The following is a 57,671-nucleotide window of genomic DNA, read 5'->3' as shown; positions in this document are numbered from 1 at the left end:
CCCCCAGCTACGCCGGCCCCCTACTGCCGAATCGCCCACCCTCGCTCCCGCAGCGAAGCAGAAAGCACCGGCGCCGCCTTCGGCTCCACCATCAACTGCACAAGCCCCGCCTGCTGCCCCGTAGCGTGCTCGATCCGCACATCCTCGATGTTGACCCCCGCCCGCCCCGCATCGGCGAAGATCCGGGCCAGCTGCCCGGGCTGGTCGTCGATGAGAACGGCCACGACCTCGTACACCAGCGGAGCGGACCCGTGCTTGCCGGGCACCCGGACCTGCCCGGCGTTCCCGCGCCGCAGGACGTCCTCGACCCCGGCGACCCCTTCGCGGCGCTTCGCCTCGTCGGAGGACTGGAGGGACCGCAGCGCCTGGACCGTCTCCCCCAGGTCGGCGGCGACGTCCGTCAGGAGATCGGCGACCGGCCCGGGGTTGGCGGAGAGGATGTCGATCCACATGCCGGGATCGGAGGCTGCGATCCGGGTCACGTCCCGGATGCCCTGCCCGCACAGCCGTACGGCCGCCTCCTCCGCGTTCTCCAGCCGCGCGGCGACCATGCTGGCGACCAGGTGGGGCATGTGGGAGACGAGGGCCACGGCACGGTCGTGGGCGTCCGCGTCCATGACGACGGGGACCGCACGGCAGTGCGAGACCAGTTCGAGGGCGAGGTTCAGGACCTCGGTGTCCGTGTCGCGGGTCGGCGTGAGCACCCAGGGCCGGCCTTCGAAGAGGTCGCCGGTCGCGGCCAGCGGGCCGGACTTCTCGCGGCCGGACATGGGGTGCGAGCCGATGTACGACGCCAGGTCGAGGCCCAGCGCCTCCAGCTCGCGGCGCGGGCCGCCCTTGACGCTGGCCACGTCGAGGTAGCCGCGCGCGACACCCCGGCGCATCGCGTCGGCGAGGGCGCCGGCCACGTGCGCGGGCGGCGCGGCGATGATCGCGAGGTCGACCGGCCCCTGAGGCGCCTCGTCCGTACCGGCGCCCAGCGCGGACGCCGTACGGGCCTGCTCGGGGTCGTGGTCGGCGAGATGGACGACGACGCCGCGCGAGACGAGGGCGAGCGCGGCGGACGTACCGATGAGGCCCGTGCCGATGACGAGTGCGGTTCTCACTGGGCGATGTCCTTGCGCAGGGCCCCCGCGGCACCGAGGTAGACGTGCGCGACGTCGGCGCGGGGCAGGTCCGACTCGATGTGCGCGAGGATCCGGACCACCCGTGGCATCGCGCCCTCGATGTCCAGCTCCTGGGCGCAGATCAGCGGTACGTCGACGATGCCGAGCTTGCGGGCCGCGGCGGCCGGGAAGTCGCTGTGCAGGTCGGGGGTGGCCGTGAACCAGACGCTGATCAGGTCGTCCGCGGTGAGGCTGTTGCGCTCCAGGACCGCGGTGAGCAGCTCGCTGACCCGCTCGTCCATGTGCCCGGCCTCGTCCCGGTCCAGTTGGACGGCGCCCCGGACCGCTCGTACCGCCACGGTGATGCTCCTTGCTGATGTACGTATGCGGAGCTGATCCATGTGTTCGACTCCACGGATCGGCTCCTGGTCCATCCAGCCTAGTCAGCCCGTGCGGAACGGACGCGCGGCGCCCGCCCGCTGAGACGCGTCGCGCGACTCGCACCGGGCTTTGTCAATGTCACCCGATTCGCCCCAATCCGCGAGTTGGAGCGCGAACACGCCCGTGCGCTCTGGACGCGGAGGCGCGGGTCCGCTCTGATAGCAGGAAACTCGCCTCGGGGGAGGCCCGATGAAACGCACCGGACCGCTTTTCACACTGCTCGCGGGACTGCTGTTGGCCCTGTTCATGCTGTCGCTCAATGCGACGACCGGGACGAAGCCCGCATCCACGTCCCAGGCCGACTCACCCGCCGACAAGGTGTCACCGTCGCAGGCACCGACCGCCACGAAGACGTCTCCGTCGCCTTCCCCACCCGCGTCTCCGTCCCCGTCGCCCAGCAGGACTCCAGCACCGAACGCCGACTACGCGGGCCGGACGGACGACGACTCCTCCGCGGTGTCGGTCTCGCTGCGCGACGGCAGGGCGATCGCGTACTTCTGCGACGGCCATGACAAGGAGTCGTGGCTGAAGGGCGCTGTCGAGGCCGATGGTTCCATGAAGCTCACGGGCGACGGCGGCTCCGTACTGAACGGCGCCCTCAAGGGCAAGAGCATCCGCGGCACGGTCGACATCGAGGGCGGGCACTACGCCTTCACCGCGGACAAGGCGGTCAAGCCGTCCGGGCTCTACCGGGCGACCGCGACCGTACGGAACGCCAAGGTCGACGGCGGCTGGATCGTGCTGTCCACCGGAGAGCAGGTCGGCATCCTCAAGCGCGACGGCAAGCCCTCCCCCGCGCCCCGGATCGACCCGGAGACCGGCGCGGTCACGATCGACGGCCAGCGGCTGACGGCCCGCCCGGTCACGCCCTGACACCCCACTCCTTACTCCTTGCAGGGAGCCGAACATGACCGTGGACCCGAACGCCGCCACCCAGAGCTTCCCTCCGCGTCCGCCGGCCCCGAGCGGCCCGAGCGCCGCCCGCTACCTCGTACCGGCACTGGTCGCCGCCGCCGTGGCGGTGGGCCTGGGCGTGTACGGCAAGGTCCACGACCCGGAGGGCACCGCCTTCAACCTGGCCGGGTTCAGCAGCACGGGCGCGGTGAAGTCCTGGCTCGCGACGACGGCGTTCGGCTTCGCGCTCGTCCAGGTCGTGTCGGCACTGATGGTGTACGGGAAGCTGCCGGGCCCGGGTTGGTCGGCGACTCTGCACCGCTGGTCGGGGCGGATCGCGTTCCTGGTGGCGGTTCCGGTGGCGGTGCACTGTCTGTACGCGTTCGGATATCAAACATACGATTCACGTGTGATGTGGCACTCCCTCCTGGGTTGCTTCTTCTTCGGCGTTTTCAGTGCGAAGATGCTGCTGCTTCGCTGGGACCGGCTGCCCGGCTGGCTGCTGCCGGTCGTCGGCGGACTGGTCTTCACCGCCCTGACGATCCTCTGGCTCACCTCCGCCCTCTGGTTCTTCCGCAACTTCGGAGTGACGACATGACGCAAGGCCCGACGCGACGCACGGTCATCCTCGCGACGGGCGCGGCGGCGCTTACGGCGGGGTGCAGCGAGTACGGCGACACATCCGCGTCCTCGTCCGACGCCGCCGGCTCGCCCGGCCAGGAGCTGGCCACGACGGCCGACATCCCGGTGGGCGGCGGGAAGATCTTCAAGGACGAGCGGGTCGTGGTGACGCAGCCCAAGGAGGGCGAGTTCAAGGCCTTCACGTCGATCTGCACGCACCAGCAGTGCCCCGTGGCCAACGTCAAGGGCGGCACCATCAACTGCACCTGCCACGGCAGCAAGTTCAACATCACGGACGGTTCGGTGGCCAACCCGCCGGCGACACAGCCACTGGCCGAGAAGAAGATCACGGTGGCGGGAAATTCGATCCGCCTGGCGTGAGGTTCCCGCGTACGCTCCCGGAATGCGCCCGCATTCCGACTCCGAGGGTCCTGAGAGCCCCGAGACCCTGGTACGCGACCACACGATCTACGCCTGTGTGATGGGTTCGCGCGCCTTCGGTCTGGCGACGGACGGCAGCGACACGGACCGGCGCGGGGTGTTTCTCGCGCCCACTCCCCTGTTCTGGCGCTTCGAGAAGCCGCCCACGAATGTGGAGGGCCCGGCGGAGGAACAGTTCAGCTGGGAGCTGGAACGCTTCTGCACACTGGCTCTGCGGGCCAACCCGAACATCCTGGAATGCCTCCACTCCCCCCTCGTGGAGTACGCCGACGACACGGGCCGCGAACTCCTTGCCCTGCGCGGGGCGTTCCTCTCCCGCCAGGCGCACGAGACGTTCGCGCGCTACGCGCTGGGCCAGCACAAGAAGCTGGAGGCCGACGTCCGTATCCACGGCGCGCCGCGCTGGAAGCACGCGATGCACATGCTGCGCCTCCTGACGAGCTGCCGCGATCTGCTGCGCACGGGCACGCTGACGATCGACGTCGGTGACGAACGCGGCCCGCTGCTGGCGGTGAAGCGGGGCGAGGTGCCGTGGCCGGAGGTCGAGTCCCGGATGCACCGCCTCGCGGCGGAGGCCGAGAAGGCCTCCCACCACAGCCCACTGCCTGAGGAACCGGACCACCGACGTGTCGAGGACTTCCTCGTCCGCACCCGCCGCGCCTCAGCCACCCGGTAACGCGGGCCAGGCCCACCCCGCCCGTCCGGGGCCCCACTCTCCGTCAGGCGTCCCAGAGCGCCCCCAGTGTCTGCAGGTCACCCCCGTACTCGATGCGGTCCGCCCAGCGGGTCGGCCAGGCGTCGGTGCCGTGGTAGGCGCCGGCGAAGGCTCCGGTCAGGCAGGCGATCGAGTCCGAGTCGCCGGAGGTGCAGGCGGCGCGGCGCAGGGCCGTGAGGGGCTCGTCGGGGAAGAGCAGGAAGCACAGCAGGCCGGTCGCCAGGGCTTCTTCGGCCGTCCAGCCGGCGCCGGTGGCGAGGCAGGGGTCGTCCTCGGGCGAGACGGTACGGACGGCGAGCTGAAGCCGGTCCAGGATCGCCAGGCACTCGTCCCAGCCGCGGGCGATGAAGTGCTCGGGGCTCGGATCGTGGCCGTGCGTCCACAGGTCGCCCAGCCAGCGGTGGTAGTAACGGCTGCGGCTCTCGTGCGCGTGTGTACGCAGCAGGGTCACCAGTTCGGCCGGGCCGGCGCCGTGGGCCAGCAGCCGTACGGCGTAGGCGGTGAGGTCGGACGCGGCCAGCGCCGTCGGGTGTCCGTGGGTGAGCGCGGCCTGCAACTGGGCGGCGCCGGCGCGCTGTTCGTCGCTCAGGGCCGCGACCAGGCCGAGGGGCGCCACGCGCATGTTGGCTCCGCAGCCCTTGGAACCGATCTGGCTGGCCTCCTGCCAGGGCAGCCGTTCGTTCTCCAGCAGTTCGCAGGCGACCAGGCAGGTGCGGCCGGGCGCCCGGTTGTTGTCCGGCGACCGGAACCACTTCACGAACTCCTCGCGCACCGGCCGCTCCATCCCGGCCGGGGCGAGCAGCCCCCGGTCCATGGCCGCGCGCAGACCGTGTGCGAGCGCCAGCGTCATCTGGGTGTCGTCGGTGACGATCGCGGGCGTGGGCAGCTCTATCCGCCGCCAGGGGCCGTGCGCGGCGAGGATCGACGGGATGTCCTTGAACTCGGTCGGGAAGCCCAGGGCGTCACCGAGCGCGAGCCCGATCAACGCCCCACTAGCGGCGCGCTTCCTGACGGTCGTGGGGGTCATGCGGGGCGTCCTTCCGGTGACGAGGGAGACGGTGACGAAGGGGACGGCGAGGAGGGAGAGGGGGACGAAGGGGGCGAGGCGGGCGACACCGACGTGGTCGGGCGCAGCAGCGGCGGGTGCAGGGTGTCCGCGGTGCCCGCGCGGTACAGCGCGGCGGGCTTTCCCCGGCCGCCGGTGAGACGCGCGGCGCCCGGTACGGGTTCGACGAAGCCCGGGGTGGCGAGCACCTTGCGGCGGAAGTTGGGCGGGTCGAGCGCGGTGCCCCAGACGGTCTCGTAGACCTGTCGCAGCTCGCCGAGGGTGAACTCGGGCGGGCAGAAGGCGGTCGCGATGCAGGAGTACTCCAGCTTGGCGCCGACCCGGTCGTGGGCGTCGGCCAGAATGCGGTCGTGGTCGAAGGCGAGCGGCCCGAGGGCGTTGTACCGCAGCCACTGGGCCTGCGCCGCGTCCCCGCCGCCGTGTGGTTCGGGCGCGTGCGGCAGCAGCGCGGCGAAGGCCACGGACACGACGCGCATCCTCGGGTCGCGGTCCGGTTCGCTGTAGGTGCGCAACTGCTCCAGGCGCAGCCCGGACACGTCCGACAGGCCGGTCTCCTCGGCGAGTTCACGCCGGGCCGCGTTCTCCGCGGACTCGTCGGGCAGGACGAAGCCTCCTGGCAGTGCCCAGCGGCCGGCGTACGGCTCGTGACCGCGCTCGACGAGCAGCACGTGCAGCGCGCCCGCGCGCAGGGTCAGGACGGCCAGATCGACAGTGACGCCGAAGGGTTCGAAGGCGTGCTTGTCGTACCCCTCGGGCGCCCGGCCCCGCGCCGATCCGTTCACAGGTGCGGTCATGCCCGCCCACCCCCTCACGGTCGCTCTTTATGGTCACTATGACCAATAGTCATACCGACTATAAAGAGCCCGAGCGGACCGCACAAGCCTTCTTGACGACTCCCATACGCCAAAAGCCCCTCAGCGGCCCCTCAAGCGCCCAGGAGGGCCGCGAGGCCCTGGAGGGCACCCGATACCCTCCAGGGCGGCCAGGCGCGCTTCGGCGGCCTTCCTGGCGATACAAAAACGGCCGACCCCGGAAAGCTCCGGGATCGGCCGCAAGCAACAGCACTCAGCACGAGCACTCAGCCGAGCACGCGCTGAGCGCGCCGCGCGGTCTACAGATCGACTTCCTGCATCAGCATGCCGACCTCCGTGTTGGACAGGCGGCGCAGCCAGCCCGACTTCTGGTCGCCCAGGGTGATCGGACCGAAGGAGACGCGCACCAGCTTGTCGACCGGGAAGCCGGCCTCCGCGAGCATGCGGCGCACGATGTGCTTGCGGCCCTCGTGGAGGGTGACCTCCACGAGGTAGTTCTTGCCGGTCTGCTCGACCACCCGGAAGTGGTCCGCACGCGCGTACCCGTCCTCCAGCTGGATGCCCTCCTTGAGCTGCTTGCCCAGGTCGCGCGGGATCGGGCCCACGATGTGCGCGAGATAGACCTTCTTCACGCCGTACTTGGGGTGGGTCAGCCGGTGCGCCAGCTCACCGTGGTTGGTGAGCAGGATGACGCCCTCGGTCTCGGTGTCGAGCCGGCCGACGTGGAAGAGCCGCGTCTCGCGGTTCGTCACGTAGTCGCCGAGGCACTGGCGGCCCTCGTTGTCCTCCATCGTCGAGACGACGCCCGCGGGCTTGTTCAGCGAGAAGAACTGGTACGACTGTGTGGCCACCGTCAGCCCGTCGACCTTGATCTCGTCGCGCTCGGGGTCGACACGCAGCCCCTGCTCCACCACGATCTCGCCGTTGACCTCCACGCGCGCATGCTCGATCAGCTCCTCGCAGGTCCGCCGGGAACCGTAGCCCGCGCGCGCCAGGATCTTCTGGAGCCGCTCGCCCTCCTGCTCGGCACCCGGGAACGTCTTGGGCAGCTGCACGTCCTTCTTGTCGGCGTACCGTTCCCGGTTGCGCTCCTCGGCCCGCGCGTCGTACTCGCGAGAGGTCGCCGGGACCCAGCGCCCGCGTCCGGTGCTGTTGTGGCCCTGCCTGGGACCGCCCTTGGCACCGCCGCGCGCGGAGGCACCACGCCCGGACTTCGGGCCGTCCGGAGTCGCGGCCGGCCCCACGTCGTAGCGGCGCTCCTCGGGACGCGGCTTGCTGGGACGCCCCTGCGCCTGCCCTTGGCCCTGACCCTGACCTGGACCCTGGCCCTGGCCTCGGCCCGGAGCCTGACCGCGCCCCTGACCCTGGCCCTGACCACGGCCCTGACCCGAGCCCTGACCGCGCCCCTGGCCCTGACCCTGACCCCGCCTGTCGCCCCCGCCGTTGCCGGCGCCGCGAGAGTTACCGCGCCCGCCACCGCTCTTGCCGCCACCGCTACCGCTGCCGCTACTGCTTCGCATCAAAATTCCGTCTGGTCGTCTGCGTCGTCTGCACCCGGAGCATCGGGAGCATCCGGATCGAACGACGGAACACCTTCCTGCGTCTCGGCCTCGATCGCGTCCGCCTCCGGAAGGAAGGGTGCGAGCTCCGGGAGTTCGTCCAGGCCTCGCAGGCCCATCCGCTCCAGAAAGTAGTTCGTCGTCGTGTACAGGATCGCACCTGTTTCGGGTTCCGTGCCCGCCTCCTGGACCAGACCGCGCTGCAACAGGGTCCGCATGACCCCGTCACAGTTGACTCCGCGGACCGCCGAGACACGGCTGCGGCTGACCGGCTGCCGGTACGCGACGACCGCCAGCGTCTCCAGCGCCGCCTGGGTGAGCCGGGCCTGCTGGCCGTCCAGCACGAAGCCCTCGACGGCCGCCGCGTACTCGGGCCGGGAGTAGAAACGCCAGCCGCCGGCGATGAGCCGCAGCTCGAAACCGCGCCCCTGGACGGTGTACTCGTCGGCCAGTGCGCGCAGGGCGTCCGCGATGTGCCGCCGGGGCCGCTGGAGGATCTTCGCGAGGTGTTCCTCGGTCGCGGGTTCGTCCACGACCATGAGGACGGCCTCCAGGGCCGGCCTGAGATCGAGATCGGCGACGGTCCGCGGCCCGGCCGGCACCTCGGTGGTCTCCTCGCTCACGCCTTCGTCTCCTCCTTCACCGGCTCCGGCGGCCGGTCGAACTCGTCGGTGACCGTCGGCTCCCGATCGCCCTCCCCGCCCGTCCAGCGCACCACCAGCTCCCCGAGGGCGGTCTCCTGGTCCAGGGTGACGGCCTTCTCCCGGTACAGCTCCAGCAGCGCCAGGAAGCGCGCCACGACGGTCAGCGTGTCCTCGGTGTCCTCGACGAGGTCCTGGAAGGTGGCCTCGCCCAGCACCCGCAGCCGCGCGACCATGATCTGGGCCTGCTCCTGCACGCTCACCAGGGGCGCGTGGATGTGGTCGACGTACACCTGCGGCCTGGGCCTCGGCTGCATCGCCTTCACGGCGAGCTTGGCGAACCCCTCCGCGCCGATGCTGATGACGACCTCGGGCAGCAGTTCGGCGTGGTGCGGTTCCAGTCCGACGGTACGGGGATAGCGGCGGGCCTCGTCGTCGAGGCGGCGGCTGAAGATGTCGGCGACCTGTTTGTACGCGCGGTACTGGAGCAGGCGCGCGAACAACAGGTCGCGCGCCTCCAGGAGAGCCAGGTCCGCCTCGTCCTCGACCTCGGCGGCGGGCAGCAGCCGCGCGGCCTTCAGGTCCAGCAGGGTGGCCGCGACGACCAGGAACTCGGTCGTCTGGTCGAGATCCCAGTCCGGGCCCATCGCCCTGATGTGCGCCATGAACTCGTCGGTCACCTTGGAGAGAGCGACCTCGGTGACGTCCAGCTTGTGCTTGGAGATCAGCTGGAGGAGGAGATCAAAAGGCCCCTCGAAGTTGGCGAGCCGGACCTTGAAGACCCCGTCATCGGGTTCGTCCGACGCGGCGGGCTCCACAGGCCCGCCAGGCGGCTCGGGCTCGGGGCCCGGTTCCACGGATGGAACCGGGACCTCCGGTACTTCTGCCGCCTCTTCGACCGAAGGTTCGGCCGAGGATCCGGCCGAAACCGGCGGCGCACCCCCCGGACCCCGCCCCAGCACACGCCGACGACCGGCGGAGCGGGGGTCGGGGGCAGGGGCGTCGTTCGAGGTCATGACCCTCGCAGGCTACCGCTAGCGCCCGCGCAGCCGTCGTACGAGAATGCTCGCGTCGCCGCGGGACTCGAGATCCGCGAGCACCACCGCGACCGCCTCGCGCACGATCCGCCCGCGGTCGACCGCGAGCCCGTGCTCGCCCCGCAGCACCAGACGCGCGTGCTCCAGGTCCATCAGCTCCTCGGCGGAGACGTACACCGTGATCTTCTCGTCGTGCCGCTCGCGGCCGCTGGGCCGCCGCGAGGGGGCCCGTCCTCGCTTGCGGGACGCCGAGACCGACTGCGGCGACGGCCCCTGCTGCCCGGAGGCAGAACCTTCCTGCTCGCCCTGGCGGCGCATCGGACGCTCCGCGACGGCCCCCCGGCTGCGCGACTCACCCGCGCCGGCCTGGTCCGCGCCGGTGGCGACATGTTCGTCGCCGTCACCGTCGCCGCCCTGGACGGGCACCGAGTGCGGCACGTCCTCAGCGGCGGCCCCGTCGCTCTCCCCTGCGGGAGCCGGTACCCGGGCCTCACCGTTGGCCTGGCGCCTGGGGCTGGACGACTGGAGCGCCATGCCCCCGGTGGTGCGGAACAGTTCGTCGGCCCCCGGCAGACTCACTCGGCGTGACACCGGGCGAGCACCTCCCTGGCGAGCTGGCGATAGGCGGCGGCACCGACGGAGTTCGAGGCGTACGTGGTGATCGGCTCGCCGGCGACCGTGGTCTCCGGGAAGCGGACCGTGCGCCCGATGACCGTGTGGTAGACGTGCTCGTCGAAGGCCTCGACGACACGTGCGAGCACCTCACGGCTGTGCACCGTGCGCGAGTCGTACATCGTGGCGAGGATCCCGTCGAGCTCCAGCTCGGGGTTCAGCCGCTCCTGGACCTTCTCGATGGTCTCCGTCAGCAGCGCGACACCGCGCAGTGCGAAGAACTCGCACTCCAGAGGCACTATCACCTTGTGAGCCGCCGTGAGGGCGTTCACGGTGAGCAGGCCGAGCGAGGGCTGACAGTCGATCACGATGTAGTCGTAGTCGGCCATGAGCGGCTTCAGGGCGCGCTGGAGCGTCGACTCGCGCGCGACCTCCGACACCAGCTGCACCTCGGCCGCGGACAGGTCGATGTTGCTCGGCAGCAGGTCCATGTTCGGGACCGCCGTCTTGAGCAGAACCTCGTCCGCGGACATCCCCCGCTCCATGAGCAGGTTGTAGACCGTCAGGTCGAGTTCCATCGGGTTCACGCCGAGGCCCACGGAGAGGGCGCCCTGCGGGTCGAAGTCGACCAGCAGGACCCGGCGTCCGTACTCCGCGAGCGCCGCACCCAGGTTGATGGTCGACGTCGTCTTGCCGACGCCGCCCTTCTGGTTGCACATCGCGACGATCGTCGCGGGTCCGTGACTGGTCAGCGGACCCGGGATCGGGAAGTACGGCAGCGGGCGTCCGGTGGGACCGATGCGCTCGCGGCGCTGACGGGCCGCGTCGGGCGCGAGCGTGGCCGCGTACTCCGGATCGGGCTCGTACTCGGCGTCGGGGTCGTAGAAGTGCCCGTCGGGCAGTTCGTCGTAGTCGGCGAAGTGGTTGTGGACCCCGCCACTACCGTCGCCGGCCATGGCGTTCACGTGATGGCCATCCATGCTCATGTGTCCTGGCTTGGTCACCCCGGACGTCTGGTGACCCTGATGGGCTGCGAAGGTGCGGACCGCGACGGAGCCGACCGCCGCGAGCCCCGCGGGGCCCGATTCCCGCGCCGGCATTCCTGGTTGACCACCCCCGGGAGTAAATGTCGACTCATTCACAAGTCGTCTTACCTCCTTGGTGACCAGGAAACTTCTCGATAGGTCAGCGTGGCACCATGCCGACGGTTGGCGACTCTATGGCGTGTCGGCCGTTCGCAGCAACACAATCCGCCGGACCCGGCCCGATGTGTCGGCAATGAAACATCCCTCTGTCAAGGGCGTACGGCCGTCGCACGGCAGGGTTCACCGGTGCGCGAATCGGTTGAATCGTTACGTTCGAGGCGAGTTGAACGAGTGTCGCAAAGTGACCATACACACATCCCGCCGGGCCTTGTCGGGCAAGGTCCGGCGGGGTGCGGGGCGTTGACGATCCCTGTTGACCTATCGCCTTTTACCCGCTGACGACTTGGTCGTTTAGTCGACCGGGAGCACCTGCGAAGCGGCCGGGAAGGTCAGCCGAGCAGCGCTTCCAACTCCGCGTGCTCCAGGCCGTGCGCCTCCGCGACCTCGCGGTAGACGACCTTGCCGTCATGGGTGTTGAGACCCCTGGCGAGCGCGGGATCGCGGCGCAGCGCGGCCACCCAGCCGCGGTCGGCGAGTTCCACGATGTACGGCAGCGTGGCGTTGGTGAGCGCGTAGGTCGAGGTGTTGGGCACCGCGCCGGGCATGTTGGCGACGCAGTAGAAGACCGATCCGTGGACGGGGAAGATCGGTTCGGCGTGGGTCGTGGGACGCGAGTCCTCGAAGCAGCCGCCCTGGTCGATCGCGATGTCGACGAGAACGCTCCCCGGCTTCATCCGCGACACCAGTTCGTTGGTGACCAGCTTCGGGGCCTTGGCGCCGGGGATGAGCACCGCGCCGATGACGAGGTCGGCGTCCAGGACGGCCTTCTCCAGCTCGAAGGAGTTGGACATGATCGCCCGGACCTTGGTGCCGAAGACCTTGTCGGCCTCGCGCAGCTTGTTGATGTCGCGGTCGAGCAGCGTGACATGGAAGCCCATGCCGACGGCGATCTGCGTGGCGTTCCAGCCGGAGACGCCGCCACCGATGACGACGGCCCGCGCGGGCTGCGTGCCGGGGACGCCGCCGGGGAGCACGCCACGCCCGCCGACCGAGCGCATCAGGTGGTAGGCGCCGACCTGCGGGGCCAGCCGGCCGGCGACCTCCGACATCGGGGCGAGCAGCGGCAGGGCGCGACCGGGCAGCTCGACGGTCTCGTAGGCGATCGCCGTGGTGCCGGACGCCACGAGCGCGTCAGTGCACTCCTTGGACGCGGCCAGGTGCAGGTAGGTGAAGAGCGTCTGGTCCTTGCGGAGCCGGTGGTACTCCTCGGCGATGGGCTCCTTGACCTTCAGCAGCAGGTCGGCGGTGGCCCACACCTCGTCGGCCGTCGGAAGGATGCGCGCGCCTGCGGCCACGAACTCGTCGTCCGTGATCGAGGAGCCGACACCGGCGTTCCGCTCGATGACGACCTGGTGGCCGTGGCGCACGAGTTCGTGCACGCCGGCGGGGGTGATGGCGACGCGGAACTCGTTGTTCTTGACCTCGCGGGGGATGCCGACCTTCACGTCGATCACGGTCCTTGGCTCAGAGGGTGCGGGGGCATAGCACTACATAACCGGACGTGCCGGGGCACACCAGGAGACCGCAGGGGAAGGCGCGGTAGAGCCAGTCTAATGAAGGCGTTCTCGGTGTCTAGCCTTTCAAAGCATCAATCTTCGACTGATGTACTGCGGATTTCGTAGGCGTTAGCGCCGTGTTCCAGGTCAGGATCACCTTCGGGGAGGTCCGGCTCGCCCTCCAGGGGGTCCGGCTCGTCGCTCAGCAGCCGCTCGGCGGCGGCCCGGTGCACCCTGGCAGCCGTCGGATCGCCGAGGTGCTCCAACGTGTCGGCCGACCGAAGCTGGAGCGCCGCCTGCAGCCGTACGTCGTCGGCGCGGCTCGCCCACTCCAGCGCCTCCTGGCAGGTGCGCAGCGACTCCTCGGGCCGCCCCGCGTACTCCTGGACCCGCGCCAGCTCGCTCAACGCCCGTGCGTGCGCGGCCACATCGCCGATCTTGCGGTAACCGGCCACCGCGGCCCGCCAGTTGCGCAGCGCCTCGCCGTAGCGGCCCGCGTAGGTGTGCGCGGTGGCGATACGGCCGTACAGCCGGGCGGCGTCCTCGCGCTCGTCGCGCGCCAGGCGCTGGGCGAGCGCCCGCCCGTACCAGTCGGCGGCGCGGTCGTAGTCCCCGAGCTCCTGGTGTGCGCCCCCTACGGATTCCATCGCGCGCCCGGTCGCATACGGGTCGTTCGCCTCGCGTCCGGCGTCCAGCGCGGCCCGGTAGCGGGCCAGCGCGTCGTTCGTGCGGCCGGTCTGCGCGTCCAGGTCGGCGAGGTTCAGCAGGGCGGCGGCCCGTTCGCGGGGCAGTTCGCGGCGCTCGGCGACATCGAGGACGAGGCGGTGGATGCCGTACAGGTCGGGTGCGGCGGCCTGGGTGCCGATGTGCGCGACCATGGCCTTGACCAGGGCGGACATCAGGCGCCGGGCCAGCGTGTCCAGCTCCCCGTCGGCCACGGCCAGCCGGGCGGCGGCGAGCAGCGCGGGGCGGCGGATCTCCAGCCAGTCCGCCGCCGCCCTCGGGTTCGGGAAGCGCAGCGAGCTGGGCGTGCCGAGGAGTTTCTCGCGGGCCGGCGGGCTGTCGGTCTCGGTGATCGCCCGGCAGGACACCAGCAGCCGTACCGTCCGCTCCAGCATCCGGGCCCGGGCCAGCTGGAGCTCGGCCGGGCGGTCCTGGGACTCCGCGAGAGGGCGCAGGAGGGGCAGCAGGCAGCCGGGGACCTCGTACTGCGGCAGCGGCGACTCCACGGCCGCCAGGAGGCCCAGGGCGACGAAGTCGTCCAGGGTGGCGCGGGCGCCCCCGACCGAGCAGCCGGCCAGCGCCGAGGCGGTCTGCGGGTCGACCAGGCCGCCGGGGGCCAGCGCGAGCAGTCGCAGTATCCGGGCGGCCGGGGTGGGCAGCGAGGCGTACACGAGCCGGAAGACACGGCTGAGGGCGGTGCCCTCGTCGCTCTCGGCGTGCAGTTGCTTGGCGAGGTCGGAGACGGCCGCCTGGGGCCGGGCGGCGAGCCAGCCGCCGGCCAGCATCAGCGCGGCGGGCTGCCCCTGGCACACCTCGGCGAGGCCTTCGGCGGAGCGCGGGTCCACGGTGACGCGTACCGCCCCGGTGAAGCGCTCCAGCAGTTCCACGGCGGACTTGGTGTCGAGGCCGCCCAGGGTGCACGGGCGGACGTCGGAGATCCCGGTCAGCGGGCCCCCGGAGACGGCGACGGCCAGGCAGTCGGGGTTGTCCGGAAGCAGTGCGTCGACCTGCTCGGCGTCGGCCGCGTCGTCGAGCAGGAGCAGCGTCCGCCGGTCGGCCAGCGCGTCGCGCAGCGCCTCGGTCAGCTCGTCCTCGTCGGCGCCGGGCGGGGTGGGCAGTTCCAGGGCGGTCAACAGCTCGCGGGCGGTGCGTTCGGTCGGCACGCGCGTGCCGTCGGGCTCGGTGAGCCGGGCACGCAGCACACCGTCCGGGTAACTGTCCGCGACCTGCCGGGCCAGCTCCTCGGCGAGCGCGCTGCGGCCCGAGCCGGGCTTGCCCGCGATGAGGAGCACGCGCGCACGGGGCGCTTTCCGGCCCGCGAGCGTGTCGAGTCCGGCGCGCTCGATGTCGGCGCGCAGTTCCTTCAACTCTCTTGTCCTGCCGAGGAACTGACTGTCCGTTGGAACGGGCGGCCGATCGTTTCCGGACAGCTTCGTGCCGTCTGTGTCCACCGCCTGATCCGTCACGGGCCACACTCCCGTCCACCTGCACGCGCAAGCCCGCCGGGACTCCGGTTCGGGCGTTTCCAGAGCCTAGTTCACGCTCTGCAACGATCGGTGCGGAGCGCGGCGGGCAGGTCGCCCGATCGGATCAGCCGATGGTCACACCGGGCGCGGCGGGCGACCCCTGAGCCCCTGGGGGCGCCTCAGGTCTCCTCAGGCGTCGAAGGGCCGGGCCGGCCACGGCGCCTCGGCCGGGCGCAGTGCGTCGAGTCCGTCGCCCCTCTCGGCCGCCACCAGCGAAAGGACGCCCACGACGAGGCAGTTGTTGTGCAGTTCACCGGCGAGGACACCCCGGACAAGCTCGTCGACGGGCACGCGCGCGTGCTCCATGTCGGCCTCCTCGTCCTCGACCGCGAAGCGCTGCCCGTCGGCCTCGGACAGATTCCGGGCCAGGAAGATCCGTACGGCCTCGTCGCAGCCGCCGGCCGTGGGGTAGACGTCGGTCAGCACCCGCCAGTCCTCGGCCTTGACGTGCGCCTCCTCGTACAGCTCGCGCTGGGCCGCGTGCAGCGGATTCTCGCCCGGTACGTCGAGCAGGCCTGCCGGGATCTCCCACATCCGTTGGCGGACCGGGTGACGGTACTGGCGGATCAGCAGCACCCGGCCTTCGGCGTCCAGGGCGAGGACGCCCACGGAGCCGGGGTGGACCTGGTAGTCGCGGCCCACGACCGAGCCGTCGGGCATGACCACCTCGTCGGTGCGCACGGAGGTCTTGTTGCCCACGAAGGGGATCTCCGTGGCCCGGATCTCCCACTCCTCCGGAGTGTCCCTGATGGTGGTCATGTCGACGTGTCCTCCCGCGTCCCGCCCGTACACAAGAAACCGGCCCGAAACCGGCCCAGGAGCCGGCACAGGAAACCGGGGCACGCACCCCAAAAGGCGTGCACCCCGGTCACCGTACAGCCCTTGCGCTACTTGCCCGTCTTGCGCTGGACGGCGGCCTTGACGAGGCCGGCGAAGAGCGGGTGGGGGCGGGTGGGGCGGGAGCGCAGCTCCGGGTGGGCCTGCGTGGCCACCAGGTAGGGGTGGACCTCGCGCGGGTACTCGACGTACTCCACCAGCTTGCCGTCCGGGGAGGTGCCGGAGAACTGCAGCCCCGTCTTCTCCAGTTCGGCGCGGTAGCTGTTGTTGACCTCGTAGCGGTGCCGGTGGCGTTCCTCGACGTACTCCTTGCCGTCGTACACGTCGCGCACGATGGAGCCCTCGGCGAGCTTGGCCGGGTACATGCCCAGGCGCATCGTTCCGCCCATGTCGCCGTCGCCCGCGACGATGTCGAGCTGTTCGGCCATCGTCGAGATGACCGGGTGGGCGGTGGCGGGGTCGAACTCGGTGGAGTTGGCGTCCTCGACGCCGGCCAGGTTGCGGGCCGCCTCGATGACGATGCACTGCAGGCCCAGACACAGCCCCAGCAGCGGGATCTTGTGCTCTCGGGCGTACCGGATCGCGCCGACCTTGCCGGACACACCGCGGTCGCCGAAGCCGCCGGGGATGCAGATCGCGTCCACATCCTCCAGCTGCTTCTGGGCACCCGCCGGGGTCTTGCAGTCGTCCGAGGTGACCCACTTGATCTTCACGCGCGCGTGGTTGGCGAATCCGCCCGCGCGCAGCGCCTCGGTGACCGAGAGGTAGGCGTCGGGCAGGTCGATGTACTTGCCGACCAGGGCCAGGTTGATCTCGTGGGTGGGGTTGTGGACGCGGTCCAGGAGGTCGTCCCAGGTCGTCCAGTCCACGTCCCGGAAGGGCAGGTCCAGCTTGCGGACGACATAGGCGTCCAGGCCCTCGCGGTGCACGGTCTTGGGGATGTCGTAGATCGAGCGGGCGTCAGGACAGGCCACCACCGCGGCCTCGTCGACGTCGCACATCAGGGAGATCTTGCGCTTGATCGCGGTGGGGACCTCGCGGTCGCAGCGCAGCACGATCGCGTCCGGCTGGATACCGATGTTCCGCAGGGCCGCCACGCTGTGCTGGGTCGGCTTGGTCTTCAGCTCGCCGGAGGGGCCGATGTAGGGCAGCAACGAGATGTGGACGACGAACACGTTGTCGCGGCCGACCTCGTGACGGACCTGACGCACGGTCTCCAGGAAGGGCAGCGACTCGATGTCGCCGACCGTGCCGCCGACCTCGGTGATGACGACGTCGACCTCGTCGGTGGCCATGCGGCGGATGCGGTGCTTGATCTCGTTGGTGATGTGCGGGATGACCTGGACGGTGTCGCCCAGGTACTCGCCGCGCCGCTCCTTCGCGATCACCGTCGAGTAGATCTGGCCGGTGGTGACGTTGGCCGAGCCGTCGAGGTCGCGGTCGAGGAAGCGCTCGTAGTGGCCGATGTCCAGGTCGGTCTCGGCGCCGTCGTGGGTGACGAACACCTCACCGTGCTGGAAGGGGTTCATCGTGCCGGGGTCGACGTTGAGGTAGGGGTCGAGCTTCTGCATGACGACCCGCAGTCCGCGCGCCTTCAGGAGCATGCCGAGGCTGGAGGCGGTCAGGCCCTTGCCGAGCGAGGAGGCCACACCCCCGGTGACGAAGATGTGCTTGGTCGTCGTGGCGTTGCTGTTTCGAAAAGCAGCGGGTGTCATGGCCAAGGTGGGGCTCCCGTGGTCGCGGTCTGGGGTGCGGTACGGCCGCCCGGGCCCGGAGCTTTCCGGGTTTTCTCTGGGGGAGCCGTCGCTGCGGTTCGGGGGTTTCCTGCCCACCGGTCCACGGGCTACCAGGGTATCAGCGACCCGAGGAGATGCCTTCCGGCCACGCTCCGCGCACACCCGGACACGCATCCCGTACACGAGTCACCATCACCGCGTCCGGCGCTCACCCGAAACAGTGTCCGCTCACCCGAGCTTCACTCGTTCAGCGGACCCGGGTTGTCCGGAGCGGCACGCGGATCATCTGAGTGCGTCGTATGCTCCTCGGACACTCGCTGCCGAGCCCGGCCGGCAACACGGCACCACCCCGCCCGTAACCCCGGAACAACGAGCGCTCGTCAGCCCGTTGAGCAAAGATTGGTGTTTGCTTCACCGCTCAACGATGCTGGACAACGAACCCTTGACCGCAAGATCGAGACCCCCGTTTTCCTTTTCTTGGGGGCGACGTGGCCTTTCGACTGGAGTTGCACGTGGCCGGGCTCATCGAGGACTACGCACTCATCGGGGACATGCAGACCGCCGCGTTGGTCTGCCGGGACGGCACAGTCGACTGGCTGTGCCTGCCCCGCTTCGACTCCCACGCCGTCTTCGCGGGACTGCTCGGCACCGAGGAGCACGGCTTCTGGCGCCTCGGTCCCGCGCACGCGGCGGACGCAGAACCCCCGGTATCGGCCCGCCGCCGCTACCGGGGCGACTCGCTGATCCTCGAAACCGAGTGGGACACCCCGCGGGGCACGGTCAGAGTGACCGATTTCATGCCCCCTCGCGACGGCGCCCCCCAGCTGATCCGCATCGTGGAGGGCGTCAGCGGCCGGGTGCCGATGCGCTCGGCCCTGCGCATGCGGTTCTCGTACGGCCGTGTCGTGCCGTGGGTGCACAAGCACGAGGGGCGGACCGTCGCCGTCGCCGGCCCCGACTCGGTGTGGTTCGACACCACCGCCGAGACGTACGGCAAGTCCCTGACGACGTACGCCGACTTCACGGTGGCGCCGGGCGACCGGATCGCGTTCACGATCACCTGGGAGCCCTCGCACAAGCAGCCGCCCGCGCTGCCCGAGCCGGAGCAGTCCCTCGACGCCACCGAGGAGTTCTGGCGCGAGTGGGTCGACCAGTGCACGTACCACGGCCCCTACCGGGAGGCCGTCGTCCGCTCGCTCATCACGCTGAAGGCGCTGACGTACGCGCCGACCGGCGGCATCGTGGCCGCCCCCACCACCTCCCTCCCGGAGGACATCGGGGGCGTACGCAACTGGGACTACCGCTACACCTGGCTGCGCGACGCGGCCATCACCCTCTCCTCCCTCCTGCGCACCGGCTACCGCGACGAGGCCCGCGCCTGGCGCGAGTGGCTGCTGCGCGCGGTCGCCGGCGACCCCGAGAACCTGCAGATCATGTACGGCATCGCGGGCGAACGGGAGCTGGGCGAGGCCGAGCTTGACTGGCTTCCCGGCTACGAGAACTCGGGCCCCGTCCGGGTCGGCAACGGCGCCGCGCACCAGCTCCAGCTGGATGTGTACGGCGAGGTCACCGAGGCCCTGCACCTGGCCCACATGACGGGTCTGGCCCGCAACGACTACGCATCCCTGCTCCAGCTGAAGCTGATCCGCTACCTGGAGCAGCACTGGGACGAGCCCGACGAGGGCATCTGGGAGGTGCGCGGTCCGCGCCGTCACTTCGTGCACTCCAAGGTCATGGCCTGGGTCGCGGTGGACCGCACGATCAAGCTCATCGAGTCCGGCGACGCGGACGGCCCGCTGGAGAAGTGGATCGAGCTGCGCGACGACATCCACCGGGACGTGTGTGAGAAGGGTTACGACAAGGAGCGCAACACCTTCACGCAGTCGTACGGCTCGAAGGAACTGGACGCCTCCCTGCTGCTGATCCCGCAGATGGGCTTCCTGCCCCCCGACGACAAGCGCGTCATCGGCACCATCGAGGCCATCCAGCGCGAACTGTCCACCTCGGACGGCTTCATCCTGCGCTACCCGACGACCTCGGGCGGCGACGAGAACCTCGACGGTCTGCCGGGCGACGAGGGCGCGTTCCTCGCCTGTTCGTTCTGGATGGCGGACGACCTGGCGATGATCGGCCGGGTCGACGAGGCCCGCAAGCTCTTCGAGAAGCTCCTGGCCCTCCGTAACGACCTGGGCCTGCTGGCCGAGGAGTGGGACCCCCGCCTCAAGCGTCAGGTGGGCAACTTCCCGCAGGCCTTCAGCCACGTCCCGCTGATCGACACGGCCCTGAGGCTGACGGCTTCGGGGGCGTACGGCGGCTGAGCGCGACCTACGGGCCGCGTCCGCCTAGTCTGGAAAGCACATAAATGCCCCTTCTTGAAAGGTGGCGGCCATGGCTTCCCCAGCAAAGGCGGGCGCGTCCCTCACCGCGCTCCGCGAGGATCTGACCGGCGATGTACTCGCCCCCGGCGATCCTGGATACGACGACGCCCGGACCGTGTTCAACGCCATGATCGACCGGCGTCCGGCGGTGATCGCACAGTGCGCGGACGAGGCCGACGTGGCACGTTCCGTGCGCTTCGCCCGCGACCTGGACCTGCCGATCGCGGTGCGCGGCGGCGGCCACAGTGTGGCGGGCATGAGCCTGAACGACGGCGGCCTGGTGATCGACCTGCGCCGGATGCACGAGGTGACCGTCCATCGGGCGGCCCATTCGGTACGGGTCCAGGGCGGGGCCCTGATGAGCCACCTGGACCGGGCGACCCAGCCGCACGGGCTGGCGACCACCGGCGGGCGGGTCTCCACGACCGGGGTCGGCGGCTTCGTGCTGGGCGGCGGCAGCGGCTGGCTGGAGCGTTCCTGCGGCCTCGCCGTCGACAACCTCATCGGCGTCGACCTGGTGACCGCCAACGGCACCGAGGTCCACGCGAGCGCCGAGCAGAACCCGGAGCTGTTCTGGGCCCTGCACGGCGGCGGCGGAAACTTCGGCGTCGCCACCGCACTGACCCTGAGGCTGCACGAGCTGCCCGCGTTCTCCATGGCCCTGGTCCTGTATCTGCCGGAGTTCGGTGAGGAAGCGACCCGCACCTACCGTGACGTGATCGAGGCGGGCCCTGTCGAGGCGAGCGGCGGAGTCATCTATCTCACCGGCCCGCCCGAGGAGTTCGTACCGCCGCACTTGGTCGGACAGCTGCTGTGCGGCGCTCTGCTGGCGTACGCGGGTCCCGAGGAGGACATGCGCAAGCTCGCCGAACCGCTGCTGGCGCTGCCCCACGAGGCGGAGGTCGTCACCGCGATCCCGTACGCGGACCTGCAGTGCATGCTCGACGACCCGCCCGGCATGCGGAACTACTGGTCGGCGGAGTATCTGTCGGGCGCGCCCGACGACTTCGTGGCCGCGTTCTGCACCGCGGGAAACTCCGTACCGGCGCCGACGGGCACCACGCATGTGCTGTTCCCCATGGGCGGCGCGGTCGCCGACGGCCCGTCCGAGTACCCCGTCCCCTACCGGGACGCTCCCTGGGCCGTCCACCCCTTCGGTATCTGGGAGGACCCGGCGGACGACGAGCGCTGCGTCCAGTGGGTCCACGACGTCCGTACCGCCGTCCGGCCGTGGAGCACCGGCGCGGTGTACCTCAACTTCATCGGGGACGAGGGCGCGGAGCGCGTGATCGCGGGCCTGGGCGCCGAGAACACGCACCGGCTCGCGTCGGTGAAGCGCCAGTACGACCCGGACAACGTGTTCCGCTTCAACCACAACATCGTTCCGGCGTAGACGAGCCGCGCCTGCCGCTGATGCGCAGGTCGTCAGCCGTACGTAGGTGCGGGTAGCGTCCGCTGCATGGACAGCCGCGCAGACAGCCGTTTCGAGACCCGGGGCGCCGGCATCACGGTGCGGCGGGCGCTGGAGCTGCCCGGGCTGCGCGGCGGGCTGCCGGAGATCCTGGCGGGCGCCGACCGGCTGGGGCGAACCGTGCGGTGGGTGCACGCGGGTGAGGTCCCGCACATCGCCTCGCTGCTGAAGGGCGGCGAGCTGCTCCTGACGACCGGGTACGGGCTCGGCACCCGTCCGGCCGAGCAGCGCGCGTTCGTCCGTACCCTCGCCGAGCGGGGCATCGCGGCGCTCGTCGTGGAGCTGGGTCCCCGCTTCACCCGGCTGCCCGCGGCCCTGGTCGAGACGGCCCGCTCGACCGGTCTCCCCCTGGTCCAGCTGCACCGCGAAGTGGCGTTCGTGGCCGTCACCGAGGAGATCCACACCGAGATCGTCAACGGCCACTACGCGCTGCTCCAGCGGGCCGAGGAGGTCCACCGGCGCTGCACGGAGGCCCTGCTGGGCGGCGGTGGCATCCCGCAGGTCCTGGGGATCCTGGCGGATTTCAGCGGCAACCCGGTGTTCCTGGAGACGACGGACGGCCAGCTCCTGTACGCCGCCGGAGCCGGTCCCGAGGGCGCCGACCCGCTCCAGGTGTGGGAGGGCCTGCGCGCCCAGCACAAGGACACGCCGCCGCCCGCCGGTTCCGTGCTCGTCGATGTCCCCGGGGGCGGCCCCGGGGGCGGCCCCGGCACCGGCTCGGTCCGCGCACGCCTGGCCCTGCTGCCCGTTCTCGAACCCCTCGCCCCCGTACACCGCATGGCCGCCGAGCGGGCCGCGGGCATCCTGGCCGTCGTCCTGATGCAGGCCCGCCAGGAGGAGGAGCTGGCGGCGCGTGGCCGCGGCGACTTCCTCACCGACCTCGCCGAGGGCCGTGTCGAAGCGGAGGCCGCGCCCGCGCAGGCCCGCGTCCTCGGTTTCAAGCCCGGCACCGGCCCGCTGCTGCCGATGGTGATGCGGCTCGGCGACACCCTGTCACCGGGCGGCGGCTGGGCGGTGCTGGCGCGGGCGGTCACGGAGGAGCTGGCGTCGGTGGGCGTGCCGGTGCTGCTGGGCGTACGGCCGGTCGAGGGGCGCGTGCCGCTGCTGGTAAGCCTGCGTACGGAGTCCGAGCGCCCGGCGGTAGCCGACCGGGTCGCGGCGGCGCTGCGGGCGGGTGTGGAGCGCGCCGGCATCCAGCGTCCGGGCGCCCGGCCGCCGGTCGTCGTGGTCGGGGTCGCCGGCGGCTGGGCGGCGGCCTCGGCGGGGCTGCGCCACGCGGCGGAGACGGCGACGGCCGCCCAGGGCCTGCCGGACCGCCCCTGGTACGACGCCCGCCGTCTGGACATCGACCTGCTGCTGTGGCGCCTGCGCGACCAACCGGACCTGGCGGCCTTCGTGGACCGTGCCATCGGCCCGCTGCGCGCCCACGACGACCGCTCCAAGCCGCCGCTGCTGCCCACCCTGGAGACGTATCTGGCCCATGCGGGCCGCAAGGCGGAGACGGCCCGCGAACTCCACCTCAACCGGCAGACCCTCTACAACCGCCTCGCGCGGATCGGGGAGTTGCTGGGCACGGACCTCGACGACCCGCAGACGGTACTGGCGTTGAGCCTGGCGCTACGGGCCCGCAGGCACGTGGCCTAGCAGCCCCGTGGCAGGCGCTTCAGGTCAGCGGCCGGGGCTGCGTGAACTCGTCGTAGACGCTCAGCACTTGGGCGACGGTCTCGTCCTCGGTGGGCCAGGTGCCCATCTGCCGGACGCCCCGCTCCCGGAGGAGCTCCCGGCGCTCCGGATCCCCGAGAAGCCGTACGACAGCTCTGCCGAGCGCCACCGCGTCGCCGTACGGTACGAGTTCGGCCGCGTCCCCGACCAGCTCGGGAACGCCTCCCACGGCGGTCGCGATCAGCGGCACGCGCGCGTGGAGGGCCTCCTGGGCGAGAACGGAGCGCGACTCCCAACGGCTGGGCAGAAGTGCGAGATCGGCCGCGAGGAGCAGTTCGCTCACATCGTCGCGCCGCCCGATGAGCCGGACCGGCAGCCCCTCGTTCTCGATGCGGCCCTGCAACTCCGCCCGCAGCGGCCCCTCCCCCGCGATCACGAGGAGCGGCGCGGGATGGAGACCGCGCCACGCGTGTACGGCGTCCAGCAGGACGTCGTACCCCCGGTGCCGGTCGAGGGTGCCGACGGCCATGAGCAACGGGCGGTCCGTGGCACCGAGTTCGGCCCGCGTCTTGCACCGGTCGGACTCGTCCCGTCCCACGGCCCCGCGCGGGACGGGGAGCGCCACGGCGGACAGCCGGGCGTCCCTGGCCCCTCGCCGCCGGGCCCGGTCCACGAGATCGGAGGAGGTCCCGAGGACGACCGCGGCGGCCTTCACGACCCGCCGCTCCAGCACCTTCAGCAACTGGGCGCGGGGCCCCTCGGCGTAGCCGCGGTTGTGCCAGGTGACGACAAGCGGAGTACGGCGCCCGCTGAGCGCGAGGGCGGCCCGGAAGGAGGCGTGCAGCCCGTGCGCGTGCACGAGATCGGCGTTCGAACAGGCCGCGCGCAGCGCCGCCACCGAGCCGGGGTCGCTGCTGCGCGGGATGGGCACGTGTTCGGCACCGGCGCCCGTGAAGTCGTAGGCGCTGTCGGCGTCGGAGGGGGCGCACACAGTCACCCGCACGCCTCTCTCGACGAGCCCCGCGGCCAGCGAACGCACGTGCTGGCTGCTGCCGGCGTTGCCGCCGCCGAGCACCTGCACAGTGCGCAGCGGCGACTGACCGTGCGGTGAGTGGCTGCTCACGTGGCCGGGGCTCCTGGTTCAGCATCGGGCGGTCACGAAGAAAGGACACGGAGAAACGTACAGAAGGTTTGGGCGGAAGGGGTGTACCGCGCCACTTCCTCCGTGTACGGGGGTATTCCGTGCTTCTTCAAGGATGCCAGTACGTACGGGTGTTCCGGACCACGGAGGCGTGGGACGGGTCACTCACACGGGTGAGCGAGACCTCACCGGACGTCAACTGTTCGAACGTCAGCCGTCCGCCCGAGCCGCCGCCAGCAACTCCTCCGCATGCGCCCGCGCCGTCTCCGAGTCCTCCTGACCGGCCAGCATCCGCGACAGCTCCCGGATCCGGTCCTCGCCCTCCAGCACCTTCACGCCCGACCGGGTCACCGACCCGTCGTTGGTCTTCTCCACCAGCAGTTGCCGGTCGGCGAACGCGGCGACCTGCGGCAGGTGCGTCACGACGACGACCTGCGCGCTCTTCGCCAGCCGGGCCAGCCGCCGCCCGATCTCCACGGCCGCCTTGCCGCCCACACCGGCGTCGACCTCGTCGAAGAGGTAGGTGGGCACGGGATCGGTCCCCGCGAAGACGACCTCCACGGCCAGCATCACGCGGGACAGCTCACCCCCGGACGCCCCCTTGGCGATGGGCCGGGCGGGCGCCCCCGGGTGCGGTGCGAGCAGCAGCTCGACCTCGTCGGCGCCGGACGGCCCGTAGGCGACCGTACGTCCGTCGACCTCGACGCCCTCGGGGTCCTCGGTCTGCCGGATGTCGAACGACACGCGCGCGTGGGGCATGGCCAGCGAGGCCAGCTCGGCGGTCACGGCGTCCGCGAACCGCGAGGCGGCCTCCGTCCTCGCGTCCGTCAACGCCTGTGCCATCCCGCTGAGTTCGCCGCGCAGCGCGTCCCGCTCGGCGGTGAGGTCACCGATCCGTTCGTCGTCGCCGTCGAGTTCGAGCAGCCGCGCGGCGCCCTCCTCGGCCCAGGTGAGCACGCCGGCCACGTCGGATCCGTACTTCCGCGTCAGCGCGGTGAGCGCGGCCCGCCGTTCCTCGACGGCGGCCAGCCGCAGCGGATCGGCGTCCAGGTCGTCGGCGTACCCCGCCAGCTCCCCGGCGACATCCCCGAGCAGGATGCCGACCTCACCGATCCGGTCGGCGAGCGCGGCCAGGGCGGAGTCGTGCGACCGTACGGCCTCCAGGGCCCGATGAGCGCCCGCGACGAGCGTGGCGGCCTCGATGCCCTCGGGGTCCTCGGGGTTGCCGGCGAGGGCCGCGTGGGCGACGGTCGCGGCCGAGGCCAGCGCCTCCGCGTGCCCGAGCCGCTCCGCCTCCTCGGCGAGCTCGGCGTCCTCACCGGCCCGCGGCTCCACGGCGGCGATCTCGTCGAGCCCGTACCGCAGCATGTCGGCTTCCTGGGCCCGTTCACGCGCGCGCGTGGTGATCTCGTCCAGCTCGTTGGCGACGGCCCGCAGCCTCCGGTACGCCTCCCCGTACTTGGTGAGCGGCGCGGCGACCGCGTCTCCCGCGTACCGGTCGAGCGCCGCCCGCTGCCGGGACAGCTTGAGCAATCCCTGCTGGTCGGTCTGCCCGTGCACGGCCACCAGTTCGTCGGCCAGCTCGGCCAGCACACCGACGGGCACGGAACGGCCGCCCAGATGCGCCCGGGAACGCCCCTCGGCGGAAACGGTACGGCTGATGAGCAGCGCCCCGTCGTCCAGCTCCGCGCCGGCCTCCTCGGCCCGTACGACGGCAGCACCGCCCGGGGGCACGGTGATCCGCCCCTCGACGACCGCGTTCTTGGCCCCGATCCGCACCAACGCCGCGTCAGCCCGGCCACCGAGCAGCAGCCCCAGGCTGGTCACGACCATGGTCTTACCCGCACCGGTCTCACCGGTCACGGCGGTAAAGCCTGGCGACAGCTCGACGACCGCATCGTCGATGACGCCGAGCGACCGTATCCGCATCTCCTCCAACACGAACACGACCATACGAGGTCGGCCGACCAAAGTGCGACGCCCCCCACCTCGAATGAGAGAACCCGCAGGTAACGAAAGGAGATCGGCCTCGCTATGTCACCCAGGGGAGTGGCCGTGCCCCGACAGGGGCGCGGGGCCGTATCCGATCTGCGGCTCCGCCGCGCGGGCGCGACAAGCCACCATCAACCCCGCCCCCCACTCACGGTCGGCGCTAGTGAGGCGCGCCCCGCCACCCGGAAACAGGCAGCGCGAACTTGGCCACCAGCCGATCAGTGAACGAAGCGTGATGCAGCCGAGCCAACCGCACCGGCACAGCCCCCCGCCGAACCTCCACCCGCGCCCCTGGAGGCAACTCCACGGTCCGCCGCCCGTCACACCACAGCACCCCCGGAGGAATGTGCGGCAGAACCTCCACGGCGAGCACGGAATCCGGCGAGGTCACCAGCGGCTTCGCGAACAACGCGTGCGCACTGATCGGCACCATCAGCAGCGCCTCGACCTCGGGCCACACCACGGGCCCACCGGCGGAGAACGCGTAGGCGGTCGATCCCGTGGGCGTCGACAGGCAGATGCCGTCGCACCCGAACCCGGTGACCGGCCGCCCGTCGATCTCCAGCACGACCTCGAGCAACTTCTCCGCGGACACCTTCTGCACGGCCGCCTCGTTCAGCGCCCAGTCGGTGTGCACGATGTTCCCGTTCTGGTGCACGACGACGTCGATGGTCATCCGTTCCTCGACCTCGTACGACTTCGTCACCACCCGGTCGACAACCTTGTCGAGGTCGTCGCGCTCGGCCTCGGCGAGGAAGCCGACGCTACCGAGGTTGACGCCGAGCATCGGCACCCCGGACGCCCGGGCGAACTCGGCGCCACGCAGCAGCGTGCCGTCACCGCCCAGCACGATGAGCAGCTCGCATCCGTCGAGGCACTGCGCGGTGGCCTCCTCGATCAGCTCCACCTCCGGCGGCAGCGGCAGGTTGGCCGCCTCCGCCGCGAGCACCCGCACCCCGAGTCCGGAGCGCACCAGCCCCTGGACCACAAGCTCGGCGCTTCTGATCGCGGCGGGCCGTCCGGTGTGGGCGAGCAGGAAAACAGTTCGATCTCGGGTCTGAGTCAACGAGGCCCCTCCGCCACTGCACGGTCAACGTCGGCCGGGTTGAGTTCGGGTGCGCCGGCCCGCAGCCACAGAAAGTACTCGACGTTCCCCGACGGCCCGGGCAGCGGGCTGGCGGTCACGCCCTGCACACCCAGCCCCAGCTGCCCGGCGCGGGTGGCGACTCCGCGTACCGCCTCGGCACGCAGTTCGGGACTGCGTACGACTCCTCCACTGCCCAGCCGTTCCTTCCCCACCTCGAACTGTGGTTTGACCATCATCACCAGATCGGCATCGGGTGCCGCGCACCGCGCAAGGGCGGGCAGCACGAGACCGAGCGGGATGAAGGACAGGTCCCCCACGACAAGATCCACTGGTTCCCCATCGATCGCTTCGAGCGTCAACTCGCGTACGTTCGTACGGTCCTTGACGGTGACGCGTTCATCGCTCTGGAGAGACCAGGCGAGTTGTCCGTACCCCACGTCGACGGCGACGACGTGTACGGCACCAGCGCGCAGCAGTACGTCGGTGAATCCGCCGGTGGACGCGCCGGCGTCCAGCGCCCGCCGTCCGCCGACCTTCAGCCCCTGCGGTACGAAGACCTCCAGGGCGCCCGCGAGCTTGTGGCCGCCCCGGGAGACGTACTCGGGATCGTTGTCGTCGGCCACGACGACGATCGCGGCGGCGGTCTCCACCTGGGTGGCGGGCTTGGTCGCGACGGTCTTGCCGACGGTGACCCGTCCGGCGGCGATCAGCTGGCTCGCGTGCTCGCGCGAGCGGGCGAGTCTCCGCCGCACCAGCTCGGCGTCAAGGCGGCGGCGTGCCACTCCTGCCACGTTCGGTTCAGCTCCTATTGCCGTACGTAGATGGGGGCGCCGGAGGTCCCGGGCGGGCGTCGAGCGCGGTGAGCGTGTCGCGCAGCCCCCGGTGTACATCCTCGTACACCTCGACATGTCCGTCCGTGGCGAGGTGGTCGGCGTCACCGAGCCGGTCGAGCAGGGCGTCGACCTCGGCGTTGCCCGTGGAGGCGCGGGCGATGTCCAGCGGGGCCGGGGCGGCGGGGTCGGCCTCGGTTTCGACGGCCGCAGCCGAAACCGGATCCGGAACCGCATCCGGATCCGAAACCGGAACCGGTGTCTCCTCCGGGCCCTCGGCCGACCGCACTGAGTCGTTCATGCCCTGACGCTACCGCGAACGGCTGAGGTACCGTCGTTCGCGATGGCGACGATTGAGGAGTGCCGCAGCGCACTCGACAAGCTCTCGGACAACATGGCGGGCGCGAGCGGGGACGTACGCGAGGCGGCGGCCCTGGACCGCTCGCTGAGCTGCCGCATCACCGATCTGGACGTCACCTTCGTGGGACGGCTGCGGGGCGGCCGTATCGAGGTCCAGGACACCCTCCAGGGCCCGCCCCCGGAGAAGGCCGAGATCCGGCTCACCATGTCCGGCGACGACCTGGTGGCGATGGTCTCCGGCGAGCTGAACTTCGCGAAGGCGTGGGGCTCGGGCCGGATCAAACTGGAGGCGGGCCTGCGGGACCTGTTCCGCCTCAGGAAGCTTCTGTAGTCACCCTGGTACGGGCCTTGCGCGCGGCCGGCACCACCAGCGGCGTCCCCGTCTCGGGATCGTCGATGACCTGGCAGCGCAGCCCGAACACCTCCTCGACCAGCCCGGCCGTGACGATGTCGCCCGGCGCGCCCTCGGCGACGACCGAGCCCTCGCGCAGTGCGATGAGATGCGTGGCGTACCGGGCGGCGTGATTGAGGTCGTGCAGGACGGCGACCAGGGTCCGCCCCTGTTCCTCGTGCAGCTCGGCGCAGAGGTCGAGGACGTCGATCTGGTGCTGGATGTCGAGATAGGTCGTCGGCTCGTCGAGCAGCAGCAGCGGTGTCTGCTGGGCGAGCGCCATCGCGATCCACACGCGCTGCCGCTGGCCGCCGGACAGCTCGTCGACATGGCGGTCGGCGAGTTCGGCGACACCCGTCGACTCCATGGACTCCCGGACGATCCGCTCGTCGTCGTGGGACCACTGGCGCAGGATGCCCTGGTGCGGGTAGCGGCCCCGGCCCACCAGGTCGGCGACGGTGATCCCGTCGGGCGCGATCGACGACTGCGGCAGCAGCCCGAGCGTCCGCGCGACCTTCTTCGCGGGCATCGACTGGATGACCTGCCCGTCGAGCAGCACCCGGCCCTCGCTCGGCTTCAGCATCCGCGACAGGGCCCGCAGCAGCGTGGACTTGCCGCAGGCGTTCGGGCCCACGATGACCGTGAACGAGTTGTCGGGGATCTCGACCGACAGTTGTTCGGCGATCACACGCTGGTCGTAGGCGAGGGTCACGCTCTCGGCGGACAGGCGGTTCACGGTGTGGGTGCCCTTCTCGACGTTCTCGACGTTCTGGTTCACGTTCACTGAGCCGCTCATGTCCGGCCTGCTCATGCCGGCCCGGCTCATATCCGGCCCGCCTTCCGCTCGGTGACCAGCAGCCACAGCAGATACAGCCCGCCGAGCACACCGGTCACCACCCCCACGGGCAGCTGATCGGCGCCGAAGAGCCGCTGCGAGGCCCAGTCGGCGACGATCAGCAGGGTGGCGCCCATGCACATGGACGGCACCAGGTTGGGGCCCGGCGAGCGGGTCAGCCGCCGGGCGAGCTGCGGCGCGGTCAGCGCCACGAAGCCCACGGGCCCTGCTGCGGCCGTGGCAGCCGCGGTGAGCAGCACAGCGGCCAGCATCAGCACCAGCCGCACGCGCTCGACGCGCACCCCCAGGGCGTACGACACGTCGTCGCCCATCTCCGTCATCCGCAGCCCGCGCGCGTTCGCCAGCACCACCGGTACGAGGACCGCGCACAGCCACAGCAGCGGCCGGACCTGGTCCCAGTCCCGCCCGTTGAGGGACCCGGTCATCCACACGACCGCGCGGGCCGCGTCGACGAGGTCGGCCTTGGTGATCAGGTAGCCGTTGACCGCCGTGACGACCGCGGAGACCCCGATGCCGACGAGCACCAGCCGGTACCCGTGCACGCCCTGCTTCCAGGCCAGCAGATAGATGGCGAGCCCGGTCACCAGCCCGCCCACGAGCGCCCCGGCGGTGACCTGGGCGGCGCTTCCGGAGAACAGCACGATCACGACCAGCGCACCGGCCGTCGAGCCCTGGCTGAGGCCGAGTACGTCCGGACTGCCGAGCGGATTGCGGGAGATGGACTGGAAGAGCGCGCCACCCAGTCCGAGCGAGGCCCCGACCAGCAGCCCGACCAGCACCCGGGGTAGCCGCAGCTGGTTGACGATGAACTCCTGGCCCGCGTTCCCGTCGCCCAGCAGGGTCTTGAGAACGTCCCCGGCCGGAATCGGGAAGTCACCGGTGCCGATCAGCACCACGCTCGCGGTGAGCACGGTCAGCAGCAGGGCCACGACGACGACCAGCGCGCGCACGTCCAGCCGGAGGGAGAGGCCACCCGGGGTCCGTACGGCACGGTTGGCGCGGCGGGCTCGCAGTGCGGGGTTGCTCTTCACAGCTGCGCCGTCCTCCGCCGTCGTACGAGAAAGATGAAGACCGGGCCGCCGATGACCGCGGTGACGATGCCGACCTGGAGTTCGGCGGGCCGGGCGATCATCCGGCCGACGACGTCGGCGCCGAGCAGCAGCACCGGCGAGAGGACGGTCGCGTAGGGCAGGATCCAGCGCAGGTCGGGCCCGGTGAAGGACCGTACGACGTGCGGGACCATCAGCCCGACGAAGACGATCGGGCCGCAGGCGGCGGTCGCGGCGCCGCAGAGGACGGTCGCGGCGGCCATGGACAGTGCGCGGGTGCGGGCCAGGTTGGCGCCGAGGGCGCGGGCGGTGTCGTCGCCCATCGCCACGGCGTTGAGCGGCCGGGCGAGCAGCAGCGCGAGGACCGTGCCGGCCACGATGAACGGCAGAACCTGCGTGATGGTGTCGTCCGTGGCCGAGGCCAGCGAACCGACCGTCCAGAAGCGCATCCTGCTGAGCGCGGCGTCGTCCGTGATCATCACGGCCTGGAGATAGCCGTAGAGCGCGGCGCTGATCGCGGTGCCGGCGAGCGCGAGCCGCACGGGCGTGGCACCCCGGCTGCCGCCCAGGAACCAGACCAGCGCTCCGACAGCGGCGGCCCCGAGGAAGGCGAACCACACATAGCCGCCCAGCGAGGTGACGCCGAAGAAGGTGATCGCGGTGACGACGGCGGCCGACGCACCCGCGTTGATGCCGAGCAGCCCGGGATCGGCCAGCGGATTTCGGGTCAGCGCCTGGAGAACGGCTCCGGACAGCCCCAGCGCGGCACCGGCGAGCAGTCCGAGGAGGGTGCGTGAGACGCGCTCCCCGACGACGACGTCCCCGTAGGTCCCCGAGTCCTGGAACAGCCCGTGCCAGACCTGCTCCAGGGACAGCTCTTTCGCGCCGATCGCGATGCTCGCGAGAGCGACGAGAAACAGGATCCCCAGAGAGACGAGGAGCCCGACTGCTCGTATCGCCTGACGCTTCGGGGGCACGGGGGCGGTCTCCGCGCACGGCTCAGGAGGACTGTCGACAGACACGGAGTTAGGTTAGCCTACCCTGACTATCGCCTCGCTGCCCGTCCCCGCGAGTGCCCCCGCGCACGGCCGTCCCTCACAACCCCAGCCGCGCCAGCGCCTTCCTCCCGTCCAGCCCGCACACGCCGTCCCCCGCCGCCGTCCAGGCCGCCGCGCACAGCGCGCGAAGCCCGTCGAGCGCCTCCCCGTCCCCGGTCAGCTCCAGCCGCTCCTCCCCCGCGGTGGCGGTCCACCCCCCACACCGGAACCCGCCGCCCGCGTCCGCCTCCGTCACCTCCGGCTGCCCGGTCAGCAGCCCCCTCAGGTCGGCGTCGACATAGGTGGGGCGGTGCTGCGGCGGCGCGGCCAGCAGCTGGGCGCCGTCCGCGACTCCGGTCAGCACCAGCAGCGAGTCGACCTCCCCGTTGAACGCGCCCTCGATGTCCGTGTCCAGCCGGTCCCCGACGACCAGGGGCCGCTCGGCGCCGGTCCGCAGCACCGTCTCCCGGTGCATCGGCGGCAGCGGCTTGCCCGCCACCTGGGGTTCGGCCCCGGTCGCGATGCGCACGACCTCCACCGCGGCCCCGTTGCCCGGCGCGATCCCGCGTGCGCTGGGGATCGTCAGGTCGGTGTTGGACGCGAACCAGGGCACCCCGCGCGCGATGGCGTAGCACGCCTCCGCGAACCGTCCCCAGGGCAACTCGGGGCCGCCGTACCCCTGTACGACCGCCACCGGCTCGTCCTCGGCCGAATCGACGGGCTCGAGGCCACGCTCGCGCAGCGCGACCCGCAGCCCCTCACCGCCGATCACCAGCACGCGCGCCCCCGCCGGCACCTGGTCGGCGATCAGCCGGGCCACGGCCTGCGCCGAGGTGATGACGTCCGAGCCCTCCGTCGCTATGCCCAGCTCGGTGAGGTGCCCGGCCACCGCCTCCGGAGTCCGCAGCGCGTTGTTGGTGACATAGGCGAGCCGCATTCCGCCGTCCCGCGCGACACCGAGCGACTCGACGGCGTGCACGATCGCGTTGCCCCCCGCGTACACCACCCCGTCGAGGTCGAGCAGCGCCGTGTCGTACGCCTCGCTGAGGGCCCGCGCACTGCCCTCGGGCCGCGTCCTGACGGTCTGGCTCATTGTGCATCGCTCCTCGTTCGACCGGCTTTCCCCCGATCATCCCCCATGCCACTGACAGCCCTACGATGCACCAATGAACACTGCAGGTCCCGCGGACGTACCGGCTCGCATGGGCCTTCAACTGACCCCTTTCCGGGGCCTGCGCTACGATCCCGACCGGGTCGGCAGCCTGGCCGCCGTGACCTCTCCGCCGTACGACGTGATCGTGCGCCCGGACGGTCTGATACACCTCGAATCGGCCGACCCGCACAACATCGTCCGGCTGATCCTCCCCCAGGCGGCCACCCCGTCCATACGCAACGAACAGGCGGCGGACACCCTGGACGACTGGCTGGCCGAGGGCATCCTGACCGCCGATCCCGAGCCCGCCCTGTACGTCTACGAACAGCGCGACACGACCGGCCACCTCCAACGCGGGGTCATCGGCGCCCTGCTCCTGTCGGAGCCCTCGGAGGGCGTCGTCCTGCCCCACGAGGACGTCATGCCGCACGTGGTGGCGGAACGGGCGGCCCTGATGCGCGCCACCTACGCGAACCTGGAACCCCTCCTCCTGACCTACCGGAGCGACGACTCCGCCACCGTGTCACCGTGCACCACGAGCGCGGTGGTCGAACGTACGGCCGACCGCCCCCCGCTGCTCTCGACGACCACGGAGGACGGTTTCGGCCACCGCCTCTGGGCGATCACCGATCCCGCCGAACTGGCCGGGATCCAGACGGACCTGACACACCACCAGGCCCTGATCGCCGACGGCCACCACCGCTGGGCCACGTATCTGCGTCTACGCGCGGAGCACCCGTCCCCCAGCCCCTGGGACCACGGCCTGGTACTCCTCGTGGACACCGCCCGCTACCCCCTGCGCGTCCGCGCGATCCACCGCCTCCTGCACGACCTCCCGGTCTCCGAGGCCCTGGCGGCCCTGTCGGGCCACTTCCGGGTACGTCACCTGACCATCCCGCTCCCCGAGGCCCTCACCGCCCTCGCGGAGGCGGCCACCGCGGGCAACGCCTTCCTCCTGGCCGGCGACGGCGCCTTCCACCTCGTGGACAGCCCGGACCCGGCCCTCCTGAACCGTACGATCCCGGCCGACCGCCCGCAGGCCTGGCGCACCCTGGACGCGACGGTCCTGCACGCCACACTCCTCGACCACATCTGGCGCATCCCCGAGGACTCACCTGCGCGCATCGCGTACATCCACGACACGGCGGCCACCGTGGAGAAGGCGGAACAGGACGGCGGTACGGCCGTCCTGATGCACCCGGTCCGCGAGGAGGTCGTACGGGACCTGGCCCGCCAGGGCGTCACGATGCCCCGCAAGTCGACGTCCTTCGGCCCCAAACCGGCCTCGGGCCTGGTCCTGCGCACGCTGTCGCACTGAAACGCAGAAGGGCGGGACCCCTTACCGGGATCCCGCCCTTCACCGATTCACCGCATACCGCAGGTCAGTGCTTGTCACCCTCGACGTCGTCCGCACCGTCGTCACTGTCGACGACGGACTCAACCGCTTCAGCCGCTTCAGCTGTCTCAGGCACCTCGGCCACCTCTGTCGCCTCTGTCGCCTCGACAGAGGCGGTGGTGTCGGCAGAGTCGATCTCAAGGGACTCGACGCCCGTGTCATCAAGGTCGTCCTCGTCCCCGTCCTCGTCCTCGCTCTCGTCAAAGGCGTCGACGAACTCCACGCCTTCAAGCCCGGCAAGTCGGTCCGCGGCGTCCGTACTGCCGTCCTTGTCGGACTCGACGGCCTTGGCGAACCACTCCCGCGCCTCGTCCTCCCGCCCGGCGGCGAGCAGAGCGTCGGCGTACGCGTACCGCAGGCGCGCGGTCCAGGGCTGTACGGAGTTGGAGGCCAGCTCGGGACTCTGCAGGGTCACGATGGCCGCGTCGAGCTGATCCATGTCACGCCGGGCGCCGGCCGCGACGAGACGCATCTCGACCTGCCCGGCCTTGTCCAGCTTGTGCACCTCGGGCGCCCCGGCCATCTCGAGCGCCTTCTCGGGGCGCCCGAGTCCACGCTCGCAGTCGGCCATGACGGGCCACAGTTCGACGTGTCCGGTCATCCGCCGAGCCGCACGGAACTCGGCCAGCGCCTCGCTGTACTTCTGGTTCGCGTACGCGGCGAACCCGGCCGCCTCTCGTACGGCGGCCACCCGCGAGGCCAGTCGCAGAGCCACCCGCGAGTACCCGTAGGCACCCTCGGGGTCCTCGTCGATGAGCCGGGCGACCATCACCAGGTTCTTGGAGACCTCTTCCGCCAGCCCCTTGGGCAGGCTCATCAGCTCCTGGCGTACGTCCTTGTCGATCTCGTCGCCCGTGACCTCCTCGGGGATCGGCAGTCGCTTGATCGGCTCCCGGTCCCGGTCACGCTCGTCACGGAACCCGCCACCACGCCGGTCATCGCCTCGGCTGTCGTCACGTCCCCGGTAACCGCCGCCACCGCCACCGGGCCGACCTCCACGGTCGTCACGCCCACGGAAGCCACCGCCACCTCCGGCGGGACGGCCACCACGGTCGTCACTCCGGCCACGGAACCCACCACGATCATCATCACGCCGGACAAACCCACCGCGCTCACCACGGTTGTCGTCCCGGCCACGGCTGTCGTCCCGACGGAAGCCACCACGGTCGCCTTCACGACGGTCGTCATCACGCCGGACAAAGCCACCACGATCACCGCGGCTCTCATCACGTCCACGGAACCCGCCGCCTCCGGCGGGACTGCCACCGCGGTCATCGTCTCGGCGGAAACCTCCGCGATCACCGCGGTTGTCGTCGCGCCGGAACCCGCCGCCACTGGCCGGACGACCACCCCGGTCATCCTGACGGTCGTCCCGACGCACAAACCCACCACCGGCAGGACGACCACCACGGTCATCACTCCGCCCACGGAACCCACCACGATCATCATCACGCCGGAAACCGGAACGCTCTCCGTCCCGACGCTCATCACGTCGGTCGTCGCGACGAGGGGCTGCCGGCCGGTCGTCACGCCCACGGAAGCCACCGCCACCTCCGGCGGGACGGCCACCACGGTCATCCTGACGACCACGGAACCCACCACGATCATCATCACGACGAACGAAACCTCCGCGGTCACCACCAGCACCGCGGTTGTCGTCGCGCCGGAACCCGCCGCCACTGGCCGGACGACCACCCCGGTCATCCTGACGGTCGTCCCGACGCACAAACCCACCACCGGCAGGACGACCACCACGGTCATCACTCCGCCCACGGAACCCACCACGATCATCATCACGACGAACGAAACCTCCGCGGTCACCACCAGCACCGCGGTTGTCGTCGCGCCGGAACCCGCCGCCACTGGCCGGACGACCACCCCGGTCATCCTGACGGTCGTCCCGACGCACAAACCCACCACCGGCAGGACGACCACCACGGTCATCACTCCGCCCACGGAACCCACCACGATCATCATCACGACGAACGAAGCCACCGCGGTCACCGCCACCACCACGGTTGTCATCTCGCCGGAAAGCGGGACGGTCCCCACGGTCGTCACGACGGGGTCCCGCAGGACGGTCCGAGCGCTCCGGCCGGTCCGAACGGTCGTCACGCCGGAAAGCGGGGCGAGCACCACGATCGCCGTCGCGGCGGTCGTCGCGGCGAGCAGGACCGCCACGCTCACCACGGCTGTCGTCTCGGCGGAAGCCGCCACCGGCGGGCCGATCACCCCGGTCGTCACGACGGGGGGTTGCAGGCCGGTCGTCACTGCGACCGTAACCACCGGTTGGCCGGCCACCACGGTCAGAAGAACCACCACGGTCGTCGCGGCGATCATTGTCGCGGCGCGGAGCCCCTCGATACCCGCCGCGATCGCCGCGGTCACCACTGTCCCGGCGGCGCTGGTCGCGCTCCGGGCGCTCGTCGGGAGAGTTGGTGGACATGATGGGTGACTCCTGTCTTCGGTACCGCAAGTCATTCTCGCGCAGCCGACTTGCCGGCGCGCTCCGGGCGATGTGCTTGTTAAAAAACAAAAGGACCCCTGGTCCCAGCGTGAACGCTGGGACCAGGGGTCCTCCAAAGATTGTTCGGCGGCGTCCTACTCTCCCACAGGGTCCCCCCTGCAGTACCATCGGCGCTGTGAGGCTTAGCTTCCGGGTTCGGAATGTAACCGGGCGTTTCCCTCACGCTATGACCACCGAAACCCTATTGGTTTCGAGCGAACAAGCACACTTTTCAGTTAGATGTTCTAGCTCAAAAGCCGACAACGTTCGTTGTCTCAGAACTAACACAGTGGACGCGAGCAACTGAGGACAAGCCCTCGGCCTATTAGTACCAGTCACCTCCACCCGTTACCGGGCTTCCAGATCTGGCCTATCAACCCAGTCGTCTACTGGGAGCCTTACCCCATCTAGTGGGTGGGAACACTCATCTCGAAGCAGGCTTCCCGCTTAGATGCTTTCAGCGGTTATCCCTCCCGAACGTAGCCAACCAGCCATGCCCTTGGCAGGACAACTGGCACACCAGAGGTTCGTCCGTCCCGGTCCTCTCGTACTAGGGACAGCCCTTCTCAATGTTCCTGCGCGCGCAGCGGATAGGGACCGAACTGTCTCACGACGTTCTAAACCCAGCTCGCGTACCGCTTTAATGGGCGAACAGCCCAACCCTTGGGACCGACTCCAGCCCCAGGATGCGACGAGCCGACATCGAGGTGCCAAACCATCCCGTCGATATGGACTCTTGGGGAAGATCAGCCTGTTATCCCCGGGGTACCTTTTATCCGTTGAGCGACGGCGCTTCCACAAGCCACCGCCGGATCACTAGTCCCGACTTTCGTCCCTGCTCGACCCGTCGGTCTCACAGTCAAGCTCCCTTGTGCACTTACACTCAACACCTGATTGCCAACCAGGCTGAGGGAACCTTTGGGCGCCTCCGTTACTCTTTAGGAGGCAACCGCCCCAGTTAAACTACCCATCAGACACTGTCCCTGATCCGGATCACGGACCCAGGTTAGACATCCAGCACGACCAGACTGGTATTTCAACGACGACTCCACAAACACTGGCGTGCCCGCTTCAAAGTCTCCCAGCTATCCTACACAAGCCGAACCGAACACCAATATCAAACTATAGTAAAGGTCCCGGGGTCTTTCCGTCCTGCTGCGCGAAACGAGCATCTTTACTCGTAGTGCAATTTCACCGGGCCTATGGTTGAGACAGTCGAGAAGTCGTTACGCCATTCGTGCAGGTCGGAACTTACCCGACAAGGAATTTCGCTACCTTAGGATGGTTATAGTTACCACCGCCGTTTACTGGCGCTTAAGTTCTCAGCCTCGCACACCCGAAGGTGCACTAACCGGTCCCCTTAACGTTCCAGCACCGGGCAGGCGTCAGTCCGTATACATCGCCTTACGGCTTCGCACGGACCTGTGTTTTTAGTAAACAGTCGCTTCTCGCTGGTCTCTGCGGCCACCCCCAACTCGAGGAGTAAATCCTCTCACCAGTGATGGCCCCCCTTCTCCCGAAGTTACGGGGGCATTTTGCCGAGTTCCTTAACCATAGTTCACCCGAACGCCTCGGTATTCTCTACCTGACCACCTGAGTCGGTTTAGGGTACGGGCCGCCATGAAACTCGCTAGAGGCTTTTCTCGACAGCATAGGATCATCCACTTCACCACAATCGGCTCGGCATCAGGTCTCAGACTATGTGCTGTCCGGATTTACCTGGACAACGCCCTACACCCTTACCCCGGGACTACCACCGCCCGGGATGGACTACCTTCCTGCGTCACCCCATCACTCACCTACTGCAGATCTGGTCCGTCGGCTCCACCACTCCCCCTTGCCCGAAGGCTCCGGGGCGGCTTCACGGACTTAGCATCGCCTGGTTCAATGTTTGACGCTTCACAGCGGGTACCGGAATATCAACCGGTTATCCATCGACTACGCCTGTCGGCCTCGCCTTAGGTCCCGACTTACCCTGGGCAGATCAGCTTGACCCAGGAACCCTTAGTCAATCGGCGCACACGTTTCCCACGTGTGTATCGCTACTCATGCCTGCATTCTCACTCGTGAACCGTCCACCACTAGCTTCCGCTGCGGCTTCACCCGGCACACGACGCTCCCCTACCCATCCCAGCCGCCGTTGGGCGTATATGCTGAAATGACACGACTTCGGCGGTACGCTTGAGCCCCGCTACATTGTCGGCGCGGAATCACTAGACCAGTGAGCTATTACGCACTCTTTCAAGGGTGGCTGCTTCTAAGCCAACCTCCTGGTTGTCTGTGCGACTCCACATCCTTTCCCACTTAGCGTACGCTTAGGGGCCTTAGTCGATGCTCTGGGCTGTTTCCCTCTCGACCATGGAGCTTATCCCCCACAGTCTCACTGCCGTGCTCTCACTTACCGGCATTCGGAGTTTGGCTAAGGTCAGTAACCCGGTAGGGCCCATCGCCTATCCAGTGCTCTACCTCCGGCAAGAAACACACGACGCTGCACCTAAATGCATTTCGGGGAGAACCAGCTATCACGGAGTTTGATTGGCCTTTCACCCCTAACCACAGGTCATCCCCCAGGTTTTCAACCCTGGTGGGTTCGGTCCTCCACGAAGTCTTACCTCCGCTTCAACCTGCCCATGGCTAGATCACTCCGCTTCGGGTCTTGAGCGCGCTACTAAAACGCCCTATTCGGACTCGCTTTCGCTACGGCTTCCCCACACGGGTTAACCTCGCAACACACCGCAAACTCGCAGGCTCATTCTTCAAAAGGCACGCAGTCACGACCCACCAAGTAAACTTGATGAGCGACGCTCCCACGGCTTGTAGGCACACGGTTTCAGGTACTATTTCACTCCGCTCCCGCGGTACTTTTCACCATTCCCTCACGGTACTATCCGCTATCGGTCACCAGGGAATATTTAGGCTTAACGGGTGGTCCCGCCAGATTCACACGGGATTTCTCGGGCCCCGTGCTACTTGGGTGTCTCTCAAACGAGCCGTTGATGTTTCGACTACGGGGGTCTTACCCTCTACGCCGGACCTTTCGCATGTCCTTCGCCTACATCAACGGTTTCTGACTCGTCTCACGGCCGGCAGACCATGAAAGAGAGATCCCACAACCCCGTATACGCAACCCCTGCCGGGTCTCACACGCATACGGTTTGGCCTCATCCGGTTTCGCTCGCCACTACTCCCGGAATCACGGTTGTTTTCTCTTCCTGCGGGTACTGAGATGTTTCACTTCCCCGCGTTCCCTCCACACACCCTATGTGTTCAGATGTGGGTGACAGCCCATGACGACTGCCGGGTTTCCCCATTCGGAAACCCCCGGATCAAAGCCTGGTTGACGACTCCCCGGGGACTATCGTGGCCTCCCACGTCCTTCATCGGTTCCTGGTGCCAAGGCATCCACCGTGCGCCCTTAAAAACTTGGCCACAGATGCTCGCGTCCACTGTGCAGTTCTCAAACAACGACCAACCACCCACCACCCCACCCTTACAGGCGAGTTCACTGGGGCCGGCACTGAAGGCGACCAGACAAGCCGGCCGTACCCTCAGACACCCAACAGCGTGCCCGACCATGTCCCGCCCGGAGATCATGCTTTCCACACCCTCTTGCGAGAGCAGTACTAACAGCCTCCGACCCGTGAACCGGCCGAATAATCAACGTTCCACCCATGAGCAACCACCGCCGGACAGATGCCGACGTAATGGCCCTGGACCACCAAGCGAGCTTGGCGGCCTAGATGCTCCTTAGAAAGGAGGTGATCCAGCCGCACCTTCCGGTACGGCTACCTTGTTACGACTTCGTCCCAATCGCCAGTCCCACCTTCGACAGCTCCCTCCCCGTGAGGGGTTGGGCCACCGGCTTCGGGTGTTACCGACTTTCGTGACGTGACGGGCGGTGTGTACAAGGCCCGGGAACGTATTCACCGCAGCAATGCTGATCTGCGATTACTAGCAACTCCGACTTCATGGGGTCGAGTTGCAGACCCCAATCCGAACTGAGACCGGCTTTTTGAGATTCGCTCCGCCTCACGGCATCGCAGCTCATTGTACCGGCCATTGTAGCACGTGTGCAGCCCAAGACATAAGGGGCATGATGACTTGACGTCGTCCCCACCTTCCTCCGAGTTGACCCCGGCAGTCTCCTGTGAGTCCCCATCACCCCGAAGGGCATGCTGGCAACACAGAACAAGGGTTGCGCTCGTTGCGGGACTTAACCCAACATCTCACGACACGAGCTGACGACAGCCATGCACCACCTGTACACCGACCACAAGGGGGGCACCATCTCTGATGCTTTCCGGCGTATGTCAAGCCTTGGTAAGGTTCTTCGCGTTGCGTCGAATTAAGCCACATGCTCCGCTGCTTGTGCGGGCCCCCGTCAATTCCTTTGAGTTTTAGCCTTGCGGCCGTACTCCCCAGGCGGGGAACTTAATGCGTTAGCTGCGGCACCGACGACGTGGAATGTCGCCAACACCTAGTTCCCACCGTTTACGGCGTGGACTACCAGGGTATCTAATCCTGTTCGCTCCCCACGCTTTCGCTCCTCAGCGTCAGTAATGGCCCAGAGATCCGCCTTCGCCACCGGTGTTCCTCCTGATATCTGCGCATTTCACCGCTACACCAGGAATTCCGATCTCCCCTACCACACTCTAGTCTGCCCGTATCGAATGCAGACCCGGGGTTAAGCCCCGGGCTTTCACATCCGACGCGACAGACCGCCTACGAGCTCTTTACGCCCAATAATTCCGGACAACGCTTGCGCCCTACGTATTACCGCGGCTGCTGGCACGTAGTTAGCCGGCGCTTCTTCTGCAGGTACCGTCACTTTCGCTTCTTCCCTGCTGAAAGAGGTTTACAACCCGAAGGCCGTCATCCCTCACGCGGCGTCGCTGCATCAGGCTTTCGCCCATTGTGCAATATTCCCCACTGCTGCCTCCCGTAGGAGTCTGGGCCGTGTCTCAGTCCCAGTGTGGCCGGTCGCCCTCTCAGGCCGGCTACCCGTCGTCGCCTTGGTGAGCCACTACCTCACCAACAAGCTGATAGGCCGCGGGCTCATCCTTCACCGCCGGAGCTTTTAACCCCCACAGATGCCTGCAGGAGTATTATCCGGTATTAGACCCCGTTTCCAGGGCTTGTCCCAGAGTGAAGGGCAGATTGCCCACGTGTTACTCACCCGTTCGCCACTAATCCCCCACCGAAGCGGGTTCATCGTTCGACTTGCATGTGTTAAGCACGCCGCCAGCGTTCGTCCTGAGCCAGGATCAAACTCTCCGTGAATGTCAACCCGGCTGCGTCTAATTAAAGACTGCGGGCCACACCACGAGAGCGGAACAGTCAAGCGGAATAAGCCCGACCGTTCACAGCGTCCTCGCTGTGTTTACTACTTCAAAGGAACCTCAACCCACAGAACATTCTGTGAGCCGGGGTATCAACAAACTTGGCGTTGATTTTTGACACGCTGTTGAGTTCTCAAGGAACGGACGCTTCCTTCGTACTCACCCAAGAAACTCTCTCAGGCTTTCCTCCGGGCAGTTTCCCTTCGGTCTTGCGTTTCCGACTCTACCAGACCGTTTCCGTATCCGATTCCCTGTCGGCGGGATTGCCTCAGGCTTTCCGGCTTTCGCCCGTCGGCCTTTCGACATTCACTACGTTAGCCGCTTCCCTCGGTAACTCATAATCGAGTTCCGCGCGATCGCAATTCGGTATGCAGGCACGCCGAAATTGCCCCCGCTGAGAGGGAGTCGTAGGTAGTGGGTTGGCCGCTTCCGGCTGCAGGCGAACGCCGTACCCGGGTCAAGCGGCTCGGGCTACATTACGTACCCCCCAAGGGCTCGTCAAGTTGAGCGACGACGGGGCGCATGAGCTCGATAGGGGCTCACCGTAGGGTCGTTGGTGATCCAGAAGCGCCAGGGGTGGACGCTCCCGTCGCCGGCCACGCCGGTGCGCGGACCACTGCTCACCTGCTCGGAGCTGACGGGCGTGCCGGTCAGGACCGTGATCGGGGAGGCCCCGGAGGCGCAGGCGTCCGTTCCGTCGAGGGCCCTGTCCACGCCCAGGGCTGTGGCAAGGCGGGCCGGCCCTTTGGCCAGTTCCTTGTCGTTTCGGGCTGAAATTCGACGTTTGCGGGCGAGCTCGGCGCCCTCGATGATCTCGCCGGCCCGGAGCAGAACCCCGCTCGCCGCACCCTCGGGGCCGCACACCAGGTTCATGCAGTGCCACATGCCGTAGGTGAAGTAGACGTACACATGTCCGGGCGGGCCGAACATCACGCCGTTGCGGGGTGTGGGGCCACGATAGGCGTGCGATCCGGGGTCGTTCGGGCCGTCGTACGCCTCTACCTCTGTGAGGCGCAGTTCGAGCGGGCCCTCCGTGGTGGTGCGAACGAGGACGCGGCCCAGGAGGTCGGGGGCGACCTCCAGTACCGGCCGGTCGAAGAACTCCCTGGAGAGGGGCGTACGGTCAGCGGGCGCGATCATGCCGTCCGAGCGTAGTGCAGGTGTGTCTCGGCGAACTGGGTGGCCAGGAGGCGTCCGCCTTGCCAGGGTAAGGACGGAACCGGCCACGGTCGGATCGCGTTTCTAAGGATCAAGGGATCGCAAGGATCGCTGGAGAAGGAGAGACATGGCGTTCAAGAAGCTGCTCGCGAGCCTGGGTGCCGGTGGGGCTTCGGTCGAGACGGTGTTGACAGAGGTCAACGTCGTTCCGGGCGGTGTCGTCCAGGGTGAGGTGCGGATCCAGGGCGGCTCCGTCAACCAGCAGATCGAAGGGCTGTCCGTCGGGCTCCAGGCCAAGGTCGAGGTCGAGGGCGGCGACCAGGAGTACAAGCAGGACATCGAGTTCACGAAGGTACGGCTGGGCGGTGCCTTCGAGGTTCAGGCCGGTGCCGTGCACGTCGTGCCCTTCGGGCTGGAGATCCCGTGGGAGACACCGGTCACGATGATCGACGGCCAGGCACTGCGCGGGATGAACATCGGGGTGACCACCGAGCTGGCGATCGCGCGTGCCGTCGACTCCGGTGACCTGGACCCCATCAACGTGCACCCGTTGCCCGCGCAGAAGGCGATCCTGGACGCCTTCGTCCAGTTGGGCTTCCGTTTCAAGAGCGCGGACCTGGAGCGCGGTCACGTTCGCGGTACGCGGCAGAAGCTTCCCTTCTACCAGGAGGTCGAGTTCTTCCCGCCGGCGCAGTACCGGGGCCTGAACCAGGTCGAGTTGACCTTCGTCGCCGACGAGCACTCGATGGACGTCGTGCTGGAGATGGACAAGAAGCCGGGACTGTTCAGCGAGGGCAGCGACACCTTCCGGTCGTTCCAGGTGGGCCAGCACGACTACCAGGGCACGGACTGGGCGGCGTACCTGAACCAGTGGCTGGCCGAGGTCGGCAGCAAGCGCAGCTGGTTCTAGTAGCGTCCGACACAGACACGGATCCAGCCCCCCATTCCACCAGGAGGTACCGAGGTGACCGAGCTCAAGAGGCCGCCGCTGCCGCACGACTTCCATCCTCCCGTGCCGTCGTTCACGGTCACGAGTGAGGATGTCGAGGCAGGTGCGACACTCAAGGACGCTCAGGTCCAGGCGTCCGGCAACACCTCACCGCAGCTCCGGTGGGAGAGGTTCCCGCCGGAGACCAAGAGCTTCGCCGTGACGTGCTACGACCCCGACGCGCCTACGGGCAGCGGGTTCTGGCACTGGGTCGCGTTCGACATCCCGGCCTCGGTGACGGAGTTGCCGGCGGGTGCGGGCAGCGGCAAGTTCGAGGGGCTGCCCGAGGGCGTGGTCCAGGTGCGCAACGACTACGGCACGCGGGACTTCGGCGGTGCGGCGCCGCCGGCCGGTGACGGCCCGCACCGGTATGTGTTCACGGTGTACGCCGTGGATCAGGAGAAGCTGGGTCCGGACGCGGACGTGTCGCCCGCGGTCGTCGGTTTCAATCTGCGGTTCCACGCGATCGCGCGCGCCCAACTCGTCGGTGAGTACGAGGTTCCCGCCGAAGACTGACGTTCATTGCACGTTTGCCCGCCTCTGGTCTTGGAAGTGATCAGAGGCGGGCATTTTTTATTGCGTTGTCCATCTCGGCATGCCCGGCCAGAGTTGATCCAAGCCCGCCATGCGGTGGGCCTGTGAGCAGAGGAGGTGGGCTGGATGCGGGACACGCTGGTACTGAACGCGAGCTTCGAGCCGCTGTCGACGGTGACGTTGAACCGGGCCGTCGTTCTGGTGCTGCAGGACAAGGCTGTTGTCGAGCAGGCCCACCCCGAGATCCGTATGCGTGGAGCGGCGGTCGACATACCCGCGCCGCGTGTGATCAGGCTCTGCCGCTATGTCCGGGTGCCGTTCCGAAGACAAGCACCGTGGTCCAGGCGGGGTGTGCTGGTCCGGGACCGGCACCGGTGCGCGTACTGCGGTCGGCGGGCGACGACCGTGGACCACGTGGTGCCGCGGGCACAGGGCGGGCAGGACTCCTGGCTGAACACCGTCGCGTCGTGCGCGGAGGACAACCACCGTAAGGCGGCGCGGACTCCGGAGCAGGCGGGGATGCCGCTGTTGCGGCTGCCGTTCGAGCCTTCGCCTGCAGACGCGATGCTTTTGTCCTTGGGACAGGGTGAGTTGGAGGCGCTGCCTGAGTGGTTGGCGCAGCCCGCGGCGTAGTTCGTGGCTTCTCGCGCCCATGCGGCGGAGCCGCAAATCGGCGGAGTCCCGCGCCCCTGAGGGGGCGCGGGACATCCCGCCATCGTTCTCAGAGCCGTCAGTCTGTGATTGACGGCTTTTCTCGGCGTTCGGTGCCGCCGCCCTGGTTGTCTCCGCCGCCCGAACCGCCGCCCAGGTTGCCGAAGTTGCCCATGGCGCCGGACAGGCCCTTGAGTGCGTCGCCGATTTCGCTGGGGACGATCCAGAGCTTGTTGGCGTCGCCCTGGGCGATCTTCGGGAGCATCTGGAGGTACTGGTAGGAGAGGAGCTTCTGGTCCGGGTCACCGGCGTGGATGGCCTCGAAGACCGTACGGACGGCCTGGGCCTCGCCCTCGGCGCGCAGGGCGGCTGCCTTGGCCTCACCTTCGGCGCGCAGGATCGAGGACTGCTTCTCACCTTCCGCCGTGAGGATCTGGGACTGACGGATACCTTCGGCGGTGAGGATCGCGGCACGCTTGTCACGGTCGGCGCGCATCTGCTTCTCCATCGAGTCCTGGATGGAGGTCGGCGGCTCGATCGCCTTCAGTTCGACGCGGTTGACGCGGATGCCCCACTTGCCGGTGGCCTCGTCGAGGACTCCGCGCAGGGCCGCGTTGATCTCCTCACGGGAGGTCAGGGTCCGCTCCAGGTCCATGCCACCGATGATGTTGCGGAGCGTGGTGACGGTGAGCTGCTCGATGGCCTGGATGTAGCTGGCGACCTCGTATGTCGCCGCCCGCGCGTCCGTCACCTGGTAGTAGATGACGGTGTCGATGTTGACGACCAGGTTGTCCTGGGTGATCACCGGCTGCGGCGGGAACGGCACGACCTGCTCGCGGAGGTCGATGCGGTTGCGGATGGTGTCGATGAACGGAACGACGATGTTCAGGCCCGCGTTGAGTGTCCGCGTGTATCGGCCGAACCGTTCCACGATGGCGGCGCTGGCCTGTGGAATGACCTGGATGGTCTTGATCAGGGCGATGAAGACCAACACCACCAGAATGATCAGGACGATGATGATGGGTTCCATCGTGGATCCCCGTATCCCTTCTCCGCCTTGGCGCTTACGGAAAGATCGTATGCCTGTTGAAGATCTTGCTTGTTGAAGATCTTGCTGGTCGAGTGTGACAGACCGTCGGCTGGCCCGTGGACATTCCGTTCACTTACGTCGTGCGAGGTCACATGACGATCGCCGTGGCCCCCTCGATCTCGACGACGTCCACCTCCTGGCCTACTTCATAGGCCAGTTGGGGATCGAGGGAGCGGGCCGACCAGATCTCTCCGGCGAGCTTGATCCGGCCGCCACCGGAGCTGTCGACGCGTTCCAGGACGACGGCCTGTTTGCCCTTCAACGCGTCGATTCCGGAGAGGAGTTGGGGCCGGTCGGCGCGGTGCCGGGTCGCGATGGGCCGTACGACGGCGATGAGCGCGGTCGACACGACGGCGAACACGAGCACCTGGACGACGATTCCGCCGCCCAGTCCGGCCACGCCGGCAGCCGCCAGCGCGCCCACGGCGAGCATGCCCAGTTCCGGCATCGCGGTCACCACGAGCGGGATACCCAGCGCCACCGCGCCGACGAGCCACCACACCCATGCGTCGATGTCGTTCACATCGTCATGGTAGGTCCGCGGGCCTGGTCACCGACAGGGCGCCGATCAACTTGGCACAGGCTTCTTCCAGTTGTTCCACAAGGCGATTCGTGTGCCGTCAGGACATCGACAGGCCCTGCGCGGTCCAGCGTTCGCCGACCTGCTCGACGAGAAGGGGAAGGCCGAAGCACATCGACAGGTTGCGGGAGGTGAGTTCGAGCTCCAGGGGGCCTGCGGCGAGCACCTTGCCCTGACGGATCATCAGGACGTGGGTGAAGCCCGGCGCGATCTCCTCGACATGGTGCGTCACCATGATCATGGAGGGTGCGATCGGGTCGCGGGCGAGACGGCCGAGACGGCGTACGAGGTCCTCGCGCCCGCCGAGGTCGAGGCCGGCCGCGGGCTCGTCGAGGAGCAGCAGCTCGGGGTCGGTCATCAGGGCACGGGCGATGAGGGTGCGCTTGCGCTCGCCCTCGGAGAGGGTGCCGAAGCGACGGTCGAGGTAGTCGCTCATGCCGAGGCGGTCGAGGAAGGCGCGGGCGCGCTGTTCGTCGATGTCCTCGTACTCCTCCTGCCAGCCGGCCGTCATGCCGTACGCGGCGGTCAGCACCGTCTGGAGCACGGTCTGGCGCTTGGGCAGCTTGTCGGCCATGGCGATGCCGGCCATGCCGATGCGCGGGCGCAGATCGAAGACGTCGACCTTGCCGAGGGTCTCGCCGAGGATGGTGGCGGTGCCCTGACTGGGGAAGAGATAGCTGGAAGCGAGGTTCAGGAGGGTTGTCTTCCCGGCGCCGTTCGGGCCGAGGATGACCCAGCGCTCGCCCTCCTTGACCGACCAGGAGACCTGGTCCACCAGAGCCCGGCCCTCGCGGACCACGGATACGTCCTCCAGCTCCAGAACATCGCTCATGAGCGGGTTGTCTCCCCTTGCAGTGTCGGCCAGTCTCGCGTGCGCCTGTGGGCGCAGCCCCCCACGAAATCTACGCCACCGGTCGGCCGGTCCCGCCCCTCGGTCGGTCCTTAGGGTGGGGGCATGCTTTCGGAACCACGCTCAGGACGACTGGCCGCATGGGGAAATGCCCTGTTGGCCGGACTTGTTTCGCCGGACGACGCGGTGGTGGCCATCGTCGGGGAGGACGCGGTGCACCGCGTCGAGGGGTTGCCCGGTGAGTCGGCGCCCGTCGGTCTCACGCTCGCGCTGGGACGGCTGCGGACGCTCGGTGCGGCCGGGCTGCGGATCGCGCTGCCCGCGCCGGGGCATCCGCTCGGGCTGAGCGGGCCTCCCGAGTTCAACGCGCGGGCGCTGGATGCGGAGGAGGCGGTGATCTGCGACGGTGCCGCTCTGGGGCTGGTGCCGGAGGTGTACGAGGCCGGGCCCGCCGGGGACGTCCACATCGAGGTCGTCTGGCACTGCCTGCCGGTACGTGAGGCGCCGCCCGCCGACGTGCCGTCCCTCGGGGAGGCCGAGCGCGAGCTGGCGGAGGCGCTGCGGGACGCGACGGCGGTGTTGGCGCGGTTGGACGTCGCCGGTTCGGGGCCGGTCGCGGAGGCTGCGGTCGACGCGTACCGGGCGCGGGCGGAGCGGGGGCGCGAGGTGTTGGCGCCGGGGTATCCGCCGCGGGCGGTACGGGTGCTGGAGCTGGCGCAGCGGGTGGGGTTGCTGATCTCGGTGGCGTCCGAGAACGGGCCCGGCGGGGCGGTGAGCGCGTCCGAGATCGCGGCGCGGGCGGAGGCGTTGCGGCCGGTGGAGCGGACGGCTCGGCGGGCGCAGGTCGCGGCGTACAACTCCGTTGTGGAGGAGCGGGGGGTGCGGTGAGGTTTGTTGTGCGGTGCGGGTCTGTTGGTGTGGGCCTCTGCTGGGGGCCGCGCCCCCAGACCCCCGCTTCGGCCTGAACGGCCTCCTGCCCGAACGCCGGACGGGCTGAAAGGAAGCCCCGCGAACCGGATGCTCGTTCGCGGGGCTGTCGCCGACCACGTTGACCGGAACGTGCACGGGGACCTGGCCGAGGTTGCCCGACCTCACGCCGGGCGACTTCGCGGTCACACCTGGGCACCGGCGATGGTGACGGCCACGGCGGCCTTCTTGGCGATGTTCATGGGGACGTCCTCCTGCGGTTGCGGGCGATACGGACCCCGGAGGCAGAGTGCCCGTTTGGGTCGGTCCGCCGTATCCGACCGGCCTCCCGGGCGTACCCGGGAGGCCGGAGGTCAGGACGTCAGCACCTCAGTGGTTGAGGCCGAGGTTGCCGAAGGCGGGGTTCAGCACGCCGATGACGTTGACGCTGTTGCCCACCGCGTTCACCGGGATGTGCACCGGGGCCTGGATGAGGTTGCCCGAGGCGACGCCCGGCGAGCCGACGGCCTGGCCGCCTGCGTGCGAGCCTTCCGTGGCGGAGGCGAAGCCGGCACCGGCGGCGATCAGGCCACCCGCCACCATCGTCACAGCAGCGGCCTTCTTCAGGTTCTTCATGTCTGAGCCCTCCCTTTGCGTTCACCGCGGCAGGTCGCCGCGGCACGCACTGAAGAACGCCGGAGATCCACGAAGGATGCGCCATCCGGGGGACATTCCCACGACGGTATGAATCTCAGCCCGGAAGGGAACGTTCCGGGTTGCCGGTCATCCGGCCACACCGTGACGTACCGCCCACAACGCAGCCTGTGTACGGTCCGCCAGGTCGAGTTTCATCAGGATGTTCGAGACATGCGTCTTGACCGTCTTCTCGGACAGCACCAGGGCACGGGCTATCTCCCGGTTCGAGCGGCCGTCCGCGATCAGGGTCAGCACCTCCCGCTCCCGCTCGGTGAGCGAGCCGCCCCTCCCCTGGCCCGAGTGCGTCTCCTCCTGGGCCAGCAGCGCACCGGCGACCTCGGGCTGGAGCAGGATGTGTCCGGCGTGCACGGAGCGGATGGCGCCGGCGAGGGCGTCCGGGTCGATGTCCTTGTAGACGTATCCGGCGGCGCCCGCGCGCAGTGCGGGGACCACCGTGCGCTGCTCGGTGAAGCTCGTGACGATCAGCACGCGCGCGGGGTTGTCGAGTTCGCGGAGTCTGCGCAGCGCCTCGACGCCGTCCATGCCCGGCATCTTGACGTCCATGAGGACGACGTCGGGTTTCAGTTCCTCCGCGCGGTCGACTCCCTCGGCGCCGTCCGACGCCTCGCCCACGACCTCGATGTCGTCCTGCACTTCGAGGAACGTGCGCAGGCCCCGGCGGACCACCTGGTGGTCGTCGACGAGCAGCACCTTGATTGCTTCAGCCACCGGGGACCTCCATCTCGATCGTGGTGCCCTTTCCTGGCGCCGATTCCACGTCCAGCCGGCCGCCGACCCCGCTCGCCCGGTCCCGCATCGAGACCAGGCCGAGGTGACGTCCGGCGCTGCGTACCGCCGTCGGGTCGAAGCCGCTGCCGTCGTCGGTGACGCGCAGGGCGGCGCCCTGGCCGCGCTTCGCGAGGGTCACCTCCACCCGGGCTGCCCCGGAGTGCCGCAGCGCGTTGTGCAGGGCCTCCTGGGCCACCCGCAGCAGGGCCTCCTCCTGGGCGGCCGGCAGGGCGCGGACCCCGCGGCTGTCGAAGGTCACGTGCGCGGAGTGCGCGCGGTCGAGGACCTGGATGTGGGTGCGGAGCGTGGCGATCAGACCGTCCTCGTCCAGGGCCGTGGGGCGCAGCTCCACGACCGCCGCGCGCAGTTCGTCGGCCGCCTCCGCGGCGAGCGCGGCCACCTGCTGCAGCTCGCCCTTGGCGCGGGCGGGGTCGCGGTCCACGAGGGTGGCGGCGGCCTGGGCCGTCAGGCGCAGGGAGAACAGTTTCTGGCTGACCGCGTCGTGCAGTTCGTGGGCGAGGCGGGAGCGTTCCTCGGCGATGGTCAGTTCGCGGCCACGCTCGTAGAGGCGGGCGTTGGTCAGGGCGATCGCCGCGTGCTGGGCGAGGATGGCGAGGAGGTCTTCGTCGTCCTCGGTGAAGCCGCAGCCGCCGGACGGTTTCGGACAGTTCTTGTTGGCGAGGAACAGTGCGCCCAGCACCTCGTCGCCGTCCCGGATCGGCAGGCCCAGGAAATCGGACATGTCGGGGTGGGCGGACGGCCAGCCCTCGAAGCGCGGATCCTCGCGGACATCGGCCAGGCGCTGGGGGCGGGCCTCGCGCAGCATCGCGGCGAGGATGCCGTGCTGGCGCGGAAGCGGGCCGATGGCCTTCCACTGGGCGTCGCTGACGCCGTCGACCACGAACTGGGCGAAGCCGCCGTGGTCGTCCGGGACCCCCAGCGCCGCGTACTGAGCGTCGAGCAGCTCTCTGGCGGAGGTGACGATCGTCTTGAGGACGTCGCGCACCTCCAGGTGCCTGCTCATGGCCAGCAGCGCGGCGCTCACCGCGGACAGACCGGACCGGGGTCCTTGACTCATGCCCTCACGGTACCGGCGGGGTGTGACAGTGCGTATCCGTCCTGTGGCGGCCCCCGCCTAGGCCGTCGGGCCTAGGGCGAGGGGCCCACCGCATGGTGGCCCTGTGGCACGAGTCCGGGGACGCGCATCTCCATCCTTCCGGAGGAGGCCTGCAGCATGCCCCTCACGCTGAGCATTGCTCTCGCAACTAATGGTGAGACGGACGGTCGGCCGATGTGACCCCGCACATAGGACCCACATCACTTACTAGAGACCATAGGAGACAAACGTCCACCCGGTGAGCGGGAAAGACGCTCCGGTCTGTCCTATTTTGCCCTTCCTGGGTCCACTACCCACCGTAGTACGTCACACCTTTGCCACAGGATTTTGCGGCCGCTAAGAATGGCAGCCGTCGCTCAGCGCCGCGGGTTCCGCCCGCGGCGTTTGTGCCGGAAGCACGCCTGTCCCCCCGGGCACCGAGCGACGTCCGCGCTATTCGAAGAGGTCCATCCGCCATGTCCAAGAACACCGCCACTCCTGGTCATAGTCGTACGTCGGCCAGGACCCGCAGGCTCGCGATCGCCGGTGCCGCGACGCTCGCCTCCGCCGCCCTCGCGTTCACCTTCGTGCCGGGCAGCGCGCAGACCACCTCGGAGGCCGTCTCCGCCGCTCCCGTGGTGTTCAGCCAGGAGCAGGTCAAGGACGTGAAGGCGAGCGTCACCGACCAGCTGGCCGGCGCGACCGTGAAGGCCGAGGCCGCCGCGGCGAAGAAGAAGGCCGCCGACGTGGCTGCCGCGAAGAAGGCGGCGGCGAAGAAGGCCGCGGCGAAGAAGAAGGCCGCGGCGAAGGCCGCGAAGGAGCGCAGGGCGAAGAAGGCCGCGAGCCGGTCCGCCAAGCGCGCCGCGCTCAAGAAGGCCGCCACGAAGACGTACGGCAACAACCTCGACGGCTGGATCCGCGAGGCCCTCGACATCATGGGGAACAAGGGCATCCCGGGCTCCTACAACGGCCTGTACCGCAACATCATGCGGGAGTCGACGGGCAACCCGAACGCCATCAACGGCTGGGACGTCAACGCCCAGAACGGCACCCCGTCGATCGGTCTGCTCCAGGTGATCCAGCCGACCTTCAACGCGTACCACGTCTCCGGTACGTCGACGAGCATCTACGACCCGGTCGCCAACATCACGGCCGCCGCCAACTACGCGGCCGACAAGTACGGCTCGATCGACAACGTCAACGGCGCGTACTGAGGCCTGCGCGGACCTCTGACTCGTACGTACAGGCGAAAGGGCGGCACCCCCACCGGGGTGCCGCCCTTCACCGTCGTACGGCCGTGGTCACTTGCGCATGACCTCGGGCTCGTGGCGCCGCAGGAAGCGGGCCACGAAGAAGCCGCAGACCACGCCGATGGCGATCAGGGCGACCATGTCGATGCCCCAGGCGGTGGCCGTGTGGTCCCAGAGGGGGTCCGTGCTGCCGGGATCGTCGACGTTCGGGCTGATCTTGTTGAAGTCGAGCGTGGCACCCGCGGCGGCGACCGCCCAGCGGGACGGCATCAGGTACGAGAACTCGTTGACGCCGATGTTGCCGTGCAGGATGAACAGGCAGCCGGTGAACACGACCTGGATGATCGCGAACATGACGAGCAGCGGCATGGTCTTCTCGGAGGTCTTCACCAGCGAGGAGATGACCAGTCCGAACATCATCGACGAGAAGCCGAGCGCCATGATCGGAACGGAGAGTTCGAGCAGCACGAACTTGCCGAAGACCAGGCCCTCGTCCGGGATCGTGCGGCTGGAGAAGCCGATCGCACCGACCATGAGGCCCTGCAGGACCGTGATGAAGCCGAGGACGATCACCTTGGACATCAGATACGCGGAGCGCGACAGGCCGGTCGCGCGCTCCCGTTCGTAGATGACCCGTTCCTTGATCAGCTCGCGGACGGAGTTGGCGGCGCCGGCGAAGCAGGCGCCGACCGCGAGGATGAGGAGGACGGTGGTGGCCGTGCCGTTCGGGATGTTGAGGCCGTTCCTGCCCACCTTGCCCGGCAGCAGGGTCTTGTCCGGGTCGATGAGCAGGCTCACCGCGCCGAGCACCGCGGGCAGGATCACCGTCAGCGCCAGGAAGCCCTTGTCGGAGACGATGACCGTCACGTACCGCCGGATCAGGGTCATCAGCTGGGAGCCCCAGCCCTGCGGCTTGGGCGGGCGCATGGCCTGTGCGGCGGGCATGTCCACGGACTGCGGGGCGACGGCGTCGATGTCCGCGGCGTACATCTGGTAGTGCTGCGAGCCCTTCCAGCGTCCCGCCCAGTCGTAGTCGCGGTAGTTCTCGAAGGAGGAGAAGACGTCGGCCCAGGTGTCGTAGCCGAAGAAGTTCAGCGCCTCCTCGGGCGGGCCGAAGTACGCCACCGAGCCGCCCGGCGCCATCACCAGGAGTTTGTCGCAGATCGCCAGTTCGGCCACGGAGTGCGTGACGACGAGAACCGTACGGCCGTCGTCGGCGAGGCCGCGCAGCAGCTGCATGACGTCACGGTCCATGCCCGGGTCGAGGCCGGAGGTCGGCTCGTCCAGGAAGATCAGCGACGGCTTGGTGAGCAGTTCCAGGGCCACCGAGACGCGCTTGCGCTGGCCGCCGGAGAGGGAGGTGACCTTCTTCTCCTTGTGGATGTCGAGCTTCAGCTCGCGCAGGACCTCGCCTATGCGGTGCTCGCGCTCCTCCGTCGTGGTGTCGGCGGGGAAACGCAGCTTGGCCGCGTACTTGAGGGCCTTCTTGACGGTCAGTTCCTTGTGCAGGATGTCGTCCTGCGGGACCAGACCGATGCGCTGGCGCAGCTCGGCGAACTGCTTGTACAGGTTGCGGTTGTCGTAGAGGACGTCGCCCTGGTTGGCGGGCCGGTAGCCCGTGAGCGCCTTCAGGAGCGTCGACTTGCCGGAGCCGGACGGGCCGATGACCGCGATCAGCGACTTCTCGGGGACGCCGAAGGAGACGTCCTTGAGGATCTGCTTGCCGCCGTCGACCGTGACCGTCAGATGGCGGGCCGAGAAGGAGATCTCGCCGGTGTCGACGAACTCCTCGAGATGGTCGCCGACCAGGCGGAACGTGGAGTGGCCGACGCCGACGATGTCGTTCGCGCCGAGCAGCGCGGTGCCGCCCTTGGCGATCGGCATGCCGTTGACGTACGTACCGTTGTGCGAGCCCAGGTCGTGGATCTCGAAGCGGCCGTCGGGCGTCGCGTGGAACTCGGCGTGGTTGCGGGAGACCTGGAGGTCGGAGACGACCAGCTCGTTCTCCAGGGCGCGGCCGATGCGCATCACGCGGCCGAGGTGCAGCTGGTGGAAGGTGGTCGGGCTGCGGTCGCCGTACACCGGCGGCGCGCCCGCGCCCGGGCCGGGGCTCTGCTGCTGCGGGACCGCGGCGGCCTGCTGCTGCGGCCAGCTCTGTTCCGGCGCCTGCTGCTGGGGCTGGGCCCAGGCGGGGCTCGCGCCCTGGGCCGCGAACGGCTGCTGCTGAGGCTGCGCCACCTGCGGCGTCGCGACCGGGGCGGCGCTGCTGGAGAGGTTCAGACGCGGGCCGTCGGTCGCGTTGCCGAGATGGACGGCCGAGCCCGGCCCGATCTCCATCTGGTGGATGCGCTGCCCCTGCACGAAGGTGCCGTTGGTGCTGCCGTGGTCCTCGATGACCCAGCTCCGGCCACCCCAGCTGATCGTGGCGTGCCGCCAGGAGACCCTGGCGTCATCGAGCACGATGTCCCCCTGCGGATCACGCCCGAGGGTGTATGGCCTGGACGAATCGAGCGTCCAGATCCGTTCGTTCAATTCCAGTACGAGTTCCGGCACTCCGCGCCCCACTGAGTTGTCCCCCGAAATTTGCCCCAACACGGGGAGTCTAGGGATGTCGAACATCGGGGGGAACTATTTCAGGCTCAGCCCCCTGACCGAAAGTCGGGCCTTGCGGACGGGGCGTGGAAGCGGACGGCGACGCGCCGTTGACGGGGTGGAAACCGGACCGGAGAGTGGTAATCCCACGCGAGGGGGACACGCGGGGTGGACCGCCGCCGCGCGGATCGGGGGCTGACGATGGGCATCGAAACCGCCGGGCAGGGCGGGAGGCTGCCGTGGGGAGACGTGCTGCTCTCCGCGATCGCCTCTGTGAGCTGGGCGTTGATCGGAATGGCGGGCACCGCCGCGCTCGGTCTGCATCTGCTGGAGGCGGATGCCACGGCCTCGCTCGGGCCGATGACCGCGGCGGTTGTGGCACTTGGGGCGGGTGGTTCGGTCACGCCGTCCGGTGACGTGTCGGCCTTCGGCCTGAAAGGGGCCCAGGCGGCGACCGCCGTCGAGATCACGCCACTGGGCGTCGGTCTGGTGGGCGCGGTACTCCTGTCATGGTTCTTCCTACGGTCCCTGCGCGGGGCGGGAGCGGTGATCTCGCCGGCCGAACTCCTCACGCGCGCGGGCACGGTGATCGCCCTGTTCGTGGCCACGCTGGGCGGGCTGGCCTGGGCGGGGCACGACCTCATCACCATCGACGGCGGCAGCCTGGGCCTCGACGGTCTGCCGGGCACGGGCGGCGGGGACGGCGGGGGCATCGACGTCCCCGGGCTCGGTGACATCAGCGGGCTGCTGCCCGACCGGGTCGGCGACCTCATCGACGCGAAGGCGGCGGTCGGCTTCACCGTCGACACGCTCCCCACCCTGCTCGGGGGCCTGGTCTGGGCGGCCGGAGTCCTGGCGATCGCCCTCCTGGCCTCCCGCCGTACTCCCCTGCCACGCGGCTGGGAAGCGGTCCACCGCGTCGTGCGTCCGGCTGCGTCCGCCCTGGTCACCGTGGCGCTGGTGGCGGTGGCGGCGGGGTTCGCGGCGGCGGCGTACGCGGCGATCGGCGACGCCCATCCCCAGCGCATCGCGGGCGCGGCGCTGCTCGGCGCCCCCAACGGAGTCTGGCTGGGGATCGCGATCGGCCTCTTCGTCCCGTTCGACGGAAGTGCGTCCGGGGTGCTGGTGAACGTCCTCCCGGACCCCCTGGACCGGCTCCTCAGCTCGGCGGACGACCAGTCGGTCAGCCTCGGCAAACTGGCCGAGCTGGACAGCCGGGTGTGGCTGCTGGGGGTCGCGGCGGTCCTGATGATGCTGCTCGCGGGCATCCTGGCGGCGGCCCGGACACCGCTGGCCCGGGGTGTCGGCCCGGACGACGTCGACGGGCGGGTGCCCCTCGCCGTGCGGGATCCGGGTGCCCTGCGTTTCGCCGGCCGGTGCGCGTTGCGGCTGGGGGTGGTGACCGCGGTGGCGCTGCCGCTGTTCGCCTGGCTGGCGGGGGTGTCCGCGGACGCCTCGATCTCGGTCCTGGGCTTCGACGCGTTCGGCGCCGGAATCGAACTGCACGGGCAACTGGTCGCGGCCCTGCTGCTGGGCGCGGTGTGGGGTGCGGGCGCGGGAGCCGTCGGCGCGCTGCTGGCGTACGTGAGCGGGGCGGCGGGGTGGCGGGCGGTGCCGTTGGCACTGGGTGACGCGTGGGCGGGGCAGGGCGGGCCGCCGGCGGCTGTGCAGACGAGCGGGGGGATACGTACGGCGGCCGAGGAAGCGCGGTACGGAGTTCACCCGGAGCAGGCCGGCGGCCCCGGTCCGTACGCCGGCCCGTACGTGCCCAACTCGCCGTACCGGCCGCCCAACCGCGACACCAATCCGTATCTACGGCTGCCCGAGGGGCTTGTCGAACCCGAGGACGCGCGGCCGGGCGGGACGGGGCGGCCCTACGGGGACGGCCCCGGGGCCGGTCAGCCCTACGAAGGCGGGTGGAGTCCGGACAGCCGACGGCCCTACGAGGGCGGGTGGGCGCCCGACGCCCCGCGTACGGGAGCACGGTCACCCGACGGGAGCAGTGCGCCCGAGCGGACCGGTTCCGGTGCGGGGAACGGGCCGGACAGGGGCGCCGAGTCCGGTGAGCGGGGCGGTTCCGGTGAGGAGCGCGGCTCGGTCGACGGGGGCCGTTCGGGCAACGGAGGCGGTCCGGGTGAAGGGGAGCAGCCGCCCGAGAACATGTACGGTCTTCCCACCGTGGCCAGGCCGTTCTCGCCGCCGCGACGGCCCGGACGGCCCGGGGGCGGCTCGTCGGAGTCCGGGCCGGAGAAACGGACCCCTCCGCCTCCGCCGCCTCCTCCCCCGCCACCGCCACCGCCACGCACCCCCAAAGGGCGGCGCTGACCTGCTCGTAAGGTCTTCGCCATCCCCGCGAAACATATTGTTTTCCGTCC

The 57,671-nt window shown here is 69.4% G+C and carries 46 protein-coding genes, 3 rRNA genes and 1 pseudogene; 15 read left to right on the top strand and 35 right to left on the bottom strand.

The annotated features are described in order from the left end of the window. Positions 1–20 precede the first annotated feature (20 nt). Entirely contained in the window at positions 21–1,106 is a 1,086-nt protein-coding gene (locus tag ACW4TU_RS36020) for a prephenate dehydrogenase (RefSeq protein ID WP_457420216.1), read from the bottom strand. Further along, positions 1,103–1,465 carry a chorismate mutase gene (gene aroH, locus ACW4TU_RS36015; RefSeq protein WP_164317736.1) on the bottom strand — a complete coding sequence of 121 codons (363 nt, stop codon included), beginning with the start codon at positions 1,463–1,465 and terminating at the stop codon, positions 1,103–1,105. Before aroH ends, ACW4TU_RS36020 begins: the two co-directional genes overlap by 4 nt. A 271-nt stretch (positions 1,466–1,736) precedes the next feature. Between aroH and ACW4TU_RS36010 the strand changes: the two genes are divergently transcribed. From ACW4TU_RS36010 to ACW4TU_RS35995, 4 genes are read left to right on the top strand one after another with little or no spacing between them, the layout of a single operon-like run. Beyond that, positions 1,737–2,420 (top strand): hypothetical protein, encoded by a 684-nt coding sequence (locus ACW4TU_RS36010; protein WP_457420214.1) that lies wholly within the window; start codon positions 1,737–1,739, stop codon positions 2,418–2,420. A gap of 34 nt (positions 2,421–2,454) precedes the next feature. After that, positions 2,455–3,039, top strand: a complete 585-nt coding sequence (locus ACW4TU_RS36005) for a DUF6529 family protein (RefSeq protein ID WP_457420212.1) — start codon at positions 2,455–2,457, stop codon at positions 3,037–3,039. Next, complete coding sequence (locus tag ACW4TU_RS36000; RefSeq protein WP_457420210.1) at positions 3,036–3,443, top strand: Rieske (2Fe-2S) protein; 408 nt, start codon at positions 3,036–3,038, stop codon at positions 3,441–3,443. Before ACW4TU_RS36005 ends, ACW4TU_RS36000 begins: the two co-directional genes overlap by 4 nt. Positions 3,444–3,465: 22 nt before the next feature. Next, on the top strand, positions 3,466–4,179 hold the full coding sequence (locus ACW4TU_RS35995) for a nucleotidyltransferase domain-containing protein (protein ID WP_457420208.1): 714 nt from the start codon (positions 3,466–3,468) through the stop codon (positions 4,177–4,179). Positions 4,180–4,222: 43 nt separating this feature from the next. Here the strand turns inward: ACW4TU_RS35995 and ACW4TU_RS35990 are convergent, their stop codons facing one another. The 11 genes from ACW4TU_RS35990 to ACW4TU_RS35940 all read right to left on the bottom strand — a co-directional run bounded on the left by ACW4TU_RS35990 (position 4,223) and on the right by ACW4TU_RS35940 (position 17,447). Then, positions 4,223–5,245 (bottom strand): ADP-ribosylglycohydrolase family protein, encoded by a 1,023-nt coding sequence (locus ACW4TU_RS35990; protein WP_457420206.1) that lies wholly within the window; start codon positions 5,243–5,245, stop codon positions 4,223–4,225. After that, the gene (locus ACW4TU_RS35985; RefSeq protein WP_457420204.1) at positions 5,242–6,078 is read right to left on the bottom strand and encodes an NUDIX hydrolase; all 837 of its coding nucleotides are present in this window, start codon (positions 6,076–6,078) and stop codon (positions 5,242–5,244) included. The genes ACW4TU_RS35990 and ACW4TU_RS35985 overlap by 4 nt, the downstream gene beginning before the upstream one ends. 317 nt (positions 6,079–6,395) lie before the next feature. Next, complete coding sequence (locus ACW4TU_RS35980) at positions 6,396–7,616, bottom strand: pseudouridine synthase (RefSeq protein WP_457420202.1); 1,221 nt, start codon at positions 7,614–7,616, stop codon at positions 6,396–6,398. Continuing rightward, on the bottom strand, positions 7,616–8,278 hold the full coding sequence (gene scpB / locus ACW4TU_RS35975; RefSeq protein WP_457420200.1) for an SMC-Scp complex subunit ScpB: 663 nt from the start codon (positions 8,276–8,278) through the stop codon (positions 7,616–7,618). Before scpB ends, ACW4TU_RS35980 begins: the two co-directional genes overlap by 1 nt. Beyond that, complete coding sequence (locus ACW4TU_RS35970; RefSeq protein ID WP_457420198.1) at positions 8,275–9,312, bottom strand: segregation and condensation protein A; 1,038 nt, start codon at positions 9,310–9,312, stop codon at positions 8,275–8,277. Before ACW4TU_RS35970 ends, scpB begins: the two co-directional genes overlap by 4 nt. Before the next feature lie 18 nt (positions 9,313–9,330). Beyond that, complete coding sequence (locus ACW4TU_RS35965) at positions 9,331–9,924, bottom strand: hypothetical protein (RefSeq protein WP_457420196.1); 594 nt, start codon at positions 9,922–9,924, stop codon at positions 9,331–9,333. Further along, complete coding sequence (locus tag ACW4TU_RS35960) at positions 9,909–11,045, bottom strand: ParA family protein (RefSeq protein ID WP_457420194.1); 1,137 nt, start codon at positions 11,043–11,045, stop codon at positions 9,909–9,911. The genes ACW4TU_RS35965 and ACW4TU_RS35960 overlap by 16 nt, the downstream gene beginning before the upstream one ends. Before the next feature lie 434 nt (positions 11,046–11,479). Next, positions 11,480–12,595 (bottom strand): alanine dehydrogenase, encoded by a 1,116-nt coding sequence (ald, locus tag ACW4TU_RS35955; RefSeq protein ID WP_457430495.1) that lies wholly within the window; start codon positions 12,593–12,595, stop codon positions 11,480–11,482. Between the two features lie 143 nt (positions 12,596–12,738). Continuing rightward, complete coding sequence (locus tag ACW4TU_RS35950) at positions 12,739–14,835, bottom strand: tetratricopeptide repeat protein (protein ID WP_457420192.1); 2,097 nt, start codon at positions 14,833–14,835, stop codon at positions 12,739–12,741. 189 nt (positions 14,836–15,024) lie between these two features. Beyond that, the gene (locus tag ACW4TU_RS35945; protein WP_457420190.1) at positions 15,025–15,654 is read right to left on the bottom strand and encodes an NUDIX domain-containing protein; all 630 of its coding nucleotides are present in this window, start codon (positions 15,652–15,654) and stop codon (positions 15,025–15,027) included. A 128-nt stretch (positions 15,655–15,782) separates the two neighbouring features. Beyond that, positions 15,783–17,447 (bottom strand): CTP synthase, encoded by a 1,665-nt coding sequence (locus ACW4TU_RS35940; RefSeq protein ID WP_457430494.1) that lies wholly within the window; start codon positions 17,445–17,447, stop codon positions 15,783–15,785. Between the two features lie 533 nt (positions 17,448–17,980). Here ACW4TU_RS35940 and ACW4TU_RS35935 point away from each other — a divergent pair. The 3 genes from ACW4TU_RS35935 (at position 17,981) to ACW4TU_RS35925 (ending at position 22,961) form a co-directional block, all read left to right on the top strand. Continuing rightward, entirely contained in the window at positions 17,981–19,786 is a 1,806-nt protein-coding gene (locus tag ACW4TU_RS35935; protein ID WP_457430492.1) for a glycoside hydrolase family 15 protein, read from the top strand. A 70-nt stretch (positions 19,787–19,856) separates the two neighbouring features. Next, positions 19,857–21,239 carry an FAD-binding oxidoreductase gene (locus ACW4TU_RS35930; protein WP_457420188.1) on the top strand — a complete coding sequence of 461 codons (1,383 nt, stop codon included), beginning with the start codon at positions 19,857–19,859 and terminating at the stop codon, positions 21,237–21,239. A gap of 66 nt (positions 21,240–21,305) precedes the next feature. Continuing rightward, positions 21,306–22,961 carry a PucR family transcriptional regulator gene (locus ACW4TU_RS35925; protein WP_457420186.1) on the top strand — a complete coding sequence of 552 codons (1,656 nt, stop codon included), beginning with the start codon at positions 21,306–21,308 and terminating at the stop codon, positions 22,959–22,961. A 19-nt stretch (positions 22,962–22,980) separates the two neighbouring features. On the opposite strand, the gene ACW4TU_RS35920 is transcribed toward ACW4TU_RS35925, so the two are convergent. The 5 genes from ACW4TU_RS35920 to ACW4TU_RS35900 form a co-directional block, all read right to left on the bottom strand. Next, positions 22,981–24,102, bottom strand: a complete 1,122-nt coding sequence (locus ACW4TU_RS35920; protein ID WP_457420184.1) for a glycosyltransferase family 4 protein — start codon at positions 24,100–24,102, stop codon at positions 22,981–22,983. A 228-nt stretch (positions 24,103–24,330) separates the two neighbouring features. Beyond that, entirely contained in the window at positions 24,331–26,073 is a 1,743-nt protein-coding gene (gene recN, locus ACW4TU_RS35915; RefSeq protein ID WP_457420182.1) for a DNA repair protein RecN, read from the bottom strand. Between the two features lie 199 nt (positions 26,074–26,272). Next, on the bottom strand, positions 26,273–27,178 hold the full coding sequence (locus ACW4TU_RS35910; RefSeq protein ID WP_189151736.1) for an NAD kinase: 906 nt from the start codon (positions 27,176–27,178) through the stop codon (positions 26,273–26,275). After that, positions 27,175–27,990: a TlyA family RNA methyltransferase gene (locus ACW4TU_RS35905; protein ID WP_457420181.1), complete on the bottom strand. Its 816-nt coding sequence runs from the start codon at positions 27,988–27,990 to the stop codon at positions 27,175–27,177. Before ACW4TU_RS35905 ends, ACW4TU_RS35910 begins: the two co-directional genes overlap by 4 nt. A 7-nt stretch (positions 27,991–27,997) precedes the next feature. Beyond that, entirely contained in the window at positions 27,998–28,330 is a 333-nt protein-coding gene (locus tag ACW4TU_RS35900) for a hypothetical protein (protein WP_457420179.1), read from the bottom strand. Positions 28,331–28,372: 42 nt separating this feature from the next. On the opposite strand from ACW4TU_RS35900, the gene ACW4TU_RS35895 reads away from it, so the two are divergent. Continuing rightward, positions 28,373–28,720 (top strand): SCP2 sterol-binding domain-containing protein, encoded by a 348-nt coding sequence (locus ACW4TU_RS35895; protein ID WP_457420177.1) that lies wholly within the window; start codon positions 28,373–28,375, stop codon positions 28,718–28,720. Here the strand turns inward: ACW4TU_RS35895 and ACW4TU_RS35890 are convergent. The 4 genes from ACW4TU_RS35890 to ACW4TU_RS35875 form a co-directional block, all read right to left on the bottom strand. Further along, positions 28,704–29,576 (bottom strand): ABC transporter ATP-binding protein, encoded by an 873-nt coding sequence (locus ACW4TU_RS35890; protein ID WP_457420175.1) that lies wholly within the window; start codon positions 29,574–29,576, stop codon positions 28,704–28,706. The genes ACW4TU_RS35895 and ACW4TU_RS35890 overlap by 17 nt on opposite strands. Before the next feature lie 26 nt (positions 29,577–29,602). After that, positions 29,603–30,667, bottom strand: coding sequence for a FecCD family ABC transporter permease (locus ACW4TU_RS35885; protein WP_457420173.1), 1,065 nt, complete (start codon positions 30,665–30,667; stop codon positions 29,603–29,605). Continuing rightward, positions 30,664–31,707 (bottom strand): FecCD family ABC transporter permease, encoded by a 1,044-nt coding sequence (locus tag ACW4TU_RS35880; protein WP_457420171.1) that lies wholly within the window; start codon positions 31,705–31,707, stop codon positions 30,664–30,666. The genes ACW4TU_RS35885 and ACW4TU_RS35880 overlap by 4 nt, the downstream gene beginning before the upstream one ends. A gap of 73 nt (positions 31,708–31,780) precedes the next feature. Beyond that, the gene (locus ACW4TU_RS35875; RefSeq protein ID WP_457420169.1) at positions 31,781–32,815 is read right to left on the bottom strand and encodes an HAD hydrolase-like protein; all 1,035 of its coding nucleotides are present in this window, start codon (positions 32,813–32,815) and stop codon (positions 31,781–31,783) included. Positions 32,816–32,888: 73 nt separating this feature from the next. Between ACW4TU_RS35875 and ACW4TU_RS35870 the strand changes: the two genes are divergently transcribed. Further along, positions 32,889–34,193, top strand: a complete 1,305-nt coding sequence (locus tag ACW4TU_RS35870; protein ID WP_457420167.1) for a DUF1015 domain-containing protein — start codon at positions 32,889–32,891, stop codon at positions 34,191–34,193. 64 nt (positions 34,194–34,257) lie between these two features. Here ACW4TU_RS35870 and ACW4TU_RS35865 read toward each other — a convergent pair whose 3' ends face one another. From ACW4TU_RS35865 to ACW4TU_RS35840, 6 genes and pseudogenes are all read right to left on the bottom strand, one after another. Next, a complete protein-coding gene (locus ACW4TU_RS35865) occupies positions 34,258–35,088 on the bottom strand; it encodes a tetratricopeptide repeat protein (RefSeq protein WP_457430490.1) in 831 nt (276 codons plus the stop codon). Positions 35,089–35,184: 96 nt separating this feature from the next. Further along, positions 35,185–36,717, bottom strand: a pseudogene (locus tag ACW4TU_RS35860) (hypothetical protein); the annotation flags it as partial. A 142-nt stretch (positions 36,718–36,859) separates the two neighbouring features. Next, a 5S ribosomal RNA gene (rrf, locus tag ACW4TU_RS35855) occupies positions 36,860–36,976 on the bottom strand. A gap of 106 nt (positions 36,977–37,082) precedes the next feature. Beyond that, positions 37,083–40,206: ribosomal RNA gene (locus ACW4TU_RS35850) — 23S ribosomal RNA — on the bottom strand. A gap of 322 nt (positions 40,207–40,528) precedes the next feature. Continuing rightward, positions 40,529–42,057, bottom strand: a 16S ribosomal RNA gene (locus ACW4TU_RS35845). The 16S, 23S and 5S rRNA genes sit together here, the layout of an rRNA operon. Before the next feature lie 557 nt (positions 42,058–42,614). Then, positions 42,615–43,256 carry a DNA-3-methyladenine glycosylase gene (locus tag ACW4TU_RS35840; RefSeq protein ID WP_457420165.1) on the bottom strand — a complete coding sequence of 214 codons (642 nt, stop codon included), beginning with the start codon at positions 43,254–43,256 and terminating at the stop codon, positions 42,615–42,617. A 145-nt stretch (positions 43,257–43,401) separates the two neighbouring features. On the opposite strand from ACW4TU_RS35840, the gene ACW4TU_RS35835 reads away from it, so the two are divergent. From ACW4TU_RS35835 to ACW4TU_RS35825, 3 genes are all read left to right on the top strand, one after another. Then, the gene (locus ACW4TU_RS35835; protein WP_457420163.1) at positions 43,402–44,184 is read left to right on the top strand and encodes a sporulation protein; all 783 of its coding nucleotides are present in this window, start codon (positions 43,402–43,404) and stop codon (positions 44,182–44,184) included. Positions 44,185–44,238: 54 nt separating this feature from the next. Beyond that, complete coding sequence (locus tag ACW4TU_RS35830; RefSeq protein ID WP_457420161.1) at positions 44,239–44,778, top strand: YbhB/YbcL family Raf kinase inhibitor-like protein; 540 nt, start codon at positions 44,239–44,241, stop codon at positions 44,776–44,778. A gap of 144 nt (positions 44,779–44,922) precedes the next feature. Next, complete coding sequence (locus ACW4TU_RS35825; protein WP_457420159.1) at positions 44,923–45,429, top strand: HNH endonuclease; 507 nt, start codon at positions 44,923–44,925, stop codon at positions 45,427–45,429. 97 nt (positions 45,430–45,526) lie between these two features. Here ACW4TU_RS35825 and ACW4TU_RS35820 read toward each other — a convergent pair whose 3' ends face one another. The 3 genes from ACW4TU_RS35820 to ACW4TU_RS35810 form a co-directional block, all read right to left on the bottom strand. Then, positions 45,527–46,477, bottom strand: a complete 951-nt coding sequence (locus ACW4TU_RS35820; RefSeq protein WP_189150111.1) for an SPFH domain-containing protein — start codon at positions 46,475–46,477, stop codon at positions 45,527–45,529. A 148-nt stretch (positions 46,478–46,625) separates the two neighbouring features. After that, positions 46,626–47,060 (bottom strand): NfeD family protein, encoded by a 435-nt coding sequence (locus tag ACW4TU_RS35815; protein ID WP_457420157.1) that lies wholly within the window; start codon positions 47,058–47,060, stop codon positions 46,626–46,628. Positions 47,061–47,157: 97 nt separating this feature from the next. Then, positions 47,158–47,949, bottom strand: coding sequence for an ABC transporter ATP-binding protein (locus tag ACW4TU_RS35810; RefSeq protein ID WP_189150109.1), 792 nt, complete (start codon positions 47,947–47,949; stop codon positions 47,158–47,160). Positions 47,950–48,072: 123 nt separating this feature from the next. On the opposite strand from ACW4TU_RS35810, the gene ACW4TU_RS35805 reads away from it, so the two are divergent. After that, positions 48,073–48,855 carry a hypothetical protein gene (locus tag ACW4TU_RS35805; protein WP_457420154.1) on the top strand — a complete coding sequence of 261 codons (783 nt, stop codon included), beginning with the start codon at positions 48,073–48,075 and terminating at the stop codon, positions 48,853–48,855. Positions 48,856–49,263: 408 nt separating this feature from the next. On the opposite strand, the gene chpE is transcribed toward ACW4TU_RS35805, so the two are convergent. The 3 genes from chpE to ACW4TU_RS35790 form a co-directional block, all read right to left on the bottom strand. Next, positions 49,264–49,509, bottom strand: a complete 246-nt coding sequence (gene chpE / locus ACW4TU_RS35800; RefSeq protein WP_457420152.1) for a chaplin ChpE — start codon at positions 49,507–49,509, stop codon at positions 49,264–49,266. 147 nt (positions 49,510–49,656) lie between these two features. Then, positions 49,657–50,298, bottom strand: coding sequence for a response regulator (locus ACW4TU_RS35795; RefSeq protein WP_457420150.1), 642 nt, complete (start codon positions 50,296–50,298; stop codon positions 49,657–49,659). Next, positions 50,291–51,436: a GAF domain-containing sensor histidine kinase gene (locus ACW4TU_RS35790; protein ID WP_457420148.1), complete on the bottom strand. Its 1,146-nt coding sequence runs from the start codon at positions 51,434–51,436 to the stop codon at positions 50,291–50,293. The genes ACW4TU_RS35795 and ACW4TU_RS35790 overlap by 8 nt, the downstream gene beginning before the upstream one ends. 494 nt (positions 51,437–51,930) lie before the next feature. On the opposite strand from ACW4TU_RS35790, the gene ACW4TU_RS35785 reads away from it, so the two are divergent. Then, positions 51,931–52,668, top strand: a complete 738-nt coding sequence (locus ACW4TU_RS35785) for a transglycosylase SLT domain-containing protein (RefSeq protein ID WP_457420146.1) — start codon at positions 51,931–51,933, stop codon at positions 52,666–52,668. Positions 52,669–52,755: 87 nt separating this feature from the next. Here the strand turns inward: ACW4TU_RS35785 and ACW4TU_RS35780 are convergent, their stop codons facing one another. Beyond that, the gene (locus ACW4TU_RS35780; protein ID WP_457420144.1) at positions 52,756–55,257 is read right to left on the bottom strand and encodes an ABC transporter ATP-binding protein/permease; all 2,502 of its coding nucleotides are present in this window, start codon (positions 55,255–55,257) and stop codon (positions 52,756–52,758) included. Positions 55,258–55,497: 240 nt separating this feature from the next. Between ACW4TU_RS35780 and ACW4TU_RS35775 the strand changes: the two genes are divergently transcribed. Further along, a complete protein-coding gene (locus ACW4TU_RS35775; RefSeq protein ID WP_457420142.1) occupies positions 55,498–57,621 on the top strand; it encodes a streptophobe family protein in 2,124 nt (707 codons plus the stop codon). Positions 57,622–57,671 lie beyond the last annotated feature (50 nt).

Source organism: Streptomyces kryoterrae, assembly GCF_054072135.1.
Note: the sequence above shows the minus strand (reverse complement) of the source record. Positions and strands in the feature narration are given on the sequence as shown.

Bases quoted from the DNA above. Each gene is read 5' to 3' on its own strand.
- ACW4TU_RS36010 (WP_457420214.1), top strand. From the start codon at position 1,737: ATGAAACGCACCGGACCGCTTTTCACACTGCTCGCGGGACTGCTGTTG.
- ACW4TU_RS36005 (WP_457420212.1), top strand. From the start codon at position 2,455: ATGACCGTGGACCCGAACGCCGCCACCCAGAGCTTCCCTCCGCGTCCG.
- ACW4TU_RS36000 (WP_457420210.1), top strand. From the start codon at position 3,036: ATGACGCAAGGCCCGACGCGACGCACGGTCATCCTCGCGACGGGCGCG.
- ACW4TU_RS35995 (WP_457420208.1), top strand. From the start codon at position 3,466: ATGCGCCCGCATTCCGACTCCGAGGGTCCTGAGAGCCCCGAGACCCTG.
- ACW4TU_RS35990 (WP_457420206.1), bottom strand. From the start codon at position 5,245: ATGACCCCCACGACCGTCAGGAAGCGCGCCGCTAGTGGGGCGTTGATC.
- ACW4TU_RS35985 (WP_457420204.1), bottom strand. From the start codon at position 6,078: ATGACCGCACCTGTGAACGGATCGGCGCGGGGCCGGGCGCCCGAGGGG.
- ACW4TU_RS35980 (WP_457420202.1), bottom strand. From the start codon at position 7,616: ATGCGAAGCAGTAGCGGCAGCGGTAGCGGTGGCGGCAAGAGCGGTGGC.
- ACW4TU_RS35970 (WP_457420198.1), bottom strand. From the start codon at position 9,312: ATGACCTCGAACGACGCCCCTGCCCCCGACCCCCGCTCCGCCGGTCGT.
- ACW4TU_RS35960 (WP_457420194.1), bottom strand. From the start codon at position 11,045: ATGCCGGCGCGGGAATCGGGCCCCGCGGGGCTCGCGGCGGTCGGCTCC.
- ACW4TU_RS35945 (WP_457420190.1), bottom strand. From the start codon at position 15,654: ATGACCACCATCAGGGACACTCCGGAGGAGTGGGAGATCCGGGCCACG.
- ACW4TU_RS35940 (WP_457430494.1), bottom strand. From the start codon at position 17,447: ATGACACCCGCTGCTTTTCGAAACAGCAACGCCACGACGACCAAGCAC.
- ACW4TU_RS35930 (WP_457420188.1), top strand. From the start codon at position 19,857: ATGGCTTCCCCAGCAAAGGCGGGCGCGTCCCTCACCGCGCTCCGCGAG.
- ACW4TU_RS35925 (WP_457420186.1), top strand. From the start codon at position 21,306: ATGGACAGCCGCGCAGACAGCCGTTTCGAGACCCGGGGCGCCGGCATC.
- recN (WP_457420182.1), bottom strand. From the start codon at position 26,073: ATGGTCGTGTTCGTGTTGGAGGAGATGCGGATACGGTCGCTCGGCGTC.
- ACW4TU_RS35900 (WP_457420179.1), bottom strand. From the start codon at position 28,330: ATGAACGACTCAGTGCGGTCGGCCGAGGGCCCGGAGGAGACACCGGTT.
- ACW4TU_RS35895 (WP_457420177.1), top strand. From the start codon at position 28,373: ATGGCGACGATTGAGGAGTGCCGCAGCGCACTCGACAAGCTCTCGGAC.
- ACW4TU_RS35890 (WP_457420175.1), bottom strand. From the start codon at position 29,576: ATGAGCGGCTCAGTGAACGTGAACCAGAACGTCGAGAACGTCGAGAAG.
- ACW4TU_RS35875 (WP_457420169.1), bottom strand. From the start codon at position 32,815: ATGAGCCAGACCGTCAGGACGCGGCCCGAGGGCAGTGCGCGGGCCCTC.
- ACW4TU_RS35870 (WP_457420167.1), top strand. From the start codon at position 32,889: ATGAACACTGCAGGTCCCGCGGACGTACCGGCTCGCATGGGCCTTCAA.
- ACW4TU_RS35865 (WP_457430490.1), bottom strand. From the start codon at position 35,088: ATGAGCCTGCCCAAGGGGCTGGCGGAAGAGGTCTCCAAGAACCTGGTG.
- ACW4TU_RS35840 (WP_457420165.1), bottom strand. From the start codon at position 43,256: ATGATCGCGCCCGCTGACCGTACGCCCCTCTCCAGGGAGTTCTTCGAC.
- ACW4TU_RS35835 (WP_457420163.1), top strand. From the start codon at position 43,402: ATGGCGTTCAAGAAGCTGCTCGCGAGCCTGGGTGCCGGTGGGGCTTCG.
- ACW4TU_RS35825 (WP_457420159.1), top strand. From the start codon at position 44,923: ATGCGGGACACGCTGGTACTGAACGCGAGCTTCGAGCCGCTGTCGACG.
- ACW4TU_RS35820 (WP_189150111.1), bottom strand. From the start codon at position 46,477: ATGGAACCCATCATCATCGTCCTGATCATTCTGGTGGTGTTGGTCTTC.
- ACW4TU_RS35810 (WP_189150109.1), bottom strand. From the start codon at position 47,949: ATGAGCGATGTTCTGGAGCTGGAGGACGTATCCGTGGTCCGCGAGGGC.
- ACW4TU_RS35805 (WP_457420154.1), top strand. From the start codon at position 48,073: ATGCTTTCGGAACCACGCTCAGGACGACTGGCCGCATGGGGAAATGCC.
- chpE (WP_457420152.1), bottom strand. From the start codon at position 49,509: ATGAAGAACCTGAAGAAGGCCGCTGCTGTGACGATGGTGGCGGGTGGC.
- ACW4TU_RS35790 (WP_457420148.1), bottom strand. From the start codon at position 51,436: ATGAGTCAAGGACCCCGGTCCGGTCTGTCCGCGGTGAGCGCCGCGCTG.
- ACW4TU_RS35785 (WP_457420146.1), top strand. From the start codon at position 51,931: ATGTCCAAGAACACCGCCACTCCTGGTCATAGTCGTACGTCGGCCAGG.
- ACW4TU_RS35775 (WP_457420142.1), top strand. From the start codon at position 55,498: ATGGGCATCGAAACCGCCGGGCAGGGCGGGAGGCTGCCGTGGGGAGAC.